This window comes from Streptomyces sp. SAS_272 (assembly GCF_052543235.1).
Genome location: NZ_JBMNDR010000038.1, coordinates 1 through 55,359, shown reverse-complemented (window position 1 = coordinate 55,359; position 55,359 = coordinate 1). Strand labels below are relative to the sequence as shown.

The 55,359-nt window shown below is 71.8% G+C and carries 50 protein-coding genes, 3 tRNA genes and 1 pseudogene (1 of these 54 only partly in view); 32 read left to right on the top strand and 22 right to left on the bottom strand.

The genetic code is table 11. The features are described from left to right. From ACN6LD_RS21950 to ACN6LD_RS21940, 3 genes are all read left to right on the top strand, one after another. Positions 1-159, top strand: the end of a protein-coding gene (locus ACN6LD_RS21950) for an ATP-binding protein (RefSeq protein ID WP_319188321.1). 297 nt of this gene lie to the left of the window's left edge; only the last 159 of its 456 coding nucleotides appear in the window; the start codon falls outside the window, past its left edge; its stop codon occupies positions 157-159. Between the two features lie 228 nt (positions 160-387). Next, on the top strand, positions 388-1,338 hold the full coding sequence (locus ACN6LD_RS21945) for an intradiol ring-cleavage dioxygenase (protein ID WP_319188319.1): 951 nt from the start codon (positions 388-390) through the stop codon (positions 1,336-1,338). A gap of 10 nt (positions 1,339-1,348) precedes the next feature. Next, entirely contained in the window at positions 1,349-2,212 is an 864-nt protein-coding gene (locus tag ACN6LD_RS21940) for a triphosphoribosyl-dephospho-CoA synthase (RefSeq protein WP_319188317.1), read from the top strand. A gap of 43 nt (positions 2,213-2,255) precedes the next feature. On the opposite strand, the gene ACN6LD_RS21935 is transcribed toward ACN6LD_RS21940, so the two are convergent. The 4 genes from ACN6LD_RS21935 to ACN6LD_RS21920 all read right to left on the bottom strand — a co-directional run bounded on the left by ACN6LD_RS21935 (position 2,256) and on the right by ACN6LD_RS21920 (position 8,474). After that, positions 2,256-3,728 (bottom strand): MFS transporter, encoded by a 1,473-nt coding sequence (locus ACN6LD_RS21935; protein ID WP_445044057.1) that lies wholly within the window; start codon positions 3,726-3,728, stop codon positions 2,256-2,258. Positions 3,729-3,795: 67 nt separating this feature from the next. After that, positions 3,796-5,163, bottom strand: coding sequence for a MocR-like pyridoxine biosynthesis transcription factor PdxR (gene pdxR, locus ACN6LD_RS21930; protein WP_445044056.1), 1,368 nt, complete (start codon positions 5,161-5,163; stop codon positions 3,796-3,798). A gap of 167 nt (positions 5,164-5,330) precedes the next feature. Beyond that, on the bottom strand, positions 5,331-6,824 hold the full coding sequence (locus ACN6LD_RS21925; RefSeq protein WP_319188311.1) for an aminopeptidase P family protein: 1,494 nt from the start codon (positions 6,822-6,824) through the stop codon (positions 5,331-5,333). 93 nt (positions 6,825-6,917) lie between these two features. Then, the gene (locus ACN6LD_RS21920; RefSeq protein ID WP_445044069.1) at positions 6,918-8,474 is read right to left on the bottom strand and encodes a PP2C family protein-serine/threonine phosphatase; all 1,557 of its coding nucleotides are present in this window, start codon (positions 8,472-8,474) and stop codon (positions 6,918-6,920) included. Between the two features lie 523 nt (positions 8,475-8,997). Between ACN6LD_RS21920 and ACN6LD_RS21915 the strand changes: the two genes are divergently transcribed. Both ACN6LD_RS21915 and ACN6LD_RS21910 read left to right on the top strand, forming a co-directional pair. Continuing rightward, positions 8,998-9,663 (top strand): bifunctional DNA primase/polymerase, encoded by a 666-nt coding sequence (locus ACN6LD_RS21915; protein ID WP_319188309.1) that lies wholly within the window; start codon positions 8,998-9,000, stop codon positions 9,661-9,663. Between the two features lie 56 nt (positions 9,664-9,719). After that, a complete protein-coding gene (locus ACN6LD_RS21910) occupies positions 9,720-10,427 on the top strand; it encodes a hypothetical protein (protein ID WP_319188307.1) in 708 nt (235 codons plus the stop codon). A gap of 277 nt (positions 10,428-10,704) precedes the next feature. On the opposite strand, the gene ACN6LD_RS21905 is transcribed toward ACN6LD_RS21910, so the two are convergent. From ACN6LD_RS21905 to ACN6LD_RS21895, 3 genes are all read right to left on the bottom strand, one after another. Continuing rightward, positions 10,705-11,670: a DUF5926 family protein gene (locus ACN6LD_RS21905; protein WP_445044055.1), complete on the bottom strand. Its 966-nt coding sequence runs from the start codon at positions 11,668-11,670 to the stop codon at positions 10,705-10,707. Between the two features lie 378 nt (positions 11,671-12,048). Further along, complete coding sequence (locus ACN6LD_RS21900; protein ID WP_057576457.1) at positions 12,049-12,687, bottom strand: ATP-binding protein; 639 nt, start codon at positions 12,685-12,687, stop codon at positions 12,049-12,051. Positions 12,688-12,937: 250 nt separating this feature from the next. Then, complete coding sequence (locus ACN6LD_RS21895; RefSeq protein ID WP_319198406.1) at positions 12,938-13,774, bottom strand: glycerophosphodiester phosphodiesterase; 837 nt, start codon at positions 13,772-13,774, stop codon at positions 12,938-12,940. 246 nt (positions 13,775-14,020) lie between these two features. Between ACN6LD_RS21895 and ACN6LD_RS21890 the strand changes: the two genes are divergently transcribed. Beyond that, complete coding sequence (locus ACN6LD_RS21890; protein WP_445044054.1) at positions 14,021-15,730, top strand: S1C family serine protease; 1,710 nt, start codon at positions 14,021-14,023, stop codon at positions 15,728-15,730. A 94-nt stretch (positions 15,731-15,824) separates the two neighbouring features. Here ACN6LD_RS21890 and ACN6LD_RS21885 read toward each other — a convergent pair whose 3' ends face one another. Further along, positions 15,825-16,331 (bottom strand): DinB family protein, encoded by a 507-nt coding sequence (locus ACN6LD_RS21885; RefSeq protein WP_445044053.1) that lies wholly within the window; start codon positions 16,329-16,331, stop codon positions 15,825-15,827. 622 nt (positions 16,332-16,953) lie between these two features. On the opposite strand from ACN6LD_RS21885, the gene ACN6LD_RS21880 reads away from it, so the two are divergent. Together ACN6LD_RS21880 and ACN6LD_RS21875 are read left to right on the top strand one after the other, a co-directional pair. Then, the gene (locus ACN6LD_RS21880; protein WP_319195656.1) at positions 16,954-17,643 is read left to right on the top strand and encodes a DUF4232 domain-containing protein; all 690 of its coding nucleotides are present in this window, start codon (positions 16,954-16,956) and stop codon (positions 17,641-17,643) included. A gap of 113 nt (positions 17,644-17,756) precedes the next feature. Further along, positions 17,757-17,841, top strand: a tRNA-Ser gene (locus ACN6LD_RS21875). Between the two features lie 848 nt (positions 17,842-18,689). Here ACN6LD_RS21875 and ACN6LD_RS21870 read toward each other — a convergent pair. After that, positions 18,690-19,424 carry a GntR family transcriptional regulator gene (locus tag ACN6LD_RS21870; protein WP_189712918.1) on the bottom strand — a complete coding sequence of 245 codons (735 nt, stop codon included), beginning with the start codon at positions 19,422-19,424 and terminating at the stop codon, positions 18,690-18,692. Between the two features lie 239 nt (positions 19,425-19,663). On the opposite strand from ACN6LD_RS21870, the gene ACN6LD_RS21865 reads away from it, so the two are divergent. The 4 genes from ACN6LD_RS21865 to ACN6LD_RS21850 are packed head-to-tail and all read left to right on the top strand — an operon-like array spanning position 19,664 to position 22,756. Then, a complete protein-coding gene (locus ACN6LD_RS21865) occupies positions 19,664-19,939 on the top strand; it encodes a hypothetical protein (protein ID WP_445044052.1) in 276 nt (91 codons plus the stop codon). A 47-nt stretch (positions 19,940-19,986) separates the two neighbouring features. Continuing rightward, positions 19,987-21,366: a replication initiator protein RepSA gene (gene repSA / locus ACN6LD_RS21860; RefSeq protein WP_445044051.1), complete on the top strand. Its 1,380-nt coding sequence runs from the start codon at positions 19,987-19,989 to the stop codon at positions 21,364-21,366. Between the two features lie 2 nt (positions 21,367-21,368). Continuing rightward, entirely contained in the window at positions 21,369-21,578 is a 210-nt protein-coding gene (locus tag ACN6LD_RS21855; protein WP_081552796.1) for an excisionase family DNA-binding protein, read from the top strand. After that, positions 21,578-22,756 (top strand): tyrosine-type recombinase/integrase, encoded by a 1,179-nt coding sequence (locus ACN6LD_RS21850; RefSeq protein ID WP_445044050.1) that lies wholly within the window; start codon positions 21,578-21,580, stop codon positions 22,754-22,756. Before ACN6LD_RS21855 ends, ACN6LD_RS21850 begins: the two co-directional genes overlap by 1 nt. A 190-nt stretch (positions 22,757-22,946) precedes the next feature. Here ACN6LD_RS21850 and ACN6LD_RS21845 read toward each other — a convergent pair whose 3' ends face one another. Further along, entirely contained in the window at positions 22,947-23,087 is a 141-nt protein-coding gene (locus tag ACN6LD_RS21845; RefSeq protein ID WP_319195658.1) for a hypothetical protein, read from the bottom strand. A 446-nt stretch (positions 23,088-23,533) separates the two neighbouring features. On the opposite strand from ACN6LD_RS21845, the gene ACN6LD_RS21840 reads away from it, so the two are divergent. Together ACN6LD_RS21840 and ACN6LD_RS21835 are read left to right on the top strand one after the other, a co-directional pair. Further along, the gene (locus ACN6LD_RS21840; RefSeq protein ID WP_319195659.1) at positions 23,534-24,469 is read left to right on the top strand and encodes an NAD-dependent epimerase/dehydratase family protein; all 936 of its coding nucleotides are present in this window, start codon (positions 23,534-23,536) and stop codon (positions 24,467-24,469) included. Positions 24,470-24,948: 479 nt separating this feature from the next. After that, complete coding sequence (locus tag ACN6LD_RS21835; protein WP_319195660.1) at positions 24,949-25,680, top strand: LAETG motif-containing sortase-dependent surface protein; 732 nt, start codon at positions 24,949-24,951, stop codon at positions 25,678-25,680. A gap of 103 nt (positions 25,681-25,783) precedes the next feature. Here the strand turns inward: ACN6LD_RS21835 and ACN6LD_RS21830 are convergent, their stop codons facing one another. Further along, on the bottom strand, positions 25,784-26,761 hold the full coding sequence (locus ACN6LD_RS21830) for a bifunctional DNA primase/polymerase (protein WP_319195662.1): 978 nt from the start codon (positions 26,759-26,761) through the stop codon (positions 25,784-25,786). Positions 26,762-26,925: 164 nt separating this feature from the next. Here ACN6LD_RS21830 and ACN6LD_RS21825 point away from each other — a divergent pair, with 164 nt between their 5' ends. The 5 genes from ACN6LD_RS21825 (at position 26,926) to ACN6LD_RS21805 (ending at position 32,349) form a co-directional block, all read left to right on the top strand. Beyond that, positions 26,926-27,831: a bifunctional MaoC family dehydratase N-terminal/OB-fold nucleic acid binding domain-containing protein gene (locus ACN6LD_RS21825; protein WP_319195664.1), complete on the top strand. Its 906-nt coding sequence runs from the start codon at positions 26,926-26,928 to the stop codon at positions 27,829-27,831. Beyond that, positions 27,828-28,223: a MaoC family dehydratase gene (locus ACN6LD_RS21820; protein WP_319195666.1), complete on the top strand. Its 396-nt coding sequence runs from the start codon at positions 27,828-27,830 to the stop codon at positions 28,221-28,223. The genes ACN6LD_RS21825 and ACN6LD_RS21820 overlap by 4 nt, the downstream gene beginning before the upstream one ends. Beyond that, a complete protein-coding gene (locus tag ACN6LD_RS21815; RefSeq protein WP_319195668.1) occupies positions 28,220-29,389 on the top strand; it encodes a lipid-transfer protein in 1,170 nt (389 codons plus the stop codon). The genes ACN6LD_RS21820 and ACN6LD_RS21815 overlap by 4 nt, the downstream gene beginning before the upstream one ends. A gap of 613 nt (positions 29,390-30,002) precedes the next feature. Beyond that, positions 30,003-30,551: a SigE family RNA polymerase sigma factor gene (locus tag ACN6LD_RS21810; RefSeq protein WP_319195670.1), complete on the top strand. Its 549-nt coding sequence runs from the start codon at positions 30,003-30,005 to the stop codon at positions 30,549-30,551. Between the two features lie 118 nt (positions 30,552-30,669). Further along, entirely contained in the window at positions 30,670-32,349 is a 1,680-nt protein-coding gene (locus tag ACN6LD_RS21805) for a long-chain fatty acid--CoA ligase (protein WP_319195671.1), read from the top strand. A gap of 168 nt (positions 32,350-32,517) precedes the next feature. Here ACN6LD_RS21805 and ACN6LD_RS21800 read toward each other — a convergent pair whose 3' ends face one another. Both ACN6LD_RS21800 and ACN6LD_RS21795 read right to left on the bottom strand, forming a co-directional pair. Further along, positions 32,518-37,164, bottom strand: coding sequence for a PAS domain-containing protein (locus ACN6LD_RS21800; protein WP_445044049.1), 4,647 nt, complete (start codon positions 37,162-37,164; stop codon positions 32,518-32,520). A 380-nt stretch (positions 37,165-37,544) separates the two neighbouring features. Next, the gene (locus tag ACN6LD_RS21795; RefSeq protein ID WP_445044048.1) at positions 37,545-38,096 is read right to left on the bottom strand and encodes an SSI family serine proteinase inhibitor; all 552 of its coding nucleotides are present in this window, start codon (positions 38,094-38,096) and stop codon (positions 37,545-37,547) included. 157 nt (positions 38,097-38,253) lie between these two features. On the opposite strand from ACN6LD_RS21795, the gene ACN6LD_RS21790 reads away from it, so the two are divergent. Both ACN6LD_RS21790 and ACN6LD_RS21785 read left to right on the top strand, forming a co-directional pair. Next, positions 38,254-38,344: transfer RNA gene (locus ACN6LD_RS21790), tRNA-Ser, on the top strand. Between the two features lie 204 nt (positions 38,345-38,548). Then, positions 38,549-38,621: transfer RNA gene (locus tag ACN6LD_RS21785), tRNA-Arg, on the top strand. Positions 38,622-38,712: 91 nt separating this feature from the next. Here the strand turns inward: ACN6LD_RS21785 and ACN6LD_RS21780 are convergent. The 3 genes and pseudogenes from ACN6LD_RS21780 to ACN6LD_RS21770 all read right to left on the bottom strand — a co-directional run. Next, the gene (locus ACN6LD_RS21780; RefSeq protein ID WP_445044070.1) at positions 38,713-38,886 is read right to left on the bottom strand and encodes a hypothetical protein; all 174 of its coding nucleotides are present in this window, start codon (positions 38,884-38,886) and stop codon (positions 38,713-38,715) included. Continuing rightward, the gene (locus ACN6LD_RS21775; protein ID WP_445044068.1) at positions 38,883-39,080 is read right to left on the bottom strand and encodes a tyrosine-type recombinase/integrase; all 198 of its coding nucleotides are present in this window, start codon (positions 39,078-39,080) and stop codon (positions 38,883-38,885) included. The genes ACN6LD_RS21780 and ACN6LD_RS21775 overlap by 4 nt, the downstream gene beginning before the upstream one ends. 109 nt (positions 39,081-39,189) lie before the next feature. Further along, a pseudogene (locus tag ACN6LD_RS21770) lies at positions 39,190-39,312 on the bottom strand (DUF6959 family protein); the annotation flags it as partial. Between the two features lie 220 nt (positions 39,313-39,532). Between ACN6LD_RS21770 and ACN6LD_RS21765 the strand changes: the two are divergent. Then, complete coding sequence (locus tag ACN6LD_RS21765; RefSeq protein WP_319195871.1) at positions 39,533-39,820, top strand: hypothetical protein; 288 nt, start codon at positions 39,533-39,535, stop codon at positions 39,818-39,820. A 128-nt stretch (positions 39,821-39,948) separates the two neighbouring features. On the opposite strand, the gene ACN6LD_RS21760 is transcribed toward ACN6LD_RS21765, so the two are convergent. Beyond that, positions 39,949-40,257, bottom strand: a complete 309-nt coding sequence (locus tag ACN6LD_RS21760) for a hypothetical protein (RefSeq protein WP_445044047.1) — start codon at positions 40,255-40,257, stop codon at positions 39,949-39,951. A gap of 228 nt (positions 40,258-40,485) precedes the next feature. Between ACN6LD_RS21760 and ACN6LD_RS21755 the strand changes: the two genes are divergently transcribed. The 3 genes from ACN6LD_RS21755 to ACN6LD_RS21745 all read left to right on the top strand — a co-directional run bounded on the left by ACN6LD_RS21755 (position 40,486) and on the right by ACN6LD_RS21745 (position 42,321). Next, positions 40,486-40,779 (top strand): hypothetical protein, encoded by a 294-nt coding sequence (locus tag ACN6LD_RS21755; protein ID WP_445044046.1) that lies wholly within the window; start codon positions 40,486-40,488, stop codon positions 40,777-40,779. A 544-nt stretch (positions 40,780-41,323) separates the two neighbouring features. Beyond that, on the top strand, positions 41,324-41,518 hold the full coding sequence (locus ACN6LD_RS21750; protein ID WP_319195877.1) for a hypothetical protein: 195 nt from the start codon (positions 41,324-41,326) through the stop codon (positions 41,516-41,518). 134 nt (positions 41,519-41,652) lie between these two features. Further along, the gene (locus ACN6LD_RS21745; protein ID WP_319195878.1) at positions 41,653-42,321 is read left to right on the top strand and encodes a DUF2637 domain-containing protein; all 669 of its coding nucleotides are present in this window, start codon (positions 41,653-41,655) and stop codon (positions 42,319-42,321) included. An 87-nt stretch (positions 42,322-42,408) separates the two neighbouring features. Here the strand turns inward: ACN6LD_RS21745 and ACN6LD_RS21740 are convergent, their stop codons facing one another. From ACN6LD_RS21740 to ACN6LD_RS21730, 3 genes are all read right to left on the bottom strand, one after another. Next, the gene (locus ACN6LD_RS21740; protein ID WP_319195880.1) at positions 42,409-43,227 is read right to left on the bottom strand and encodes an SGNH/GDSL hydrolase family protein; all 819 of its coding nucleotides are present in this window, start codon (positions 43,225-43,227) and stop codon (positions 42,409-42,411) included. Next, on the bottom strand, positions 43,214-43,783 hold the full coding sequence (locus tag ACN6LD_RS21735) for a PadR family transcriptional regulator (RefSeq protein ID WP_445044045.1): 570 nt from the start codon (positions 43,781-43,783) through the stop codon (positions 43,214-43,216). Before ACN6LD_RS21735 ends, ACN6LD_RS21740 begins: the two co-directional genes overlap by 14 nt. Before the next feature lie 113 nt (positions 43,784-43,896). Beyond that, positions 43,897-44,334, bottom strand: coding sequence for a MarR family winged helix-turn-helix transcriptional regulator (locus ACN6LD_RS21730; RefSeq protein ID WP_445044044.1), 438 nt, complete (start codon positions 44,332-44,334; stop codon positions 43,897-43,899). A gap of 303 nt (positions 44,335-44,637) precedes the next feature. Here ACN6LD_RS21730 and ACN6LD_RS21725 point away from each other — a divergent pair, with 303 nt between their 5' ends. The 7 genes from ACN6LD_RS21725 to ACN6LD_RS21695 all read left to right on the top strand — a co-directional run bounded on the left by ACN6LD_RS21725 (position 44,638) and on the right by ACN6LD_RS21695 (position 53,702). Then, the gene (locus ACN6LD_RS21725; RefSeq protein ID WP_319192895.1) at positions 44,638-45,066 is read left to right on the top strand and encodes an HGxxPAAW family protein; all 429 of its coding nucleotides are present in this window, start codon (positions 44,638-44,640) and stop codon (positions 45,064-45,066) included. Next, a complete protein-coding gene (locus tag ACN6LD_RS21720) occupies positions 44,984-46,012 on the top strand; it encodes a DUF2797 domain-containing protein (protein WP_445044043.1) in 1,029 nt (342 codons plus the stop codon). Before ACN6LD_RS21725 ends, ACN6LD_RS21720 begins: the two co-directional genes overlap by 83 nt. 416 nt (positions 46,013-46,428) lie before the next feature. Then, complete coding sequence (locus ACN6LD_RS21715) at positions 46,429-47,169, top strand: response regulator transcription factor (protein ID WP_319192892.1); 741 nt, start codon at positions 46,429-46,431, stop codon at positions 47,167-47,169. Further along, entirely contained in the window at positions 47,166-48,818 is a 1,653-nt protein-coding gene (locus tag ACN6LD_RS21710; protein WP_319192890.1) for a HAMP domain-containing sensor histidine kinase, read from the top strand. The genes ACN6LD_RS21715 and ACN6LD_RS21710 overlap by 4 nt, the downstream gene beginning before the upstream one ends. Positions 48,819-48,832: 14 nt before the next feature. Continuing rightward, positions 48,833-50,488: a glycosyltransferase gene (locus ACN6LD_RS21705; protein WP_445044042.1), complete on the top strand. Its 1,656-nt coding sequence runs from the start codon at positions 48,833-48,835 to the stop codon at positions 50,486-50,488. Next, positions 50,485-52,743, top strand: coding sequence for an ArnT family glycosyltransferase (locus tag ACN6LD_RS21700; protein ID WP_445044041.1), 2,259 nt, complete (start codon positions 50,485-50,487; stop codon positions 52,741-52,743). Before ACN6LD_RS21705 ends, ACN6LD_RS21700 begins: the two co-directional genes overlap by 4 nt. Before the next feature lie 188 nt (positions 52,744-52,931). Further along, positions 52,932-53,702: a TetR/AcrR family transcriptional regulator gene (locus tag ACN6LD_RS21695; RefSeq protein ID WP_445044040.1), complete on the top strand. Its 771-nt coding sequence runs from the start codon at positions 52,932-52,934 to the stop codon at positions 53,700-53,702. Positions 53,703-53,753: 51 nt separating this feature from the next. Here the strand turns inward: ACN6LD_RS21695 and ACN6LD_RS21690 are convergent, their stop codons facing one another. Next, entirely contained in the window at positions 53,754-54,230 is a 477-nt protein-coding gene (locus ACN6LD_RS21690) for a PPOX class F420-dependent oxidoreductase (RefSeq protein ID WP_319192882.1), read from the bottom strand. Positions 54,231-54,479: 249 nt separating this feature from the next. Then, positions 54,480-55,307, bottom strand: coding sequence for a YceI family protein (locus tag ACN6LD_RS21685; protein ID WP_445044039.1), 828 nt, complete (start codon positions 55,305-55,307; stop codon positions 54,480-54,482). Between the last annotated feature and the right edge of the window lie 52 nt (positions 55,308-55,359).

Here is a 55,359-nt window from a genome sequence, read left to right as displayed (position 1 = left end):
CGCACGAACGCCGACGCCGAGCACGGCCGGGGCCTGTTCCTCATCCAGGAGCTCGCCGACCACGTCCACATCGGCAACAAGCCGGGGCGCGGCGGGGCGGTCGTGAGCTTCGACAAGATCCTGAAATGGCGCAAGGACGCCCCGCTGATGGCCGTGTGAGCCGACGGCGAGGTGTGAGCCGGCAACGTCGCGTGAACCGGCGGCGCGGTGAGCGGGCAGCGCCGTGAGCGGGCAGCGCGCGTGGGCGCAGGCGGTGCACGGGGCCCCGTCCGCCCTGCGGGCCGTCAGACCCGCCCGGCAGACCGTGCTTCCGGTCTCTCGGCACTCACAGGTTCCTCTCAGCGGGCTTTCAGCCCGCTGACGGCCTGCGTTCCTACCTTCATGTCCATGACGGGACAGCACAAGGACACCTCCATCACCCGGCGGCGCGCCCTCGCGGTCACCGGCGGCACGGTCGCGGCCGGCGGACTCGCGGCCGCCGGCTACCAGGCCGCCTTCGCCGACACCGGCACGACGGCCGGCACGACGGCCGGGGCGAGTGCGTCGGCCTCCGCCGGTTCGACCGGCACCACCTGCATGACCCTGATGACGAGCGTCACGGAGGGGCCCTACTACCTGGACGGCGCCCTGGTGCGCAAGGACATCACCGAGGGCAAGAGCGGAGTGCCGCTGACCCTGCGGCTCACCGTCGTGGACGCCACCGACGGCTGCACCCCGGTCGCGGGCGCCGCGGTCGAGATCTGGCACTGCGACGCCTGGGGCTACTACTCCGGCTATACCACCGCCAACCCCGGCGGTTCGGCGCCGGCGGAGAGCGAGGACGGCTCCACGGCGAACGACGGTACCTATCTGCGCGGCTATCAGATCGCCGACGCAGGCGGGGTCGTCAAGTTCGAGACCATCTTCCCCGGCTGGTACACGCCCCGCACCTGCCACATCCACCTCAAGGTGCACACCGGCGGCCAGAAGGAGGACGGCACCTACGAGGGCGGCAAGGTCAACCACACCGGCCAGCTGTTCTTCCCCGACGACGTCGCCGAGGAGATCTTCGCCCTGGAGCCGTACGCCAAGCACACCGGCAGCTACACCGTGCTCGCCGACGACATGGTCTACGACGGCGGCGGCGCGTCCAGCGGGCTGCTGACGCTGAAGGCCGTCCACAAGGCCGACCCGTCCAAGGGCTACAAGGGGTCCCTCACCCTGGGCGTCGACCCCGACGCCGAGAACACCGGCGCGGGCGGTGGCGGCGGAGGAGGCGGCGCGGGCGGCACGCCCCCGAGCGGCGCCCCCACGGGAACTCCGCCGAGCGACGCCCCGACGGCGTCCGCGTCCTCCTGAGGGCTGGTCCATGCCCAGCCGTGAGGACGAGGCGCTCGCGCAGGCCGCGGTGGCCGCGCTGACGGGCCAACTGGCACTGGCGCCCAAACCCGGTCTGCCCGATCCCCGCGACCTGGCCGCCCGGGTCACCCGCCGGGACCACTGCGGGCTGCGCTGGTCGGCCAAGGCGCTCGCACCCGGACTCGCTGCGATGGCCGCGGCCGCCCGCCGTACCGGCGAGCCCACGCCCGGGCTCCGCGAGGAGCTGGGCGCGATCGGACGGTGCACCGAGCACTCGGTGGGCCTCACCGGCGGCGGGCACCGGGGCGCCCTGTGGACGCTCGGCCTGCTGGTGGCGGCGGCGGCCCTGGAACCCCGGGCGCGGGGCGTCGAGGTCACCGCGACCGCCAAGCGGATCGCCGCGCACCCCGACCGGGCCGCCCCGCGGCGGCCCTCGCGGGGTGCGACGGTGTCGGCGAAGTACGGCGCGGCCGGCGCCCGCGGTGAGGCCCGCGCCGGGTTCCCGCATGTGCGAAGGGCGTTGGACGCCCTGGCGCGGGCGCGCACGGCCGGCGCCGGTGAGGCCGAGGCCCGTCTCGACGCCCTGCTCACGGTGATGTCGACCCTCCAGGACACCGAACTTCTGCACACCGTCGGCCCCTTGGGCCTGCGTCACGTCCAGGCGGGCGCCCGCGCGGTCCTCGAGGCCGGCGGCACGTCGACGGAACCGGGCGCCAAGGCGCTGGTCGCCTTCGACGCCGACCTGCACGCGCGCACGTGGAGCCCCCGCGGCAGCGCGGGCCTCCTGTCGGGCGCACTCTTCGTCGACTCCCTCCCGGCCGCCGCACCGACGGAAGCCGCATCGACCGGAGCCGTATCGACAGGAGCCGCGTGACGCGGTCGCAACCCGTTCCGGCACTCGCCCCCGGGCCGGCGGGTCAGGCCGTCGCCGAAGCCGTCGCCGTCACCGCGGCCGTCACCGCGGCCGTCGCCGAGGCAGTTGGCTCCGGCGCCCCCTCGGCCGCCCCCTCCGCCGGCGCCCCCTCGGCCGGTGCCGACTCCGCCGCCCCGGCCGTCTCCGTGCACCGTCCTGCGGCGTCCCGTCCAGCCGCCGCCCTTCGCGCCGCCGGGCCCATGGCGTACGACGCCGCCACCATGGCCGCGCCCAGCAGCAGCCAGCCCGGCGTACCCCACTCGACCAGCAGCCAGGTCAGGACCAGCGGGCCGAGGGTGCGGGCCACGGTGACGCCGGTGCCGAACAGGCCCTGGTACTCGCCGACCCGGTCGGCCGGGGCCAGGTCGAAGGAGAGCTGCCAGGAACCCGCGGACTGCCCCATCTCCGCCGCCACCTGCAGCACCGACCCCAGCACGAGGACGCCCGCCGCCACCCACGGGGACGCCCCCGCGGACAGGGCGAACACCGCGCAGGCGGCGCACATCACCCAGCCCGCGCGGCGCACCGCGCGCGTGGCGCTCTCCAGCCCGGTCACCCCGCGCGCCGCCCGTACCTGGAACACCGTCACCGCGGCCGTGTTGAGGACGAAGAGCGCGGAGACCAGCCAGGCGGGCGCCCCGGTCCGCTCGGTGATCCACAGCGGCAGCACGAGGCTCAGCAGCGGCATCCGCAGCAGCAGCACGGTGTTGAGGAGCGCCACCAGCGCATAGGGCCGGTCGCGGAGCACACCCAGCCCGCTCTTGCTCCCGCTCCCGCTCCCGCTCTTGCTCCCGCTCCCGCTCCCGCTCTTGCTCCCGCTCCCGCTCCCGCTCCCGCTCGGGCGGAGCGCCCGGGGCGCCACCCGGGGCAGTGAGGCGAGCAGCAGCGCGCACACCAGGAAGCTCACCGCGTCGACGGCGAACACACCGAGGTAGGCCGCCCGGGTGCCGGCGTGCAGCGCGAGGCCGCCGAGCCCCGCGCCCACGGCCAGACCCGCGTTCAGCGTCGCCTGGAGGCGCGCCAGCAGCCCCGTCCGCTCAACTGCCGGCACCAGCCCGGCCAGGAGGGCCTGCCGGGCCGCCGCCAGCCCCGACTGGGCGGCCGCGTAGCCGCACGCCACGAGGACGAACGGCACGAACCCGCGCACGAGGGTGAAGGAGGCGACGGCCAGTCCCGTCGCCAGCGCCAGCAGCACCGCGGTCCCCCGCGCCCCGTGCCGGTCGGCCAGTCGGCCCAGGGGCACCCCGGCCAGCGAGCCGACCGCCCACCCGAGGGTGAGACCGAGCCCCACGCGCGCGGGGGCGAGACCGATCATCTGCGTGAAGTACAGGGCGGACGTCGTGTAGTACGCCCCGTCCCCCACCGAGTTGCTCAGTTGGGCGAGTGCGAGCAGGCGCTGTGGTCCGGTCCGTTGGGGGCCGGCCGACCGGCGGCTGGTCCGGTGAGGGCGGGTCCGCTGGGAGCGAGTCTTCGGCATACCCATGACGCTAGAACCCGGTTGGGCCTCTCGGCAGCACCAATAGAGGTCCGGAAAATTGGTCCAATCACTCCCCGTCCAGCACCTTGGCCAGCACGTCCAGCGCCTGCGGATACAGCCGCTCCCGGGGGGTCCCGTACCCGACGACCAGCCCTTGCGCGGGTCCGGCTCCGGGTGTGTGCCAGTGATCGCCGAGACGGCCCACCGCCAGCCCTTCGGCCTCCGCCCGCGCGATCGTCGCCTCCTCGTCGCCGACGTCCACCAGCGCGTGCAGTCCGGCCGCGATCCCGCGTACGCCCCGGCGCCTTCCCAGCCGTTCCAGCAGCAGGTCCCGGCGGCGCCGGTAGCGCAGCCGGGACGCGCGGACGTGCCGGTCGTAGGCGTGACTGTCGATCAGCTCGGTGAGCGCCAGCTGGCCGATCGACTCGGTGTGATGGTCGCTGTGCAGTTTGGCGTCCGCGACCGCGTCGACCAGCTGCGGCGGCAGCACCATCCAGCCGAGTCGCAGCGCGGGCCCGAGGGTCTTGGAGGCGGTGCCCAGATAGGCGACCTGTCCCGGCGCCATCCCCTGGAGCGCGCCCACCGGCTGCCGGTCGTAGCGGAACTCGCCGTCGTAGTCGTCCTCGACGATCAGCGCGTCGCACGCGCGTGCCCACTCGGTCAGGGCGCGCCGCCGCCCCGGCGCCAGCGTCACGCCGGTGGGGTACTGGTGGGCGGGCGTGACGACCACGGCCCGCGCGTCGCCCAGGCCGGCGACGCACACCCCCTGCTCGTCGACCGGCGTCGGCGTCACCGTCCCGCCGTTGCGCCTGACGACCTCGCGGTGGAACGGCAGCCCCGGGTCCTCCATCGCGACCCGGCCGCCGTCCAGCACGCGCGTGAGGAGCGCGAGGCCCTGCACGTACCCGGACGTGACCACGATCCGCTCGGGCGGCGCGATGACGCCCCGCGCCCGCCCCAGGTACTCCGAGAGCGCGGTGCGCAGCTCGATGCGGCCGCGCGGGTCGCCGTAGTCGTATGCGAGCGAGGGCGCCGTCGCGATGGCTCGGCGCAGCGCGCGCAGCCAGGCCGCCGCCGGGAACGTCCCGACGTCGGGGCTGCCGGGACGCAGATCGAAGCGCGGCTCACGCGCGCGTGTGGCCGCGCCCAGCGGGTCGGCCACGGCGGACGGCAGGACGGCGACCCGGGTACCCGAGCCCTGCCGCGCCGTCAGATAGCCCTCGGCGACCAGTTGGTCGTAGGCGGCCTTCACGGTGTTGCGGGAGATGCCGGTCTCGGCCGCGAGCCGCCGGGTGGCCGGCAGCCGGCTGCCGGGCGCCAGCCGTCCCTCTCGCACGGCGTCCCGCAGCGCCCGTTCCAGACCGCTCCGCCGGCCCTCGCCGCTGTCGGGCTCGAGATGCAGATCGACGCCGACCCCGGACCAGAAATCGTTCACCAAGTCCCCCCTGGACATGAAACCCCCGGACGGTGCGGTCGCCCGGCCCTGGGCAGGCCGGCCCGGAAAGGCCCGGCCCCGGAATGGCCGGACACGGGAAAGGCCGGACACGGGAAAGGCCGGGCACTCACCAGTACCCGGCCCCGTACCCGGCCGTCGCCCGACCGTCAGCCCTTCAGCGAAGCCATCCAGGCCTCGACCTCGTCGGAGCGGCGCGGCAGGCCGTCCGACAGGTTCCGGTTGCCGTCCTGCGTGACGAGGATGTCGTCCTCGATCCGGACGCCGATCCCCCGGTACTCCTCCGGCACCGTCAGGTCGTCGGCCTGGAAGTACAGACCGGGCTCGACCGTGAGCACCATGCCGGGCTCCAGCGTGCCGTCGACGTACGACTCCACGCGCGCGGCGGCGCAGTCGTGGACGTCCATGCCGAGCATGTGGCCGGTGCCGTGCAGCGTCCAGCGACGCTGCAGACCGAGCTCGAGAACGCGCTCCACCGGGCCCTCGACCAGGCCCCATTCGACGAGCTTCGCGGTGAGCACGCGCTGCGCGGCGTCGTGGAAGTCGCGGTACTTGGCGCCCGGCCGGACGGCCTCGATGCCGGCCTCCTGGGCCTCGTACACGGCGTCGTAGATCTGCTTCTGGATCTCGGTGAAGCGGCCGTCGACGGGCAGCGTGCGCGTGACGTCGGCGGTGTAGTACGTGTGCGTCTCCACGCCCGCGTCGAGCAGCAGCAGGTCGCCGGAGCGGACCGGGCCGTCGTTGCGCACCCAGTGCAGGGTGCAGGCGTGCGGGCCGGCCGCGGCGATGGTGCCGTAGCCGACGTCGTTGCCCTCCACACGCGCGCGGAGGAAGAACGTGCCCTCGATGTAGCGCTCGCTCGTGGCCCGGGCGGTGTCGAGGACCTTCACGACGTCCTCGAAGCCGCGGACCGTGGAGTCGACGGCCTTCTGCAGTTCGCCGATCTCGAAGTCGTCCTTGACCAGACGGGCCTCGGAGAGGAAGACGCGCAGCTCCTCGTCGCGTTCGGCGGTGACCTTGTCGGTCAGCGCCGCCTCGACGCCCGCGTCGTGACCGCGCACGACGCGCACCGGACCGGTGGCCTCGCGCAGCCGGTCGGCCAGCTCGCGCACGTCGGAGGCCGGGATGCCGTACAGCTTCTCGGCCTCGGTGAGCGAGTGCCGCCGGCCGACCCACAGCTCGCCGTGGCCGGACAGCCAGAACTCGCCGTTCTCGCGGTCGGAACGCGGCAGCAGGTAGATCGTGGCCGTGTGGCCGCCGTCGACCGGCTCCAGCACCAGGACGCCGTCCTCGGTCTGGTTGCCGGTGAGGTACGCGTACTCGACGGAGGCCCGGAAGGCGTACTCGGTGTCGTTGGAGCGGGTCTTCAGGTTGCCCGCCGGGATCACCAGTCGCTCGCCCGGGAAACGCGCGGAGAGGGCGGCGCGGCGGGCGGCGGTCTCGTCGGCCTGGGGAATCGGCTCCAGGTCGCGCAGCTCGGTGTCCGCCCAGCCGGACTTCATGCTCTCGGCCAGCTCGTCGGAGACGCCCGGGTACAGGCCGTTCTTCCGCTGCTTGACGGGCTCCTCGGGCTCAGTCTCCGGGCCCGCTGCGGTGGCAGCGTCATCCGGCACAGCCGGGGTGGGCTCGTCAGCCATGGTCATCCTCCTAGATACGGCACTGGACCCCCTCCATCGTACGGTCGTACGGAAGGGGGCCCAGGCCCGAATGACCTCTTACCTGCTGTCGTCGCGGCCCTACTCGAAACGGGCCGCCAGCAGCACCACGTCCTCGTCGCTGTCCTGCTCGTACAGGCCGTCCGGCAGCATCGTGCGCAGCACGTGGTCGGCGACCGCCCCGGGGTCCTGACGCAGTGGCTTCGGCACCCCGGCGGCGGCCGCGTGCAGCCGGGCGAAGGCACGGTCGGCGGGGTCGCCGGTGCGGTGCAGCAGCCCGTCGGTGTAGAGCAGAACCGTCTCGCCCGGTTCGGCCTCCAGCTCGACGCTGGGCGCCTCCCAGCAGGCCAGCATGCCCAGCGGCGCGGAGACGGAGGTCTCCACGAACTCCGTGCGGCGCTCCCCGACCAGCAGCGGCGGGCAGTGCCCCGCGCCGGCCAGGGTGATCTTGCGCAGGGCGGGTTCGCAGTAGGCGAACAGCGCGGTGGCGGACCGTGCGGGCTCGGTCAGCCGCAGCAGCAGCTCCAGATCGGACAGGACGGCGACGGGGTCCTCGCCCTCCATCACCGCGTACGCCCGCAGGGAGGCGCGCAGCCGGCCCATCGCGGCGACGGCGCTCGGCCCGGACCCGGTGACGGACCCGACGGCCAGCCCCAGCGCGGCGTCCGGCAGCGGCAGCGCGTCGTACCAGTCGCCGCCCCCGCGCGGACCGGTGCGGTGCCGGGCGGCGAGCTGGACGCCGGGCACGCGCGGCAGCCGGGACGGCAGCAGCTCCTCGGACATGGTCTTCATGCACGCGCGTGTGCGCTCGAGTTCCACCAGCCGCGCCAGGTGCTCGGCGGCGTACCGGACGTACAGGCCGATCAGGTGGCGCTGGCGTTCGCCCGGCTCGGCGGGCTCGTCGTAGAGCCACACGGCCGCGCCGAGTCTGCCCGACGCGCCGTCCGGCTCCAGCGGCAGCGCGTAGCTGGCGGCGTAGCCGAGCCGGGCGGCCACCTCGCGATGACGGGGGTCCAGGCCGTCGCCGGAGAGCAGGTCGGGCTCGGTGATCTCGCCTTCGCCGCCGGGCAGCCCGTCGAGGATGCGGCCGTAGGACAGGGCGCTGCGCGGGACGGTCTCGATATGGCCGAGGTCGGCACGGCCGAGGCCCAGTCCGATGGTGGTGTCGGGGCCCAGCCGGTCGGCCGGTTCGAGGACGACGAGGCCGCGGCGGGCGCCCACGAGGGCGGCTCCGGCGTGCAGCAGTTCCTGGAGGGCGTCCTGCAACACGACCGTGCGGGCCAGGCGTTCGGTGAGCTCGTGCAGTGTGGTGAGGTCCGAGACCCAGCCGGCCAGCCGGTCCGTCAGCAGGGCTCCGGGGCCCGACATGCCGGGCGGGCCGGACGACGGATCTGCGGAGACGGAGGCGGCCGCGGGGACGGCGGAGACGCCCGGGACGGCGGGCGCGGGCGGGACAGTGTGTGCGGGCGAGGGAACCGTGGGATCGATTCCGGCCACTTTCGGAGGGTGAGGGGCGTTCATGGCGTCCGGCTCTCGGACCGGAGCGTATTGCTCAAAAGCATCGCAAACCCCCATGTCATTCTGCGCCGCTAGCGGTGTCTCCACATGTACACGCACTCGTGAGGGGATGTCCAGCATTGTCCTGCCGAGGTCGCTGGTGTCCACGGGGTCTTTGGGAGAATCGCGCACGGTTCTTCCGGCTCCCTTGCGAAATTGCAAGATTGGCTTAAAACTGCCTCGGGTAACGGTTGATTGCGGTCGACTGGCCTTGTTCCACGGAGCGTCACAGCGGTCGTGATGGGTACGTACTCGGTAAGGGCCAGGGGTCGTCGGAAGCTCGTGGGGAGCCTCCGGAACCTGGTGACCGCACCGGGCGTCATAGCCATCGACGACCGTGCCCCATCCTCCCGCGGCGGAGGCGAAGAGAAATACGTGCGACGTTAAACGCCAGACTTCGCCACCCCACGCCACGCCCAGCATTTAGATGGACGCGAGTCGGACCGAGTGGCTGCGCGAGCAGTCACCGCTCGACCCTGAGGGGTTCCCCTTGTCCAGGACAGGGGTGTGATGCGCCAAAAGGTACGCACAGTGAAGTGATCGACACATGGTGTGATGTGGCCCACGGTGTTGCCAGCGGTGCAACGGAAAGGAACGAGCGCTCATGCGCGAGATCCTCGGAAAGCGACGCAGGCTCCTGTCCCAGTCCGGCGACGCGGGACCTGAGTTGATCGACTCGGCACTGACGTTCGCGACGGACTGGCAGTGGCCCGTCCTCCCGGGCGCGGCGGCCGACCAGCGGAGCACGTCCCGCTGCACCTGCCCCGACCCGGAGTGCACGGTCCCCGGTGCTCACCCCTTCGACCCCGGCCTCCTCGCCGCCACCTGCGACGCGCGCATGGTGCGCTGGTGGTGGGGCAACCGGCCGGCCGCACCGATCATCCTGGCCACCGGGGGCATCGCCCCCTGTGCGGTCAGCCTCCCCGCCCTCGCGGCGTCGCGCGCGCTCGTGGCGCTCGACGAGCAGGGCATGCGCCTCGGGCCGGTCGTCGCCTCGCCCACGCGCTGGTCCATCCTCGTCCGGCCGTACTCGATGGAGCAGCTGGGTGAGCTGCTCTACGCCAAGGACTTCGTGCCGGGCTCCCTGCGCTTCCACGGCGAGGGCGGTTACCTCGCCCTGCCCCCGTCGGCGACGGGGAGCGGGGACATCCGCTGGGAGCGGGCTCCCCTGCCCGGCTCGGCCTCGCCCTGGGTGCCCGACGTCGAGGCCGTGGTGGACGCCGTGGTGGACGCCCTCACTCGTACGGGTGTGAGCGCCCCCGAGTTGTAGGGGTGTCGGGCGCGCGCCGGCCGGGACGTCGGCGTTCGCCCTCTATCTTCCGCTACATGAACCTTCGTCTGCTCGCCCTGGGGGGCGTCGTGGCCTGCGCGATCGCTCTGCCTCTGGCCATGGCGTCCGCGGGGCCGGCCGGCGAGGACGGACAGGCGTCCGGCCGGGCCGATGTGCACCCGCGCGGCGAGCGCTCGTCCGACGCGGCCGGCGAGCGGGCTGCCGACGCGGCGGACCGCCGCACGGGCGCCGCCGGAGCAGCGGGCGATCCGCGTGCGGCCGAAGGGGCCGAAACTGCTGAGGGGGCCGAAGGGCGCGCGACCGACGGCAACGCCGGGCGCGGCGACGACGGTGCCGACCCCAAGGACCCTTCCGCCGCGTCCTCCAGGTCGCCGCTGCTGCTGGGGCTCGGCCTGGCCACCGCGGCCCGCTGCGGCCCCGAACTGACCTCCCCCGACGGAGTGGAGGCGCAGACCTGTGTGCTCTCCCAGGGCGAGGACACCTGGGCGCGCACCTACTACCGCAACGCCACAGGGCGCGCTCTGGACGCCTTCCTGAGCCTCATGGGCCCCGCGGGCCGCACCGTGCAGACGAAGTGCACGGTGGCCGCCGAGGACGAGCCGGAGTCCTGTGAGACGCCGCACGAGCCGAGCCGCGGCAAGGCGGCCGCGTACACGGCTGTCACGGAATTCGCCGAAGCGATCGGAGACGGTCCGCTGCTGTTGCGCTCGGGCAGCAACTTCCCCTCGGACACGGGCAGTTGACGTGCGGTGTCGGCGGGTGAGCGAGGCCGGAAACAGAAGAACCCGGTTGCTGGCGACGGGGGATGCACCAGCAACCGGGCTACTCGAACGGTAACAAGAGATCGGCGCTACGCAAATTCGATCTCTTGTTTTCATCGGCTTTCCGGACACCCGCGAATCGGCGCTTCGGGCACCGACTCGCCTTGTTCCGGGGGCAGTTGTGAGCGGGCTCACGCCGGCCGGCGCCGTCCGGGCCGCTGACCGGCCGGTCAGTGCGGCCCTTTCCCTCACCTGTGCGTCAGCTGAGCGTCACCTGTCGGTTGGTCAGGCCGCCACGCGCGCGTCGCTCGTCGGCGCTGAGGGGCTCGTCCGAGGCCAGCGCCTCGGCGAGGCGCTCGGCGAACTCGGCGGCCGGCTTCTCCACGTCGTCCGCGGTGACCGCGCTCGGCAGGTCCCAGACGGGCACCAGCACGCCGTGCGCCCTAAACGAGCCCACCAGACGCGTGCCCTCGCCGAGGCCGGAGCGGCCCGCCGCGTGCAGCCGCGCGAGCGCGTCCAGAAGCCGCTCCTCCGGGTGCTGCATGACCCAGCGCAGGTGGTTCTTGTCCGGTGTCTCGCACCAGTAGGCGGCGTCGACGCCGGTCAGCTTGACGGTCGGGATCGCCGCGGCGTTGGCGCGCTCCAGGGAGGCGGCCACCTCCGGCGCGGCGTTCTCCGGGTCCGGGACCCAGAACTCGAAGCCACTGTGCACAACTGGCTCGAACGCGCCTTCGGCGTCGAGCAGATCCTGCATCCGCGGACCGTCCGCCGGGGCGCGGCGCGCCTGCACCGGAGTGCCCGGGTCCGCCTCCAGCGCCCGCTGCAGGGTGTCCGCCAGGTCACGGCTGAGGTCGCCCGACGACGTGTCGTTCTGCAGACCGAGCAGCACCGAGCCGTCGTCGCGACGCAGGGCGGGCCAGGCCATCGGCAGGACGGTGGCGAGCGTGACGGACGGGACGCCCTCGGGCAGACCGCCCTTCAGCGTCAGCTCCACCGTGGCGGCCGGCACCAGCTCGCGCAGCGACACCCAGTCGCACTCGCCCGGCAGGCCCTCGAAGGGGCGCTGCACCAGCTCGGTCACCGCGTGCGCGGCGGCCCGGCCGTGGCAGGCCTTGTAGCGGCGGCCGCTGCCGCACGGGCAGGGCTCCCGCGCGCCGACGACCGGGATGTCCGCGTCGGTGGGCTGCGGCCGCTTGGCCGTCGTCTGGGGTCGCTTCTTGGCCATCTGGGTGTCTCCCGGTTACGGCTCGTCTGGTACGGCGGGAGCCTAGCCGTTCGCACGCTCCGTCACGGGAACCTGTGGACAACGCGGCAGTCGTGCGCGACGCCCCGCGCGGCGATCCGGGCCCGCGCGGCGACCGGATCCCCGCGGCGCTGACCCCTGCGTCCCGGTGCCCCGCATCCCCGGATCCCCGCGTTGCTGACCCCTGCGTCCCGGTGCCCCGCATCCCCGGTTCTCCGCGTCCCGGCCCACGTCCGGGCCCGCATCCGTGTCCGGGCCTGCATGCGCGTCCGGGCCCGAGCCCGCATCCGCGTTCGGGCCCAGACCCGTGTCCAGACCCGTGTCCGGGCCCGTGTCCGGGTGTTCCGATTCTTCGCGTCCCTAGTCCAGGTCGTCGAAGGCGTCGGTGAAGTCGAGGCCGGGGATCGAGGCCACCGACGGGGCGGCGACCCGGCTCGCGAAGTCGTCGCGTCGACAGCCGGCGTCCGGGTCGTACACGTCCGCGTGGACGACGGCCCACACCGTCACCTCGCCGCGGGCGTCGTCCCGCACGCCCCAGTCGTCGGACAGCGCCGTGATGATGTTGAGCCCGCGGCCGCCGTGGGCCGTGACGGAGGGGGTGGCCGGGGCCGGGCGGGTCGGGCCGCCGCCGTCGGTCACCTCGACCACCAGCCGGCCACCCGGATCGACCCGCCACGCGGCCCGGACGTCGCCGTCCCCTGCCAGGTCGTCGCCCAGCGGTCTGCCGTGCTTGCAGGCATTGCTCAGGAGCTCGGAAAGGATCAGTACGGCGTCGTCGATGACCGACTCCGACACCCCGCCCCTGCGCAGCTGATCACGCATGCGGTGTCTCGCGTTTCCCACGCCCGCAGGGCCATGGGATACGGCCATGCTCGACGACGCGGGCACCTCCTGTGCCACCACCAACGCCACCCCCGAGACCTCCTTCGCCCCACGCCACGGAGTGGATGCCCCATTGGCCTGTACCGGAAACCGGCCAATGCAGGTCCGGCGACGCATTCGGAACGGCCGAACACGCAGCGAACGCGCCGGAGCACTCCCTGTGAGCGCCTGTTCAGTGCGTGGCTGAATTTGGACGGTATGGCTGGAACGGAGGATGCTGCAGGCGCGCGGTGTGGTCAAGAGGTGTGGATGGGGCTTGTGGGACTTCTGTGACTTTCTCCGAACGCACTTCGGCTCGTCCTGCGGGGAGGGGCGGGGGTGAGGAGGGCGCGAGCCGGCGAAGCGCCGTGGCCCGCGGCCTCCCGGATCAGCGGCCCAGCCGTCCGAGCACCGCGCGCGGGCGGTTGGTGATGATCGCGTCGACGCCCAGTTCGACGCACAGGTCGACGTCGCCGGGCTCGTTCACCGTCCACACGTGCACCTGGTGTCCGGCCTTTTTCAGCCGCTGGACGTAGGAGGGATGGCTGCGCACGATCCGCATCGACGGGCCGGCGATCCCGACGCCCGCGGGCAGCCGTCCGTCGCGCAGCCGGGGCGAGACGAACTGCATCAGGTACACGGTCGGCATCGTGGGAGCGGCGGCGCGCACCCGGTGCAGCGAGCGGGCCGAGAAGCTCATGATCCGCACCGGGGACTCGGCCGCCGAGGCCGGCGCGTCCAGGCCGAACGTCTTCAGCAGCGCCAGCAGGCGCTCCTCCACCTGTCCGGCCCAGCGCGTCGGATGCTTGGTCTCGATGGCCAGTTCCACCCGGCGTCCCGCGTCGGAGACGAGCTCCAGCAGCCGCTCCAGAGTGAGGACGGAGGTCTCCTCGCGGTCCTCCGGCCGGACCTCCCAGTCCGGGTCCTCCTCCCGTGCCTGCCAGGCCTCGCGGGCCTCCTTCGTCTTCCAGGAGCCGAAGTCCAGCGCCGCGAGGTCGGCGAGTTCCAGGGCGGAGACCGCGCCGCGGCCGTTCGACGTACGGTTGACGCGACGGTCGTGCACGCAGACGAGATGGCCGTCCGCGGTCAGCCGTACGTCGCACTCGAGGGCGTCCGCGCCGTCCTCGATCGCCTTCTTGTACGCGGCCAGGGTGTGCTCGGGGGCCTCCTCGGAAGCGCCTCGGTGAGCGACGACTTGAATGTGGTGCTGCCGTGCGTGAGTCACCGCGTCATCGTGCCACCGGCACGCAGTCGTCTGAGAACCCTCTGAGATGTTTCGAAGATGCGCGTTTATTGTGCGTAATACCCCTTATAAAGAATGGTCAGGGACCCACAGCCACCGCTTATGGTGCTCTGACGGCCCGTGGGAAAAGCTGAGACGTACACCAGGAACACCTGTACTGCTTCAGCGCGCGACGAACGTGACCTGAGTACGACCGACGACAACAGCCGTGGATCGAGGAGAAGAGCTGTGAACACCGAGAACGAGGGCAAGAACGAGGGCACCCAGGTTCCCCCGGCCCCGTCCGCACCCCCCGTGCCGGTGGATTCTCCCTCGGCCTCCGCGCAGCAGACCGCGCCGGACGCGGGCGCGCCCACCACCGAGCTCCCGGCGACGTCCGCACAGGCGCCGGGAGCGCCCGCCCACGCGGCGGGCGCTCCCGAGGCCGGCTGGCCGCCGCCCACCGCGCCGCAGGGCGCACCGGCGTCGACGGACGGCGACTGGCCGCCGCCGGCCCCGTCGCAGGCGCCCCCGGCGCCGCACACGGCCACGGTCCCGCCCGCCGTCGCTCCGCCCGCCTCTCCGGCCGCCCCCGAGGGCGACTGGCCCGGCGGCCCGGCCCCCGCTCCGGTCACGCCGGTGTACGCCGACGCGGGCACGCACGCGTACGGCGACGGCGGTGCCGGCACGCACGCGTACGGCGACGGCGTTGCCGGCACGCACGCGTACGGCGACGGCGTTGCCGGCACGCACGCGTACGGCGACAACGGCTCCGCGGCCGCCGGTGGCGCCGGTGGGACTGCCTGGGGAGCGTCCTACCAGCAGCCTGCGCCGAAGTCCGGCCGGGGCCGTGGCGGGCTCGTCGCCGCGATCCTGGTCGCCGCGCTGGTCGCGGGCGGCCTGGGCGGCGGCCTCGGCTACACGCTGGCCAAGAACGACGACGACACCGGCTCGACCACCGTCTCCTCCTCCACCAACGGCGGCGAGGTCAAGCGCGACCCGGGCACCGTCGCCGGGGTCGCGGCCAAGGCCCTGCCCAGCACGGTGACCATCCAGGCCGAGTCCAGCAGCGGCGAGGGCGGCACCGGCACGGGCTTCGTGTTCGACACCCAGGGCCACATCGTCACCAACAACCACGTCGTCGCCGAGGCGGTCGACGGCGGCAAGGTGACGGCCACCTTCCCGAACGGCAAGAAGTACAACGCCGAGGTCGTGGGCCACGCCCAGGGCTACGACGTCGCCGTCATCAAGCTCAAGAACGCCCCCTCGGACCTGAAGCCGCTCACCCTCGGCGACTCCGACAAGGTGGCGGTCGGCGACTCGACGATCGCGATCGGCGCGCCCTTCGGCCTGTCCAACACGGTCACCACGGGCATCATCAGCGCGAAGAACCGTCCGGTGGCCTCCAGCGACAGCACCGGCAGCTCGGCCTCGTACATGAGCGCCCTGCAGACGGACGCCTCCATCAACCCGGGCAACTCGGGCGGCCCGCTGCTGGACGCCTCGGGCAACGTCATCGGCATCAACTCCGCGATCCAGTCCACCGGCGGCGGCGGTCTGGGCGGCACCACCCAGTCCGGCTCGATCGGCCTCGGCTTCGCGATCCCGATCAACCAGGCCAGGTACGTCGCCCAGCAGCTGATCAAGACGGGTGAGCCCGTCTACGCCAAGATCGGGGCGTCGGTCTCCCTGCAGGACTCCTCGGGCGGCGCGAAGATCACGGACACGGCCGAGGGCGGTGCGTCCGCGGTCGAGGCGGGCGGTCCGGCGGCCAAGGCCGGCCTGAAGCCCGGCGACGTCATCACCAAGCTCGACGACATGGTGATCGACAGCGGTCCGACCCTCATCGGCGAGATCTGGACCCACCAGCCCGGCGACAAGGTCACGATCACCTACGAGCGGGGCGGCAAGTCCCACACCGTCGACCTGACCCTCGGTTCCCGCAAGGGCGACAACTGATCGTCGCGGACGCCCCCCGGACGCACGCGCGCGTGACACCCCGGCTTCGACGCCGGCCGCCTCACGCGCGCGTGCGAGCTCGTGTCCGGGCCCGCTAGGCGCCCGTCCTGCCGTCGATCAGTTCGCGCAGGACGTCGAGGTGTCCGTTGTGCCGGGCCGTCTCCTCGATCAGGTGCAGAAGGATCCAGCGCAGGTCCACATGACGGCCGTCGCGCGTCGCCCGCTGGGCCGTGGCGTCGAGGTCGTGCCCGGCGACCAGCGCGCGGTGCTGTTCGGCGTGAGCGGCGTACTCCTCGAGCAGCCGCGCGAGCGGGAGGTCCACGGCGACGCGCATCTCACGGTCGGGGTCCTCGTCGGTCCACGGCCCCTCGTCCTCCTCGCCGATAAACACCACCCGGAACCAGTAGTACTCGACCCAGCGCAGATGGCTGATCAGGCCGCTCGGCGTCATCAGAGGCGACGCCGGCAGGGGCGCCTTGCGGGCCTCCGCGTCGGAGAGGTCCTCGCACTTGGCGAGAGCGGTGTCACGGGCGTAGTCGAGGAATGTGGTGAGCTGGGTGCGCTCGTCCCACGCGGCAGGCATGTCGTCTGTTCTCGTCATCGCGTCGAGCATCCCGGCCCGCCGCCGGCCTTGTCGAGGCATTTCCCCTGCCCGCGGAGTGAGGACGTGAAAGCGTCCCCGCGGGTTCGGATCCCGCCGACTCCGCAGGCTATAGACGTGCTGGTCAAATGGGGCGCCCCTCGCTGAGGGGCGCCCCATCGGCATGGGACCTGTCGCACCCTGATCCGGCCCTGTCGCGTTGTCGATCACCGTGGGTGGACCAGGCGTGGACCGGTCGGCGGGAGAACCAGCAGTTCAGCGGACGTGCTGATCGGCGGCACAGCGATCCACTCGGCTCTGTCCACAGATCTTTGCCTTCGTGGAGTCGAGCCGCCTGAGTCGCACGGTCGGGCGCCTCGTATCCGTGGGCGACCGTCCCGCCCGGCCCACGGCCTCGGTCCTGGCTCTGTCGATCAGAGCGATCGGGTCGTGAGCGGCAGGTCCTCGGTTCGTACCCGACGGGACACCCCACTTCGTGATCATGTCATCGCTCTGCAACAGCGTTGTCGAGAAACGAGGGCACCATGAACCTTTCGACTCGCAACCCCCTCATAATGATCAAGGAAGCACCGAGAAGCCGAACCCGCTCCGGCCTCAACACACCGATCACCAAGGGGATTTCATGTCCGGCAACCATCGCAAGGCATTCCTCGTCTCCGCGGCCCTCGTGGGCGGTGCCATGCTGATGACCGCGTGCCAGGACACAGGCGCGGACACGGACACCGGTGCCGCGAAGGGCTCTTCGTCCGCCACTCCGTCCGGCAATGCGGCAACCCCGTCCGGCTCGTCGACTGCGGGCAAGGAACAGAGCACCGGCAAGGGCTCCGGCAAGGGCTCCGACACGGCGGCCAAGGGAACCGAGGACGGGGCCGGCTCCGGCGCCGACACCGGCAACGGCAAGCGGGAGCAGGTCGAGCAGGGCTGCGGCGCCAACGACATCTCCTGGAGCACCAAGTCCGAGACTCAGGGCGGCGGATACATCCTGGTCATCGCGAAGGCGAAGCCTGGGATCACCTGCTACCTGCCCGCCGCGCTTCCGACCGTGGCGTTCGGATCCGACGGCACCGAGGCGGGTCCCGCGGAGCAGTCCGTCGGCGAGCAGATCAAGCTGAGCGGGAGCACCACCGCCTACGCCGGAGTGAACCCGAAGAGCACCAACACAGACGGCGGCAAGGAACTGAACAGCATCATCGTGGCCGTCGGTGACGACGACCCCGACCCCGTTTCCTTGCGGGTCGGCACCATCACGGTCGACAAGCCGATCGTCACCAACTGGCACACCTCCCCGGCGGACGCCGTTCCCTTCAGCTGAACACACCCACAGCTCAGGACGGGGGCCAATGGACCCCGTGTGGACCACGCACCCCGAGCAGGGCTCGCGCCCGGTAGTCTGTACCCGCTCCGCCCCAGGTGGGCCGGGGCGCAGGTGGGTTGCCCGAGCGGCCTAAGGGAACGGTCTTGAAAACCGTCGTGGCGCGAGTCACCGTGGGTTCAAATCCCACACCCACCGCTCAAGTTGAAGGCCCCTGACCAGCATCATCGGTCGGGGGCCTTCGTCGTGCGCGCTGCCCGCTCGTGACCGTGATTCCCCGTGAGTTCCCGGTCTATCGGGCACGCGGCGGGCACGCCGGGTCGTCAGTCTCTCGGTCCTCTTGGGCGCGAGGGATGGTCGCTGAGATCGACCACATGGCAGCAAGCAAGCCGAACCCGTAGGACAGACCGTCCCATGGCTGCGGCAACACGGTTCGCAGCCAGTAGGTCCCAGCGAGGATCAGCACGAGGACCAGAATCAGCAAAGGGCGCCGGACGACGTGCCTGACTATCGCGATGAACGACGCACCGAACCTTCTCAGTCTCTCCGTCTTCATGTCCGGGACTGTAGCGCCGCCACGCGCACCTTCACCACGAACATCAACCACCACTCTCCCCAGCTCCCATCCCGTCCGCCGTCGACCCACACGTCTGTGGAGCGGGCGTGGTTCATGGCGTCCAGGTGGAGCGCGCCACTGTACGAACGACCTGGACGCCATGGGCCGCGTCTGCTCGGCTTCGCCTGGGTCGATGGTGGACGGGATGGGAGCCCACCACGCTCGCCACGATGTGCCCGCGGCCGGGAACGGCGCCCCCTCCCACCCGGTGCCGGCCGATCCCCCGCCGGAGGCATGTCCTTGACTGGTGGCCGCGTAGGTCGGGTGCTCGACTCATGACCTCCGGGCCTATCCACAGTGGGCGGGCGTCGGCGCAGCCGGGGCGGAGCGGGCCGAAGGCAGGAGCGGCGCCCCGAGCGGAGCCGGGAAGCCCGCCCGGCGGAGCGGAGCGCAGCCGGGTGCTTGATGAGGTAGAGATTCCTGTAACAGCTCAGCTGCTCAGGCGGTACTCCAGGACGTACGAACCGGCGTCCAGAAGCATCTGGTTGACCTCCACGGGGCGCTCGTCCTCGGTGAAGGCGGTGCGGCAGATCTCCAGGACCGGAGTGCCGGCCGCGAGGGCCAAGGCGGTCCGCTCCTCCTCGCTGGGCATCCGCGCCCGAAGCTCCTCGGAGAAGAGCACGGGTTCCGCGCCCAGCTCGGCCAGGCGGGCGTAGCTGCCTCCCGGGCCCGTGTTCGGCTGGGCGATCGCTGTGTCTCGGACCAGATCCGCGGGGAGGTACGACGTTGCGATTTGCACAGGACGGTCCTCGACGACGAACTTCCGGCTCCGCACGATGACGGCTGCCCCGGGCTCGAGGTTCAGCAACCGCCCGATCTGGCGCGGAGCTTCGGCCTCATAGACCTGGACGTCGGTGACCAGGGGGCGCTGGGCCACGTCGGCAGACCAGATGGACTGACCGGCCTCGCGGCGGGACTTGGAGAGGCGGTCGTTCGCGACCCGTCGGATCGGCCTGAACTCCCGGACGTAGGTGCCGGATCCGGGTCGCGCGACCGCCAGGCCCTCACTCACGAGGATCTTCAAGGCCTGGTTGGCGGTCATCTTGGCGACGCCGTACGTCTTCACCAGCGAGGGCTCACCGGGCAACCGATCGCCCGGCACCAGCTCACCGGACTCGATCCGCGCCCGGAGATCGTCGGCAATCTGCCGCGCAGTCTCGGGCATGTCTCTCTCCACTCGTCGATGCTCCCTAGGGTGGTCAGCCTACCCGCCACCCCCTTCCAGACGCACGAACGCGTACCCGATCACTTCCCGAACCCACGTCCCTCCGCAGGTCCCGTTGACATCCCTAGGGAGGTTTGGTTTCAATCTCCCTAGGGAGGTGAACACTCCCTGAAGAAGGGCGGCGCCCCTACCGCCAAGCAGATGCGCCGCCCCACCCCTCTTCCAAGGGAGCCTCCATCATGCCTGTCTCGCTGATCCACGCCGGTCGGCCGACCGGAGTCTTAGCGCCGAGGATCATTCGCCGCACGGCCCGTAGCTGTGCGGTGTGTGGCAAGACGCGCTGCCAGGACGCGAAGGCCTGCCGTACGGCCTTCGGCACCACCGAGTGGCTGGAATGCCCGGCCTGCGCGGGCAGCGGCTACGACACCACCGGATTCCAGCTCTACTGCCCCGACTGCGGCGGCGCGAAGGTCCTGGAGGTCGAGATCGTCGACGCTCCGGGGGTGGTCGAGTGACGGTGTTCCCCGTCGCCCCTGAGGCCGTGGCCGGTGCTGCGGCCTCCATGGGTACCGACCCCGTGACCCTGGCTGATCTGCTGCGGGCCGCCTCGGCTCCCGGGTTCGACCGGTGGCGCGACCAGGTACGCCGTACGGGTGGCTGCTCGGACCCGATCCACCTGTCCGGTACGACGGTCACCCGTGACGCACGGACCGGGGACGTCCTCTACTCGTACTCCACGGCCGAGGAGCCGGGCGGACGTCTGCGGGTTGCCTGCGGCAATAGGCGGGCCTCCCGCTGCCCCTCCTGTGCCTGGACGTACGCGGGCGACGCCTACCACCTCATACGCGCCGGACTCACCGGTGACCCGCGCATGGGTATCCCCGACGGAGTACGCATCCACCCCGGCGTGTTCGCCACCCTGACCGCTCCTTCCTTCGGGCCGGTCCACAACCGTCCCGAGAACGGTCGCTGCCGCTGCGGTGTCGCCCACTCCGAGGACGCCGCCGAACTCGGCACGGCGCTCGACGCTGACACGTACGACTACGCCGGAGCCGTTCTCTGGAACAACCACGCCGGGGACCTCTGGCGACGCTTCACGATCTACCTCCGCCGGGAGATCGCCGCTCGCGCTGGCATCACTCAGGCCACGCTGCGGGAGGTCTGCCGGATCTCCTTCGGCAAGGTCGCCGAGTTCCAGAGGCGCGGGGCGATCCACTTCCACGCCATCGTCCGACTGGACGGTCCGGCCGGTCCCGACGACTCCCCGCCCGAGTGGGCCAGTACGGCACTGCTCGGGGATGCGATCCGTGATGCCGCCGCCCGAGTCTCCGTCCCGGTGGCGCCTGCCGATGACCACCCGGCGCGCGTCCTGCGCTGGGGTGCCCAGGTCGACGTACGGGCCATCGGCACCGACGGCCAGGAGCTGAACGAACAGGCCGTGGCCGCGTACGTCGCGAAGTACGCGACCAAGGCCGCCGAGTCCACCGGCACGGTCGACCGCCGAGTCGGGGAGCTCTCCGAACTCGACAAGCGGCCGGAACTGCCCGACCACACTCGGCGTCTGATTCAAGCCTGTCATGCCCTTGACCAGCACTACCCGGACCGCAAGCTCTGGGCCTGGGCTCACATGCTCGGCTTCCGCGGCCACTTCCTCACCAAGTCCCGCCGCTACTCCTCGACCTTCGCCGAACGGCGCCAGGTCCGCGCCGACTTCCGCGCCCGCCAGGAGCGTCGGGAGCGAGGACTGCCTGAAGACCAGGAGGACGCGGAACGCTCCACGCTCGTGCTCGCCCACTGGGCTTACGCCGGGCATGGCCATTCCCCCGGCGAATCCTGGCTCGCCGCATCGATCGCAAAGGAGATCCGACTGAACCGAGAGACGGCCCGTGAAGCCCTGGCCGACATATCTGAACTTGATCTTGAGGCTGAGGGGGAGTGGTGAGTATGGATCGGCTGTTGAGCGTGCAGGAAGTCGCCGATCGACTCGGGACCGGTGTGAGGTTCCCCCGTCGGCTTGTTGAAGAGCGTCGCATCACCTTCGTGAAGGTCGGCCGACACGTGCGGATCCCTGAATGGGCTCTGGAGGCGTACGTGGCCGAGAACACCGTGCAGCCGATCGCCCTGCGGCCCAACGCGCTCAGGAGGGCTGCCTGATGGCTGGAAAGCGCAAGTCCCGCCGTGCCTTCGGCCGGATCCGCAAGCTCCCCTCAGGCCGCTTCCAAGCTCGATACCCCGGGCCCGATGGAGTGCTCCGCCCGGCCGACCGGACGTTCGCCACCACGACGGACGCCGACCGGTGGCTTGCCCGGAAGCGCATCGAGATCGAGGAAGGGCACTGGCTCGACCCCGCCGAGGGGCAGACGACCGTACGCGACTGGGCGGCCCGGTGGCTCGCAGCCGTCTCCCCGCAGCTCAAGCACAAGACACAGGCGTCGTACCGGTCTCTGATCAACTCGCTGATCAACCCGGCTCTCGGGGACCGTGAGTTGTCCAGCCTGCGGCCGATCACGGTTGTCGAGTGGGTCGGAGGGATGAAGACCAAGGGGCTCAGTGCCTCGCGGATCCGGCAGGCGTACCGAGTCCTGTCGCAGGTCATGCGGGCCGCCGTCGACAACGACATCATCCCGCAGACGCCATGCCGGGGCGTGAAGCTGCCTCGGATGCCACAGACCGAGCCGCACATCCTTACCCCGCTCGAAGCCTCACGGGTCGTACAGAGTGCCGCCGAGTCTCACGGACTGCTGATCGCTCTTCTCGCGTACGCGGGTCTGCGAGTCGGTGAGGCGTTCGCCCTCCGGCGTGGGGACATCGACGTGTCCGGCGGCTTCGTCCTGGTCGACGAGAACCTTGCCGAAGCCAACGGCACCTTGGTCTTCGACACCCCGAAGTCCCATCAGAAGCGGCTCCTTCGCGTCGGCCCGTCGCTGGCGCAGCGGCTCGGCCGGCACTTGGAGACTCTGCCCGGCGGGGATGACACGCTCCTGTTCACCACGCCAGCGGGGAAGCCGTTGCGCTACAACCAGTGGCGCAAGGCGTACTTCGACCCGGCCGTGGCTGCGGCTGGGCTGACCGACGTCACTCCGCATGACCTCCGGGCCTCGCACGGCACTTGGGTGGCCGACCGGTACGGCGTGATGACCGCCGCTCATCGCCTCGGCCATTCGAACGCGAGCGTCACGACCCGGCACTACGCCCGGCCGGTCGCCGGTCGCGACGACCAGGTGGCCGAAGCGGCCGACTCTTGGCTCAGCGGGCACGATCACGAGCCTGGGGCACGTAGCGGGCACGATGACGATGACGACGGCGCTGCCGGAGTCCTCGTACCCGCCTGACCTGCGGTGGAGCGGCTCACCATCCCTATCGCCGAGAGATCTTGAAAACCGTCGTGGCGCGAGTCACCGTGGGTTCAAATCCCACACCCACCGCAGCGCAGGTCAGAGACTTGCAGGTCAGAAGGGGCGCCACTCTCCGGAGCGGTGCCCCTTCCGTGTTCACCCTGTCTCACCCCGGCTCGCCCGTATCTCACCTCTGACCAGTGCGTATGGGCCATCTGCGGGCCAGGATCAGGGCTGGCTGCTCCCCCTCGCCGAGCGCGCAGGCGATCAGGCTGTCGGACTGCTGCTGGCCGCCCTTGAAGATCTTCGCGTAGAACCGGTACGGCACGGCGATGGGGCGGACGGCGCGCGGCCATCGCCGCGGGATCCACCCTCGACTTGATCCAGAGCAATACGCCGGCATGCCGCAGGGAGTACGGCACCGCCGCAAGGTCGGACTTCACCTCGTTGGGAGTGAGCACCGCTTTGCGTGCTCACTCCCAACGACCGCGATACTCCGGAGACGCGACGCGCCCTCCGCGCGCCGCACGGAACAGTCGGCCGTCGTCCGCGGTGCCGTAGGCGGCGACGTGTTCTCTGAGCAGATGAACGAGGACGGGCGGGATAGGGACGGAGCGTGTGGCACCGCTCCTCCGCCGCTCGAGCCCACGCTTCTCGTACGACGTGCCGTCCTCCGTCCAGCCCTTGCCAACCTCCGCACGGCGAGATGCGCAGGCGTCGCCACATGGGCAGGGAAGTCGCTAACGCAGTGACGCGCACCAAAGGTTGTCCCGTATGGCGAATGCCCTCGTTGCAAGTCCTCAACTCCTGTTGGCTCCCCACCCGTTGGGTGTCGTGACCGGCGATGAGAGGATCATTGTCTGTCCAGATCAGGGCGTTGCTGAGGTCGAACGGTGGAGGTGTGCAGTGGGGCTGGGAACAGTGGTCGTCACCGGGGCAGCAGGGAACATCGGCTCGGTCGTGCGCCGGGCCTTGCGCGGTGAGGTGAGCCGCCTGGTCTTGCTCGACCGCGTGCCGCTCCAGGTCGAGGCCGCGAACGAGGTGGTCCATAGCGTCGATCTTCGGGATGCGACCGCCGTCGAGGCTGCGCTCTCGGGTGCGGACGCCGTGCTCCATCTGGGCGGCTTGCCGGACGAGGCACCGCTCGAGCATCTTCTGGACGCCAATGTGTTGGGCACTCACCATGTCCTGGAAGCTGCCCGACGTGCGGCGATTCCACGGGTCGTGCTGGCCAGCAGCAACCGCGTGAGCGGATTTTATCCCACGGCCCATCACACTGGCCCACAGGAGCCGGTGCGCCCCGACGGCCTGTACGGGGTGAGTAAGGCGGCTGTCGAGGCCCTGGGGCGGCTGTATGCGGACAAGTTCGATGTTTCCGTGATCTGCCTGCGTATCGGCAGCTTCGAGGAAGCGCCCACCGAGTCGCGCCACCTGGCGACTTGGCTCAGCCCGCGTGATGCCGTCGGCTTCTGCCGCGCCGCACTTACTGCCCCGCTCTCCACGCGCTTCGCCACGGCGTACGCCGTCTCTGCCAACACCCGCCGCTTCTGGGAACTCCCCACGGAATCCGAACTGGCCTACACGCCCATCGACGACGCCGAAACACATGCGTCGCACATCACTGACGCCGACGTCGCTGCCGATCCCCAAGCCCCACAGGCCGGCCCGTATGCCCTGCCCGAGTTCACGTTGAAACACATCCGGCCGTGACTTGCCCTTGGCCCACTGTTCGGGCGTTCCGGTGCTCTCCGAAGTGAGAAGCCAGCGCCAACAATGGGGCGTGAGTCATCCGGTGAGGGCGAGGTTGTGCAGTCGGGCGATGCCGAGCATCGCGGTGTGAACGATCCAAACGGTGCCTACGGCGACTACGAGCCTGTTGTCCGGGCCTCCTTGAAGGTGTCGGGCAAGTGCCGCATCGCGGCGAGCGATTCGGGCCGGCCCCTACGAGTTCGCGGAGGACGGTGTGCCGGAAGCCCTCCGCCTCCGCCGTCGGCCTGCAGGACGGGTCATCGGGGCATGGTGTTCTCCGGGCCGGTGGGGGTGACGAGCCTGCCCCGGCTGATTCTTGACCAGTTGAGCACCTGATCATGACCTGTTGATCGGTCTGCCTTGACGCGGGGCGATGTTCCTTGGGGAGGGGCTCCGAGGGAGCCGTTTCATCGCATCGTGATCGATCGTGAAGGACAAGCGTGTCTCGTTCATCCCACGCCGCCATGGCGGTCCGCGGCATAGGCACTCTCGCTGCCGCGGCCGCTCTCGCCGTCGGCGGCGCGCACGCGGCGCTCGCGTGCAGCATCGGTGACTTCTCCGCCGTGGCCGTCTGCGACGCCGGCGGCCACGGCGTCATCCGCGTCACCGACAAGGACGCCTCGGGCACGCCGGCCCGCATCGACCTGTACCTCCAGCTGAATCAGCCGATCAACAACCAGCGGCTCATCGAGACCAAGACCCTCGCCCATCCGACCGCTCGAGGCGCCACCGTCGAGTTCGTTCCCGAGTCGTGGTACGCCGGAGAGACGTTCCGGATCCACGTGAAGGCGGGCAACCTGGTCGACGACGACGTCCAGCCCCTGGTCGTCGTGCAGGAGGACACCTGTGCGCCGGCCAGTGCGTCGGCCTCGGCATCCGCATCGGCGTCGGCGTCGCCCTCCGCATCTCCGTCGGCTCCGGACTCGGCGTCCTCCTCGGCGTCCGCCGCGCCGTCCGACGAGGCGTCCTCGGAGTCCTCGGCCTCGGCCTCCGCCGCTCCCGTGCCCGCCGTGTCGCCGGCGGGCGGCGGCGTCCGGCTCGCCGAGACCGGTGGGGGCGGTGGGACCACGGTGATCGCCGGTACCGCCGCAGGGCTCGTCGTGGTCGGCGGTGGCATCGTCCTCGCGCTGCGCCGACGGTCGGCCGTCCAGGGGCAGCGTTCCGGAGGCTGACCGTCGCAGGGCCGGTGCGGTTCCGGAGACCGGTCGACCGTCGCGGCGCCGGTGCGGCTTCGGAGACCGGTCGGCCGTCGCGGGGCCGGTGCGCGTGCGGGGGTCACGGGGCCGGGCGGTGTGCCGTCATCCGGGCGGCCGACGCGATCGTCCCCCGGGCCTCCCGGGCCGTCAGACCGGTGTGGACGGCCGCGGTGACGAGATCCTCGGTCAGTTCTGCCCCGATGCCGTTCTCGTGGGCCCGGCAGGCCGCCCAGAACAGCCGGGTGTTGCGCTGCCCTTCGTGGGCGGACAGGACGAACTGGATCAGGCCCCGGCCGTGCGCGCCGCCCGCCGGGGACTGTCTGCCCGGGCGCGCGGCGCGCGCCGGTGGGACCAGCAGACGCAGCAGCGAGGGCGGGCAGGGCGCCGGCGGGAGGTGGGCGCTGCCGGGGTCGGCGGCGTAGACGCCGTGGGCGGTGCGGGAGCCGGGGCCGACCAGGTAGCCGCCGGCGCCGCGGATGTCGATGCCGGGGGCGAGTCGGCCTGCCGAGTTGGGGACGACGACGTCCGGCGGGCCGGTGAGCCAGAGGTGCCGTCCGCCGGACGGTGTGAGGACGACGACCGTCGGCGGGATCGTGAAGAGGTGCCGCAGGGCCAGTTCGCGCAGGGCCGCCGTGGAGTCCGTGCCGGACTTGGTGTCCAGGTCGACGCCGACGAGGTGGTGCGGGGGCAGCCCGCAGGCGATGCCGTACCCGGTGGCCCAGGGGGCGGCGGCGAAGAGTTCGCGGATGCGGGCGGGGTCGGTGGCGGCGTCGTACACGCCGTGACCGGGGCGGCCGCATTCGCCGTGGCAGGGCGGACCGGCGGGGCCTTCCGCGCCCCCGCCCCGGTGATTGTCGCGGCGTGCGTCCCGGTGTGCGTCGCGGTCTGCGTCGTGGCGTGGTGCGTCGTTGTGCGGTGCGTCGCGGTGCGGGGAGCGCAGGGCCGGGAGCTTGGTCCTGGACAGGGGGATGACGGCCAGGCCGCGTTCGGCGGCCGACAGGGCATGGGCGAGGGCCAGCGTGGTGGCCTGCCGGGGGAACCGGTCGGTAGTGGCCATGCCTCCATTGTCGTACGCATGTTCGAAATAGGGAAGAGGGCGTGGGCGGGATGCGCCGCGTCGGCGACCTTGACAGGCTCCAGGATCTGACGGACAGTCAGAAACCGTTCGGTCACCGGCAGTCCTCACGCCTCTCCCGTCCCGGTCCTGGAAGGAGTGCGGTCGTGGACGACGACGATCTGCACGCGCGGCTCAAGGCCTACGAGGGCCGCCCCGCCGCGGTCGCCGGCGCCGGCCGGGACCCCGTCAACGCGCCCATGATCCGGCACTGGTGCGAGGCGATGGGCGACGGCAACCCCGCGTACACCGGCCCCGGCGCGATCGCCCCGCCCACCATGCTGCAGGCGTGGATCATGGGCGGCCTGAGCGGTCACCAGGGGCGCGCGCAGGCCTACGACGAGCTCCTCACCCTGCTCGACGAAGCGGGCTGCACCGCGGTGGTGGCCACCGACTGCGAGCAGGAGTATCTGCGTCCGCTGCGGCCGGGCGACGAGGTCGCCTTCGACACGGTGATCGAGTCGGTGTCGCCGCGCAAGACCACCAAGCTGGGCGCCGGGCACTTCGTCACGACCCGGACCGACGTGCGCGTGGCCGGAACGCTCGTCGGCACGCACCGCTTCCGCGTCCTCATGTACGCCCCGGCGAGGCGGACTCCGCGGCCGCGCGAACGCCGCCCCCGCCCCGTCGTGAACCGTGACAACGCCGGTTTCTGGGAGGGCGTCCGAGACCGCCGCTTCCTCATCCAGCGCTGCGCCGGCTGCGACACCCTCCGCTTCCCGTGGCTGCCCGGCTGCAACGCGTGCGGCGCGGCCGAGTGGGACGTCGTCGAGGCCGGCGGCGAGGGGACGGTCTTCTCGTACGTCGTGATGCACCACCCGCCCTTCCCGGCGTTCTCCCCGCCCTACGCGGTGGGGCTGATAGAGCTCGCCGAGGGCGTCCGGGTCATCAGCGACGTGGTGGACGTCCCGTACGACAAGGTGCGGGTCGGCATGCCCGTGGAGCTCGAGTTCCGTACGTACGACGACGAGTTGACGCTGCCGGTGTTCCGCGCGCGGGAGGGGGCCGCATGAAGGCCGGTGACGTGCTGCCGCCGCTGGAGATCGAGATCACCCGCACCCTGATCGTGGCCGGCGCCCTCGCCTCGCGCGACTACCAGGACGTCCACCACGACCCCGAACTGGCCCGGCAGAAGGGTTCGCCCGACATCTTCATGAACATCCTCACCACCAACGGCCTGGTCGGCCGCTACCTCACGGACTGGTTCGGCCCGACGACCGTGCTGCGCAAGGTGGCCATCCGGCTCGGGGCGCCCAACCACCCGGGCGACACGATGGTGTTGCGGGGCCGGGTCGAGGAGGTCGACGGGGACACCGCCGTGGTGCGGGTCACCGGGGACAACGGCGTCGGCCGTCATGTCACCGGCACGGTCACGCTCACGGTGCCGGCGGCGGGCCCGCGATGAGCGTGCGGGAGCGCGATCGGCTCGGCGGGCGGGCCGCCGTCGTCGGGATCGGGGCGACGGAGTTCTCCAAGGACTCGGGGCGCAGCGAGCTGCGGCTGGCGGCGGAGGCGGTACGGGCCGCACTGGACGACGCCGGGCTCGTGCCGGCCGACGTGGACGGCATGGTGACGTTCACGATGGACACCAGTCCGGAGATCACCGTGGCGCAGGCCTGCGGGATGGGCGAACTGTCCTTCTTCTCGCGGGTCCACTACGGCGGCGGGGCGGCCTGCGCGACCGTGCAGCAGGCGGCGCTGGCGGTGGCGGCGGGCGTGGCCGACGTCGTCGTCTGCTACCGCGCCTTCAACGAGCGTTCGGGCCGCCGCTTCGGCTCGGGGGTGCAGCACCGGGAGCCGTCGGCGGAGGGGGCGGCGCTCGGCTGGTCGCTGCCGTTCGGGCTGCTCACGCCCGCGTCCTGGGTGGCGATGGCGGCCCAGCGGTACCTGTACGCGTACGGGCTGACCGCGCAGGAGGCCTTCGGCCCGGTGGCCGTCACGGCCCGTCGGCACGCGGCGGGCAACCCGGCGGCCTACTTCCACGGCCGGCCGATCACGCTCGCCGACCACGCGGCCTCCCGCTGGATCGCCGAACCGCTCAGGCTGCTGGACTGCTGCCAGGAGACCGACGGCGGTCAGGCCCTGGTCGTCACCTCGGTGGAGCGGGCCCGCGACCTGCCGCACCCGCCCGCCGTGATCGCCGCCGCGGCGCAGGGCGCGGGCCGGGCCCAGGAGCAGATGACCAGCTTCTACCGCGACGACCTGACGGGCCTGCCGGAGATGTCCGTGGTCGCCCGTCAGCTGTGGCGGACCTCGGGGCTGGCGCCGGCCGACGTCGACGTCGGAATTCTGTACGACCACTTCACCCCGTTCGTGCTGATGCAGCTGGAGGAGTTCGGCTTCTGCGCTCCGGGCGAGGCCGCGGGTTTCGTGGCGGAGGACCGGCTGCCGCTGAACACCCACGGCGGCCAGCTCGGCGAGGCCTACCTGCACGGGATGAACGGCATCGCGGAGGCCGTACGGCAGCTGCGGGGCACGTCCGTGAACCAGGTCCCGGGCGCCGCACGGGCCCTGGTGACGGCGGGGACCGGCGTGCCGACCTCGGGCCTGGTACTGGTCTCGGACGGCTGAGAGCCCGAGGACGGCCGAGGAGCGCACGCACGCCCAGGGTCCACGCACGGCCCGGGGACGGCGACCCGCGGAAGGCGGCCCACGGCCGGCGCCCCGGGGACGGCCCACGGACGGCTTGCCGTCAGCCCGAGGACGGCCGAGGAGCGCACGCACGCCCAGGGTCCACGCACGGCCCGGGGCGGCCGCCCCACGGTCTGGTGCCGGCCCGTCCGCTCCCGACCCACGGCCTGGTGCGGGCCGGTGCGAGGCCGACCCACAGCCCGGTGCCGGCCGGTGCGCGGCCCACCGGCGGCCCGAGCGTGGACGGCGGGGAGGCCCAAGGCACGGCCTGAGGCATCCGGCCGGGGCCCCGCGAGGTCGGCCCGGGGGCGTACGGCCGGGACCCTGCGAGGTCGGCCCGGGGGCGTACGGCCGGGAGGTCAAGGGCGCCGGGACGCACGGCAGAGCGGGCGGGGAGCGGCGGCCGGGCACCCGGGGTCATCCCTGACGGCTGGCGACGGCTCGTCCACCTGTAGGAGGTGGGGCAGGCACCACCCCTACAACCTGAGAGGGACGCGTCTTAGGGACCTGCGGCCGATCCGCCCGCCGGGCAGGCGAACCTAGCGTGGGAGCCATGACCACACTCGTCTGCACCAGCGCGTCGAACGGCAGGACGCGGCCCGCACCGTATCCGTCCTTCGCGTCGTACGTCAGAGCACGTCAGCCGGTGCTGCTGCGCACCGCCAGGTCGCTGACGGCGAACCCGAACGACGCGGAGGACCTGCTGCAGACGGCGCTCGCCAAGACGTACGTCGCGTGGGAGCGGATCGAGGACCACCGGGCGCTCGACGGCTATGTGCGCCGTGCCCTGGTGAACACGCGCACGTCGCAGTGGCGCAAGCGCAAGGTCGACGAGTTCATGTGCGACGAGCTGCCGGAGCCGGAGCCGGTCACCTGCGCCAACGACCCGGCCGAGCAGCAGGCGCTGCACGACGCGATGTGGCAGGCGATCATGAAGCTGCCCGCGCGGCAGCGCGCGATGGTGGTCCTCAGGTACTACGAGGACCTCAGCGAGGCTCAGACGGCCGAGGTGCTCGGCGTCTCGGTGGGCACCGTGAAGTCGGCCGTGTCGCGGGCGCTCGGCAAGCTGCGGGAGGACCCTGAACTGGGGCTTGTGCGATAGCGGGCCGACATGGTGTTTTGACCAGGGCTTGAACGTGATCTGATCGATCATCGCCTCCTAGTGACATACCGCGCGGTATGTGCGCAGAATCAGCACAACCGTTACCACCGCGTAGGCAATGTCGCCGCCCTGGGAGGACGCCGTGCTGAGCACCATGCAGGACGTACCGCTGCTGATCTCGAGGATCCTGACGCACGGGGCCACGATCCACGGCTCGTCACAGGTGACCACCTGGACGGGCGAGGGCGAGCCGCACCGCCGCTCCTTCGCCGAGATCGGCGACCGCGCCGCCCAACTGGCGCACGCCCTGCGCGACGACCTCGGGGTGTCCGGCGACGACCGGGTCGCCACGCTCATGTGGAACAACGCCGAGCACGTCGAGGCCTACTTCGCGATCCCCGCCATGGGCGCCGTGCTGCACACCCTCAACCTGCGCCTGCCTCCCGAGCAGCTGGTGTGGATCGTCAACCACGCCGCCGACCGGGTGGTCATAGCCAACGGGTCGCTGCTGCCGCTGCTCGCCCCGCTGCTCCCGCACCTCAGGACGGTCGAGCACGTCGTCGTCTCAGGACCCGGCGACCGCTCCCTCCTCGACGGCTCCCACGCGCGCGTGCACGAGTACGAGGACCTCGTCGCGGGCAAGCCGGCCGTCTACGACTGGCCCGAGCTGGACGAACGCCAGGCCGCCTCCATGTGCTACACCTCGGGCACCACGGGCGACCCCAAGGGCGTCGTCTACAGCCACCGTTCGATCTACCTGCACTCGATGCAGGTCAACATGGCCCAGTCGATGGGCCTGACCGACCAGGACACCTCGCTCGTCGTCGTCCCCCAGTTCCACGTCAACGCCTGGGGCCTGCCGCACGCCACCTTCATGACCGGCGTGAACATGCTGATGCCGGACCGCTTCCTGCAGCCCGCGCCGCTCGCCGAGATGATCGAGAGCGAGAAGCCGACGCACGCGGCCGCCGTCCCCACCATCTGGCAGGGCCTGCTGGCCGAGCTCACCGCCAAGCCGCGGGACGTCTCCAGCCTCACCCAGGTCACCATCGGCGGCTCGGCCTGCCCGCCGTCCCTCATGACCGCCTTCGACGGGCTGGGCATGCGGGTCTGTCACGCCTGGGGCATGACGGAGACCTCCCCGCTCGGCACCATCGCCCGTCCGCCGGCCCACGCGGTCGGCACCGACGAGGAGTTCGGCTACCGCCTCACCCAGGGCCGCTTCCCGGCCGGCGTCGAGGCCCGCCTCACCGGTCCCGGCGGCGAACGCCTGCCCTGGGACGGTGAGTCGGCGGGCGAGCTGGAGGTGCGCGGCGCCTGGATCGCGGGCGCCTACTACAACGGCCCCGACGCCGAACCCCTGCGCCCCGCCGACAAGTTCAGCGAGGACGGCTGGCTCAAGACGGGTGACGTCGGCACCATCTCCCCGGACGGCTTCCTCACCCTCACCGACCGTGCGAAGGACGTCATCAAGTCCGGCGGCGAGTGGATCTCGTCGGTGGACCTGGAGAACGCGCTGATGTCCCACCCGGATGTCACCGAGGCCGCCGTCGTGGCCGTCCCGGACGACAAGTGGGGCGAGCGCCCGCTGGCCACGGTCGTCCTCAAGGAGGGCTCCACCGCCGACTTCACGTCCCTGCGCGCCTTCCTCGCCGCCGAGGGCGGCATCGCCAAGTGGCAGCTCCCCGAGCGCTGGACGATCATCGAGGCCGTCCCGAAGACGAGCGTCGGCAAGTTCGACAAGAAGGTGCTCCGAAGGCAGTACGCCGAGGGCGACCTGGACGTCACCCGCCTCTGACCCCCGCCCCCGCCCCCGCCTTATAGCCCCAGCCCAAGACCCGCTGATCCGCCCGTCCGGCGGCTCGGCGGGTCACAGGCGTGTTCACGGGCGGACGACCGGGTTCGTCCGGGCCGGCGCCGCCGCCGGCCACACCCCGCGTCGGCGACAGGACGGGCCGGAACGGTCCTAGTTCGTGCCGATCCGGGCCAGCAGGTCCACGATCCTGCTCTGCACCTCCGGGCTGGTCGACCGCTCGGCGAGGAAGAGGACCGTCTCCCCCGACGCCAGCCGCGGCAGGTCCGCCTGGTCGACAGCCGCCGTGTAGACGACGAGCGGGGTGCGGTTGAGCTGACCGTTCGCCCGCAGCCAGTCCAGGATCCCGGCCTGCCGGCGATGCACCTGCATCAGGTCCATCACCACCAGGTTGGGCCGCAGCTGTCCGGCGAGCGCGACGGCGTCCGCGTCGCTCGCCGCGCGCGCCACCTGCATTCCGCGCCGCTCCAGCGTCGAGGTCAGCGCGAGGGCGATCTCGGCGTGCTCCTCGATGAGCAGCACCCGTGGCGGATGCTGCTCGCTGTCGCGCGGCGCGAGCGCCTTCAGCAGGACGGCGGGGTCGGCGCCGTACGCCGCCTCGCGCGTCGCCTGCCCGAGCCCGGCCGTGACCAGCACCGGCACCTCGGCGGCGACGGCGGCGGTCCGCAGCGACTGCAGCGCGGTGCGGGTGATCGGCCCGGTCAGCGGGTCCACGAACAGCGCCGCGGGGAACGCGGCGATCTGCGCGTCGACCTCCTCGCGCGAGTGCACGACGACCGGACGGTAGCCGCGGTCGCTGAGCTCCTGCTGCGTGCTGACGTCGGGAGCCGGCCACACCAGCAGCCGACGGGGGTTGTCCAGCGGCTCCGGCGGCAACTCGTCGTCCAGCGGCTGCGGTCGCGGCGGATCCGCCACCTCGACGGCCCCGCCGGGCCCGTCCAGAGGCTCGGGTCCCTCCGCGGCGTTCTCGTCCGGCGCTCCTATGGCGTACGACCGCCCGGCCCCCTCGGTGCCCGTCCCACCGGCCACGAGCCGCGACTGACCCGCGAGGGACGGCTGCGGCTGCTGGGACGACTGGGGCTGCTGTGAAGGCTGCGCCGACGGGACGTGAGCGGGCGCAGGCGAGGTCACGGGCGCCGCGACGGCATGCGGAGCCGGAGCCCCCACGGCCTGCGGCAGACCGGCCTGCGGCAGACCGGGCTGCGGAACGGCGCTCTGCGGCACGCCGGGCTGCGGCACGGCGCTCTGCTCGGCCGACGGGTGCGGCCGGGCCGTCTGCTCCGGACGCGTCGCCGGGTCGGGCGGAGTCCCCAGCTTGCGGCGCCGCCCGGACCCGCCCGGAGCGTGCGGGGCGGGGGTGGCGGTCGGCTGGGGGGACGGCAGACCGGGCTGGAGGCGCTGCGCCGCCGCCTGAACCTGGTGGGCGTGCTGGACCTGCTGTACCTGTGCGGCCTGCCGGGTGAAGGGCACACCCTGTCCCAGCGTCCGCACGCTGATGGCCCGCCCCTGTGTCGAGTTGGGGTCGATCGGCGCGGCCGCGGCGGCCGCGGCAGCCGCAGCGGCCTCGGCGGGCAGCGGCTGCGCCGCCCGTGGCTGTCCGGCGACGGCTTCGGGCGGAAGCGGTGTGCCGGTGCTGGGCGTCGACATGGCCGGCACGGCCGGGGACGCCGTGGCAGGCGCTTCGGCGGGCAGCGGCAACCCCTGCCCGGGCGCCGGCTGCGCGACGGGACCGGCCTGCACACCCTGCGCCTGCGCCTGGGGCTGCGGTGGGGCCTGCGGTGGGGTCTGGTGCTGGGCCGGGACGGCTTCCGCGGGCTGGCCGACGGCCCGTCGCCGGCGGCCGGTGGGCGCGCTGGTGGGGTGCGGCTGGGGCGGGGTGTGGTCGTCGGCCTGGTCGTGCGGGACGGCGTCGTGACGTCCGTGGTCGGCGCCGGAGCCCCCGAAGGGACCGGAACCCGGCGCGGGCGCCTGGGCCTGCGCCGGAACCGGGGCCTGCGCGACCGGCGGCGGAACCGGGGCCTGCCCGGGCGCCTGGACCATGCCCGGGGCCTGCATCACACCCGGTACCGGGACCGGGACGGGACCAGCCGGCTGCGCCTGTCCCCGGACCTGGGCCTGCCCTTGCCCCTGCCCTTGCGCCTGCACCTGGGCCTGCCCCTGCGCCTGGGCCTGCACCTGCGCCGGTCCGAGCGCGTGCGGCATGCCCGAACCGTCGGCGAGGCCGGCGTCGGAAACACCGGAAACGGGACCGCCGGAAACCGGACCAGCGACTGGCCCGATAGCGGGAGCAGTGAGGGAACCGGAGCCGGAAGCGGGATCCATGCCGGAAACAGGGCCGGGAACAGGGCCGGGAACGTTGCCGGCGACGTCCGTCGTCCGGTCCGCTTCCGCCGGCGGCAGGGCGAAGACCGTGCGGGGCCCCGCCTCCTGCGCGGCGGCACGCTCGTTCGCGGCGGCCAGAGCACGCCGGCGGCGCCCGGTCGGCTGTCCGCTCTCCGCGTCGGCGTCGCCCTGGGAGCCCGTACCCGCACCCGTACCCGTGTCCGCGCCGGTCGTCTGTGCGCCGGCGGTCCCGGGGGCCGCCTCCGCCGACGGGCCCGCGAGGGCCGGCAGCGCGGGCGGCAGGGCGTTCTGCGGCTGCTGAGCGTCGGGTGCGTGCAGGGCCCGTCGTCCGTCCGGAGCCGGTACGCCCTGCGGCGGAACGGTGCCGCCGAGTCCCGTCCCCGAAGCCGCCGTCCCCGACGCGTGCTCCGCGGCCATGACGACGGCGCCCTCGCTCACCCCGGAGTCGGCGCCCGCCACGGCGAGCTCGGCGGAACGCCCGCGCCGCCGTCCGGTGCCGCCGGATCCCTCAGGCCCCTCGGGCTCGGTCGCCGCCGCCGGCGGCAACTCGCCCGGCGTCTCCACGGCGGGGGCGCCGCGCCTGCGCCGGCGTCCGGTCGGAACCGACGCGTCGGCGTCGGCCACGCCGTCCGCCTCGGGGACGTCGCTCTCCAGGAAGGCGTCCACGGAGGACCGCCGGGCCCGCCGCCGCCCACCGGCGGCCTGCTCCCCCCGGCCGTCGTGCTGCTGGGAGCCGTCGCCCACCGGCAGGGCGGGCAGCGCGGCGGCCGGCGGAGCCGCGACGGCCCCCGCCCCACCGCCCAACGGCACCTCGAGCACGTACGCGCTGCCGCTCATGCCCGGCACCTCGTGCGTCTGCAGCACGCCACCATGGGCCCGGACGATCCCCCGCACGATCGGCTCGTGCACGGGGTCGCCGCCGGCGTACGGTCCGCGCACCTCGATGCGCACGACCTCGCCGCGCTGGGCGGCCGCCACCACGACCGTGTTGTCCATGTAACCGCCCGCCGAGACGGGCGCATTGCCGGTGGCGTCGACGCCTGCGACGTCCGCGACCAGATGCGCGAGCGCGGTCGCGAGGAGCCGGACGTCGACCTCGGCCTCGATGGGCGGCGCGTGCACGGCGAACTGGACCCGGCCGGGCCCGATGAGCTCCACCGCGCCCTCGACGCCCGCGGCGACGACCGCGTCGAGCATCACCTTCGTCCGGACGACGGTCTCCGCCCCGGTGTCGAGCCGCTGGTATCCGAGCACGTTGTCGATCAGCGTGGTGATCCGCGAATAGCCGGCGGACAGGTGGTGCAGTACCTGGTTGGCCTCCGGCCAGAGCTGTCCGGCGTCGTCCGCGGCGAGCGCGGCCAGCTCCCGGCGCAGCTCGTCCAGCGGTCCGCGCAGGGAACCGCCGAGCAGGGTGAGCAGCTGTTCGTGCCGGCCGGCGAGCGCTTCGTACCGGTCCTTCTCCCGCTCGCCGAGTGCGGCGTAGCGCTCCTCGCCGGCCGCGATCTCCTCCTCGTGCACGTCGCGCAGCTCCTCGAGCTCGGCGACGTGCTGCTGGCGCAGTGCGGTGAGGTCGGAGGCGTGCTCCTCGGAGAGCTTCTCCAGCTCCGCCGCGTGCCGCTTCTCGACGGAGTCCTTCTCCTCGGCGAGCGCGTCGAAGGGCCGCCGGTCGGTGAAGGTCATGACGGCGCCGACGAGCTGATCGCCGTCCCGCACGGGAGCCGTCGTCAGGTCGACCGCGACCCTGTCCCCGCTCTTGGACCACAGCACCTGTCCGCGCACCCGGTGCTTGCGCCCGGAGCGCAGGGTGTCGGCGAGCGGCGACTCGTCGTACGCGAAGGGCGAGCCGTCGGCGCGCGAGTGCAGCACGAGGTCGTGCAGTTCCTTGCCGCCGAGATCGCTGGCCCGGTATCCCAGTATCTGGGCGGCGGCCGGGTTGACGAGCACGATCCGCCCGTCGGTGTCCGTGCCGACGACACCCTCGGACGCGGCCCGCAGGATCATCTCGGTCTGCCGCTGCGAACGCGCCAGCTCGGCCTCGGTGTCGACGGTGCCGGAGAGGTCGCGCACGACGAGCATCAGCAGCTCGTCGGAGGCGGAGGAGTATCCGTAGCCGTCGTAGGCCTGCTGGCCGTTCTCCAGGTTGGCGCTGGTGACCTCGACCGGGAACTCGGTGCCGTCGGTGCGGCGGGCCGTCATCCGGGTGGGCTTGGTCCGGCCGCGCGGGTCCATGTGGTCGGGGCGCCGCATGGACCCCGGGATGAGCTTGGAGTCGAACTGCGGCAGCAGATCGAGCAGCCCCCGCCCCACCAGAGCCGTACCCGGCGTCTCGAACGCCTCGAGCGCGATGGTGTTCGCGTTGACGACCGTCCCGTTGGCGTTGACCAGCACCAACGCGTCGGGAAGCGCGTCGAGTATGGCTGCGAGGCGAGCAGCGCCTCGGGATGGCCTGCTGCTCACGAGTCGCTTCCTCCCTGTTACCGCACTCTGCCGACCGCTCGGGCCATATTGCCAACCGGTCCGCAGCGTGTCACGCGAGGGAGTCTAAGGGCTGGGGTCCCGCCGATGACGCCGGATGAGAGCGAGCTCGCACGACGAAGTGACCCAGAACGTATGTCCTGCCCCGCCCTGACCGGTCCCTGCGCACGTCGGCCCGCTCCGAGTCCCGTTCCCGGCGCCGCCCCGACTTCGCGGGACCTCCGCGCGACCTTTACGGAACCGGTGCTTCCGTCACGCCCGCCACGCCCGTCATGGTCCGCCACGCCCGTCATGGTCCGCCGGGCCCGTCCTGCCCGCCACGCCCGCCGGGCCGGTCCCCGACGGGCGGCTGCCGCCTCCGGTCAGCGAGCGGGGACCGCCGACGCCGGACGCGGGTCGGGGAGGAGCGGCACGAACCGGTCCCACCGCTCGATCTGGCAGCCGTTGCTGCGGTCGAACGTCGCGTCGACGGGACGTCCGGCCCAGCGGCCGGTGACATGGGCGGTGGCCGGCCCGCCGTATCGCATCGTGCAGAGCTCGCCCCCCGGTACGGGCGCGAAGGCGTCCCGGCCCCACCGGGTGTTGCGGTCCACGGCCCCGCAGGCGCCGACCGGGTCCGGGTGGCTGCCGCGGTCGGGGTGGCAGTACACCTCGAACGTCCCGTCCGTCCCTCCGCCGGTGTGCCGGACGGTGACCATGAGGTGATCGCCGCTCGTCCGGTCCTCCCCCCGGACCGGCGGCGGCGCCAGCGGGGCACGTCCGCCGGCGGTGGCGGGGACAGGCGCCGTCGTGCCGGCGCTCCCGGGACGCGCGGCGTACGCGCTGACGGGGCCCGCGGCCGACGAGGCGATCACGGCGGTGCAGACGGCAAGGGCGGTGACGACGAGGCGTCGAAGGGGGGTGACCTGGAACATGCCGGGACTAACGCCACGCGGTCGGTGACGTTGCGCCCGGGGAAGTGCTTTGCCCTGCGGCCCGACTGCCTAGTACCGTGGACGTCGATTGGTGACGCGGTCCTCGACTGTGTCATCATCTGCACGCACCACTCGCACGCACGCGAGCGGTTGTGCTGGAGGCGTCGCCTAGTCCGGTCTATGGCGCCGCACTGCTAATGCGGTTTGGGACTTACATCCCATCGAGGGTTCAAATCCCTCCGCCTCCGCTCGATCACCGAAGCCCCGGTCCAAGCGACCGGGGCTTCGTCGTTCCCGACCTCGCCCACGGGGCCCGTTCAGGTCGTTTCTGCAGGTCACAAGGGGTGCGGCTAACGGATTTCACATGTCGGCGGCTGTCATGTAATGTTCTTCCTGTCGCCGCGAGCGGGCCGGAAGGGCCGGGAAGCGAAGACAGAAAAACCGAATAACAAGCACTCGTAGCTTAACGGATAGAGCATCTGACTACGGATCAGAAGGTTGCAGGTTCGAATCCTGCCGAGTGCACAGCAGACCAGAAGCCCTAAGGATCACTCCTTAGGGCTTCTGGCTTTTGCCTTGACGGCAGCGTTTGACGGCAACCGTCTTTGCGAGCCGATCAGACAGTCACCGGGACGCCGGCCGCGCCGTCGTCATCGCCCGGCTCACTGCCGTCACCCCGCAGGGCATCACCCAGCCGGTCGAACGCCGAGCGCTGCGAGTCGAGCCGGACGAAGGTGTAGATGTCCGTGGTCACGCGAATCGAGCTGTGCCCGAGGACTTCCATGATCATGCGTGCGTCGGCACCCTGCTCATCAGGAGGGACGCACAGGTGTGCCGCAGGTCGTGAAAGCGGACCTTGCGGACGCCGGCCCGTATGGACAGGGCCGCGAAGGAACGGTTGAGGTCGCGCGGCTCGATCGGTGTCCCGTTCCGGGTGGTGAAGACGAGGCCTGGCCCACCGTGCCATAGCCACGCCCAATGCAATGGCGGTCAGTAAGGGTCGCCAGTGGGTGCACTCCGCGCCCGCTGGCTCGCCCAACGCTGCCTCGTACCGTGCCAGCAGCGCATCCAGGTTCGCCAGAAGAAGGCCGGCAGACTCCCCAGCATCATCCAGGTCGCCTCGCTCGCATGCCTCCGCCGCCTCGGCCACGTCACCGCGGAGGACGTAAAGGGAGTCTCCTTGCACCACGACCCCTGGGAACCGCCTACCCGGCATGCGCACCACGGCGTCGTTCCCGCCGTCTGTGAACAGCCCAGCCTCAACGCGCTCCACCGGACCGTCCAACCCGACATCACCAGTTGACATCGACGTTGGACACAGGCGTCCTTGAGCGAACGACCACGCTTCGCCGACAGCACGTCGAGGGCGATCCGGGGGCCGCAGGATCGAACTCCTGACGCGGTGCTTCACATCTGGCGGGTGAGACCCTCCGTGGATGGCAGACGCACAGCTCCCCCCTGGATGGTCTCTCCAGCAGATCCGTGACGTATCCGGTGACAAAGAGGCTGTCGCCCTGGATCCAGACCGGGCGGTGAAGTGGGTAGCCCGCCCCGGAGCCCCTGACGAGGTCCTGCACCCGGAGATCGTTCTCGGGTTCCACAGCCTGTGCCTCGTGAAGCCTGTTGACGATGACGACTGGTACATGGGCAGCCTGTACGACGACGGCAGCGTCATCTGCTGGAGCGCCTACGGCAATTTCTACGAGGCACTTCGCGGCCTCTAGCGCGACAACACAGTTGGAAGTGTGCGTGTGGCTTCGGCGCGCAGCGGTGATTCGGTGCGCGCGCGGGCACCGCCGGGCCCGGTGACCGACAGGGTCACGGATCCGTCGGGCACGGGCAGGGGGAGACTTCAGTAGACGATGACTCTCCAGCGCTCGGCCCACAGCAGCCGTTCACCGCCCGTACTGCGCACCTGGACGCGGTCGGCTTCCACCTGCCAGACGGTGCCGTAGAGCGTGGCGTCGGCGAGGTCTACCCTGACGGTGTCGTAGACCTCCACGTCATCCTCGACCGGCCGAGTCCACGCGTTCGCACAGTGATCGCAGACGTAGCCGACCACATCGCGTCCCTCAACAGTCATCGGCTTGCCCGGACGGGCCGCTTCGAGGAAGCACCGAGGGCACGGATCGGCGGTGCGGGCGCCTACTGTTCGGGACATCGTCCGATCCTGCTGTACGGCAACGAAGTACAGCAACCCAGCAACCGCCGGCGACCGACACCGGCCCGCACGGGCCTCGCCGCAGCCTGTATGACCTCCAACGGCCGATCTCTGCTGAGCTACGGATCAGAAGGTTGCAGGTTCGAGTCCTGCCGAGTGCACACAGGGTGTGCTGCCTCTTCTGGATCTTCGCCCCCAGGGTCCCGGACGGGCGATACAGTCCGCGCCGTGGACATACCCCATTGGTTCGCCTGGATCTTTCTCGGCCTGGTCGTCCTACAGATCCTCGGCCTCGTGCCCATCAGCCACCGACTGCGCGGACTCGACTCCGTGGCGCGCTTCAAGGCCCGTCTCGACCTGCTGGTCGCAGTCGGTGGCCTGCTGCTCTTCGGCGGCGGGCTACTGGGTCTCGTGGTGGCGGAATCCTGGTTCTGGATCAGTGTCCCGGGCTATGTGCTCATGTCAGTCGGCTACGCCATGAAGGGCGTCCAACGGCTCCGCGCCCGCCGCACCGCGGTCTGATCGTGCTGTGCCCGAGGGGTTCCGTGATCGTGTGAGCGTTCACGCCCTCAGCGAGCAGGAGTGACGCGCACGTGTGCCGGAACGCGACTGACCCCCGGCGTCGGTGGAGAGTCTGTGGGCGGTCGACCAAGGGGACGGCACCGCGCGGCTCGACAACAAAGCTGCTCAACCATGGCGTGGCCAAGGAGTGGTGGCATAGGGAAGAGGGCTGTGTCACCGCGCAGTGGCGAGCCGCCTCCCTCGGCTGAGGCGGTTCATGCGATCCGCGACCGGGCCGTCCCCGGGTCGGGGCGGTGGCGGCGAATCATATTTCTGATCGGGGGTCTGAGAGGAAAATTCGCTCGGCCCATAACGTGCGGATTGCGTGAATGACATAAATGACGAACCGTTCTCCCCAGTAATTCCGTTATGGCGCGGTCACTCATTTGCCGCGCATCTGGAGGAGGTGTGGCGCCGTTAGCGGAATATGACGACAGCAAGGGCTCTGGGTCTGCCTCAACGCAACGTGAGGGCGGATGATCTGACTGCGGGCCATGATCTGGCAATGGGGAAAATTGGGTTTTCGCCCGGTGTGAAATTCGCGTCGGGTGCGGCGCAGGGCGCGGCGCTCGAAGACGCCGTGTGGGTCGAACCTCAGGCCGCTGAGTCGCTGCTCCGCGAGTTCCTTGCCTTGCTGGAGGAAATCCAGAAGGAACTCGATTCGCGGTGGAACGGCCAGGAACGCTTCGGCCGGCCGTGACGTGGACCACGCCCGACGGGCGCATTCCTGTGAATCCTGACTACGAGGAACCTGTCTTCGGGCGGCGTGATCGTTATTCCGACGCGTACGCCTACGGGGCGGGCGCAGGATGGAACGGCGGACCGTCCGAGAGCATGCACGCGGGGGATCCCCTGGCCGCGGCAGCCGACACGGGCTGGGATCCGGTGGAAGAACTCGCCTACCTCATGCAGGAGGCCGTCACGGCGGAGCAGACGGCCAGGGTGCCGCCGCCTCGGGGCGAGCCCACGCCCGGCGGCGACTTCATCGACCCGTTGGAGAGCCTCGCGCAGATCACCTCCCAGCTGCCGCCACCGCGAAGGTCTTCTGCCGGTCATCGCAAGATCTCAGGTCGAAAACTCCGGCTCAAGTGGCTGCGGACCGGCAGTTTCGTGATCGTGGCACTCGTTGCCGTCATCGTGGCGATGGTCAGTGTCTTCGGCGGCATGGTGGCCTACAGGCCTCTGCAGAACATCACGTCCGGAGCGGACCACGGAATGGTCCCGTCGTGGCCTCTTCTCGTGTACGGCCCCTGGATGGTGGCCTCTCTCTCCATCCTCCGGACCGCTCTGCACCAGCGCCGAGCCGTCCATTCGTGGTTCATCGTTCTGCTCTTCTCCTCCGTGGCGATAATGCTGTGCATCGCGCAGGCGGACCGAACCTTCACCGGAATCGCCGGGGCTTCCCTGCCCGCTCTGGCGTCCCTCGCCTGCTTTCAGCAGCTCGTCCGCCAGATCACCCTGACCCTGCCACCGCGACAGAGCACGCGCCGGCACCGCCAGTAGCGGCAGAGTCCGGCCGGGAGCGGAACGAGCCGTCTCGAATCAGCGGCGAAAGCGGGAAGGGAATTGCCCGCCCGGGCGACGGCGTCGCTACGGAGACTCCCGTCCCGCGGTGTTCGCGGCGGGGCCGGGCGGGGGACCGACGGGCATGAGCTGAGGGCGTCTGGCGGTGCGGCCGTCGCCGGAGGACCGGCCGCGCAGACGGCGTCCGAGCCAGGGTCCGAGGTATGCGGCCGCCCAGCGCAGTTCGGCTTCTGCGGCCTGCCGGCGCGAGGGGACCCGCTGCGGCGGGAGGGGGAGGGTCCAGGCGTCGTCGGCTCCGGGCAGCTGGATGGCCCGGGCTAGGGCCGCGGCGATCCGTTCGTGGCCGAGGGGGCTGGCGTGGAGGCGGTCCGCGGTCCACATCCGCGGGTCGGTGGTGACGGCATGTCGGCCGGTTTCGGCGACCGTGACCCCGTGCCGGGCGGCCGCGGCGCGGATACGGGTGTTGAGGTCGAACACCCGGGACCTGACGGGCCGGGCCAGCGGCACGATCTTTCCGACGTCGGGGAAGGTCAGCGTCACCACGTGGGTTCCGGCGTCCGTGAGCGCGGCGAACATGTCCTCCAGGTGTCCCGCCACCTCCGCGGCGTCGTACCGGGGCCGGAGCAGGTCGTTGACGCCGGCGACGACGGTGGCCAGGTCGGGGCGCAGGGCCAGGGCGGGCCCCAGCTGTTCGGCGCGTACCTGGCCGGCGGTGCGTCCTCGTACGGCCAGATTGGCGTACCGGAGACCGGGGTTGACGGCTGCGAGGTGCTCGGCGAGCCGGTCGGCGAAGCCGCGCAGGCCGACGGCGTCGTCTCCGTCGCCCAGCCCTTCGGTCTGACTGTCGCCCAGGGCCACGTAGCGCACGTAGTCACCGCTCGGCATGCGTCGTCCGCCTTTCCCGCAGGACGGCCGCGATCCGCAGGCACCAGTCCCGGTGGCCCTGCTCGAAGTCGAGGCCGCGCAGACAGGTCAGGTACGGTCCGATCCGCTCGCCCCGGCGAAGGAAGTCGTCTTCGTCCGCGTCGCCGCGCAGTTGTCGCAGCAGCCTGCCGAGCAGCTCGATCTTGGCCTCGGCCGCGGACGCCCGCTCTTCGAGCTGTTCGATCACCGAGGCGGTGCCGATGCGGTCGGCGACCTGGACCTTGACCAGCAGATCGTCGCGGATGAACGAGGGCTTCGCCACGGCCGCGGCGAACTCCTCGAGCTCGGCGCGGCCGGCGTCCGTGACGTGGAACAACCGTTTGTTGGGCCGGGTCTCCTGGATCACCTGCCGCCCCGTGACCAGACCTTCCTTCTCCAGCTTGGCCAGTTCGGCGTACAGCTGCTGGGGCAGGGCGTGCCAGAAGTTCGCCACGCCGACGTCGAACGCCTTCGCCAGTTGGTACCCGCTGTATTCGCCGTCCAGCAGCGCCGCCAGCACGGCATGTCGCAAGGCCATCGAAGCAGGCCCCCTCCTCGTCGGTCCCTCCGCAGGATACTCAAGGATAGGACTACTCGCATTATTGAGTAAGGGGAGCGGTGAGGGAAGGCGGATATGTGCGGCGGCGGGGGTCACTCGCCCGGGTCGTGCCGGAGGCGCAGTTCCTCGCGATAGGAGTTGGCGAGGGCGGTCGCGCGGGTGAACCAGTCCGTCAGGACGGCGATCTCCTCCGGCGAGTAGTCGGCGAAGAGGGCGTTCAGACGGACGTAGTGCGGCTCGTAGAGGGCGTAGGCCCTGGCCACCGCCGAGGGGACGGCTGCCACGCGGACCCGGCGCCGGTCCTGGGGGTCGGAACGGCGGGTGACGTAGCCGGCGCGTTCCAGACGGTTGAGGATGCCGGTCACCGCGCCCGTCGTGACCTGGACGCGAGCCGCGAGGTCACCGGCCGTGAGGAGATCCTCGCCGGCCTGGAGGACGTAGCCGAAGCAGGTCAGGTCCGTGACGTTCAGGCCCAGGCGCTGGGCCATCTCCTGCTGCCCGATCATGCTGGCCGCGATGAGGTCGTCCATCGCGGAGAGCGCTTGGGCGGGGGTGGCGGCGGGGCGGGGGGATGAGCGCGGGTGCGGATGCGGGGAGGGGTGTGGGGACGGAGGCGGCGGCTCGGGTGTCATCGCGGGGCCGGTTCCTCTCCGGGGCGTTTCGGGTGCGTGGGCCGCACCGCGTCATGGGGGCTGGCCACTGGCCGCTGACGGCTGACGGCTGACGGCTGACGGCTGGGTGGTGGGTTCGTGCTGGGTCCTTGTTATCTGCTTTCCGTTTGTCTTACCTTGTAAGAGGTTTTCAATCTGAACTTCTTAGATCGTGAGGGATTCATGGCCGGGCATGGATACGACGAAGGGCACACGATCGCGGGATGGACCGGCGTGGCCATCGTGGCCGTCGGTGGCTCCGCGATGGGCGTCGGCGTGTGTGTCGGCTCGGTGCTCGCGATGGTCGGCGGCGGCGTCGTCCTGGGGTTGAGCGCGCTGGTCACGTGGGGTCTGCACCTCGCAGGGTGGGGCAAGCCGCCAGGAGTGCGCCCACGGTCGGAATGGGGGATGCGGGTGCGGGACCCCTGGGCCCGGGACGGTCATCCGGGGTGCGTAGGGTGCCGGCTGGCCGGCCGGGGACGCGCGACCGTCACCGCGTTGTCGGCGCCGGGGCCTACCGTTGCGGGTGATGGCACAGGCATGGAAGTGCGCGGGGCTGCGGTGGTCGTCGGCGGAGGGTCCCGCGCTGATGTGGGACGGAGCCCGTCCTAGCCCGCTGACCTGGGGCAAGCGGGTCTCGTTCGGTGTGGTCGCCGACAGTGTGCGGCAGTGCGCCGGGGCTCGGGGGCACCCGTGTCCGGTGCGGGCGGCCGTGCCGGGGAGGAGCACGGGAGCCCGGTGCGAGGAGTGCGCGCGACTGGACCGGGCGCACTCCGTCGCGGCCGACGGGATCGCAGACGACCCCCGCCCGTACCGGGTGTACCTCGCCTGGTTCGGGCCCGGGCTCGTCAAGGTGGGGATCACGGCGGCCGAGCGGGGGCCCGTGCGACTGCTGGAGCAGGGCGCGGTCTGCTTCAGCTGGCTCGGGGTCGGTCCGCTGATGGCCGCCCGCCGCACCGAGGAACTGTTGCGGGCCGCGCTTCGCGTGCCGGACCGCGTTCCGTACGCCGTCAAGCGGGCGGTGCGGTCCACGCTGCCGCCGGGGGAGGAGGAACGAGCGGGCGAGCTGCGCGAGGTGTACGACCGGGCCGTGCGACTGAGCGGCTGGCCCGAGTCGTTGGAGCACGAGCCGTTCCAACCGGTCGATCATGTACGGGCCTTCGGGCTCGCCGGGGCTCCGGCCGCGCTCGGCGAGGTGAGCGAACTCGTGCCCGGCGGGTCGGTGAGCGGCGAGCTGGTGGCGGCCGCCGGCCCCGACCTGCATCTGGCCACCGAACTGCCTTCGGTCGCCGGCCTGCCTTCGGTCACCGGCCTTCCTTCGGTCGCCGGTGGCACCGGTCTTCCGTCGACCGCCGGCCCTCCTCCGTTCACCGGCCTCCCTTCGGTCACCGGCCCCGCTTCCGATGTCGGCGCTCGTCCCGCCGGTCGGCGAGGGGTGGTCGTACTCGACACGCGGTTGATGCGGGGGTGGCGGCTGGTTCCCGCTGAAGACGGCGAACTGAGCTTCCCGCTGCGGCAGTTCAGGGTGGCGGAGCATCGGCAGGACGGCCTGTTCTGACAGCCGTGCGCCCGGCGTCCATGTTTCTGCAAGGCGTGCGTCCGACGGGCGTGCGTCCGGCAGCCGTGCTTCCGGCGGACGTCGGACTCGAGGCGGCGATCCCGTCTCCCTGCCGGCACATGCGGGCCGCGTGCGTCTCCTGTGCCCCGCGTTTCCTGTGCCCCGCGTTTCCTGTGCGCCGCCCAGGCGGATCACAGCTCGGCTCCCCTCTCGCGGCCCGCGAGATCTCCGGAGAACCTGGCTCCGACGTCGCGTTGGGACGCCGTGCACCAGGGCTTTCATGGGTGATCCGCGCCGCCGGGCGAGAGTCGAGCAAGCGCTTCCCAACCGTTGCCTGAGAGACGCCTGTGCGTTTCTCAGGCAAATCACAGACAAGTGAAAGAGTGCTCTCAGCGGGCCCCGACAGGGTGTTCACCATGACCACGACCTCGCCCCAGGGGCGCACCGAACTGCTGAGGCCGGACGGGAGCCCCGTCCGCGTGCTTGTGGTGGACGACGAGCTGTCGATCACCGAACTGCTCTCCATGGCCCTGCGCTACGAGGGATGGCAGATCCGGAGTGCCGGTGACGGCACGGGCGCGATCCAGACCGCCCGTGAGTTCAGGCCCGACGCCGTCGTCCTGGACATGATGCTGCCGGACATGGACGGGCTGACGGTCCTGGGGCGGCTGCGGCGTGACCTGCCGGACGTCCCGGTGCTGTTCCTGACGGCCAAGGACGCCGTCGAGGACCGTATCGCCGGACTCACCGCCGGCGGCGACGACTACGTCACCAAGCCGTTCAGCCTCGAAGAGGTCGTGGCCCGGCTGCGCGGGCTCATCCGGCGCTCCGGGGCCGCCGACCGGCGCTCGGACTCCGTACTCGTCGTCGGCGACCTGACCCTCGACGAGGACAGCCACGAGGTCTCGCGGGGCGGCGCCAACATCCACCTCACCGCCACCGAGTTCGAGCTGCTGCGCTTCCTGATGCGCAACCCGCGGCGCGTGCTCAGCAAGGCGCAGATCCTGGACCGGGTGTGGTCGTACGACTTCGGCGGTCAGGCCAACGTCGTCGAGCTGTACATCTCCTACCTGCGGCGCAAGATAGACGCCGGCCGCGAGCCGATGATCCACACCCGGCGTGGGGCCGGCTACCTGATCAAGCCCGCAGCGTCATGAGCGGACGACGACGACCGCGTCCGCAGATGAGACGAGCGGGAAAGCCGCGCACCCTGCGGACCCGGCTCGTCGTCGTGTCCGTGACCCTGATCGCCGTCGTCTGCGCGGTGATCGGCACGGTGACCACCCTGGTGCTGCGGGACCATCTCTACAACCAGCTGGACGGCTCCCTGAAGGAGGCCGCCATGGGCGTCTCCGGCGGGCGGGCTGGAGGCCCCGGCGGCCGGGGCGGTGCCACGAACGGCAACAGCTCCGGCAGCGGCTCCGACAGCAGCACCCCGCCCATACAGAAGACGTCCGGCATCGACGAGTTCGTCACCCATGGCCCCGGGCCGCAGAAGGCCCTGGCGGCCACGGTGGTCAACGGCTCGATCACCGGCGCCAAGGTCGGCGACAAGACGAAGAACGCCGCCGGCTATGCGGACATGACCCCCGAGGCCCTCACCGAGTCCCAGACCAAGACGCTCGGCGGGGTCGCCCAGGACCAGAAACAGCACACCGTCGACATCTCCGGCCTCGGCACCTACCGGGTCCAGTACATCCACGGCAACAACGGCGACTACTACGTCGGCCTCCCCACCTCCGACGTCGACAACACCATCAACACCCTGATCATCGTCGAGATCAGCCTCACCGTCGCCGGTCTCCTCGCCGCCGGTCTCGCGGGCATCGTCATGGTCAACGTCGCCACCCGCCCCCTGCGCAAGGTCGCCGCCACCGCCACCCGGGTCTCCGAACTCCCCCTGCACACCGGCGAGGTCAACCTCAGCGAGCGGGTGCCGGAGTCCGAGACCGATCCGCACACCGAGGTCGGGCAGGTGGGCGCGGCCCTCAACCGGATGCTGAACCACGTCCACGGCGCGCTGCACGCCCGCCAGGAGAGCGAGATGCGGGTCCGCCAGTTCGTCGCGGACGCCAGTCACGAGCTGCGGACACCCCTCGCATCCATCCGCGGCTACGCCGAGCTGACCAGGCGCGGACGCGAGGAGGTCGGGCCCGACACCAAGCACGCGCTGGGCCGTATCGAGTCCGAGGCCGGACGGATGACCTTCCTCGTCGAGGATCTGCTCCTGCTCGCCCGGCTCGACGCGGGCCGTCCCCTGCAGTTCGAGCAGACCGACCTCGTCCCGCTGGTCATCGACACCGTCAGCGACGCCCGCGTCGCCGGCAGCGAGCACGTGTGGCGCCTCGAACTGCCCGAGGAGCCCGCCCTGGTCTCCGCCGACTCGGCACGGCTTCAGCAGGTTCTCGTCAACCTGCTCGCCAACGCCCGGACGCACACCCCGCCCGGCACCACCGTCACCGCGCGCGTGCAGCGCCGCGGGCCGTGGCTGTGCGTGGACGTCCAGGACGACGGGCAGGGCATCCCGTCCGACCTGCTGCCGCACGTCTTCGAACGGTTCGCGCGCGGCGACTCCTCGCGCTCCCGCGTGTCCGGCTCGACCGGCCTCGGCCTCGCCATCGTCCAGGCCGTCGCGGCCGCGCACGGCGGCGCGGTGACCGTCGACAGCGTCCCCGGACAGACCGTGTTCACCGTGCATCTGCCCGCGCTCGGCCCGGCCCTGCCCAAGCCCGCCCCCGAAACGAACTGGCAACTCGACTCACAGGTCGAGCACAGTGCCACCACATGGGTGCAACAGGGCGCCTGACGAAAGTCGACGACATGCGAACCGACTCTTCTCCCGGCACGCTGCCGGCGCGGGAGCACCTCCCGGCCGCCACAGCCGGTACGCCTGTCCTGGACGTAGTGATCCCCGTCTTCAACGAGGAGAAGGACCTCCAGCCCTGCGTCCAGAGACTGCACGACCACCTGACGCGTACGTTCCCCTACTCCTTCCGCATCACGATCGCGGACAACGCGTCGACCGACACGACCCCTTCGGTGGCGCGCCGGCTGGCGGCGCGGATCCCGGAGGTGCGGAACTTCCGGCTCGAGCAGAAGGGCCGCGGCCGGGCCCTGCGGACCGTCTGGTCCGCCTCGGACGCCCCGATCCTCGCGTACATGGACGTGGACCTGTCCACCGACCTCAACGCGCTGCTGCCGCTGGTGGCGCCGCTGATCTCCGGCCATTCCGACCTGGCGATCGGCTCCCGGCTCGCCCATGACTCCCGCGTGGTGCGCGGGCCGAAGCGGGAGTTCATCAGCCGCGCCTACAACCTGATCCTGCGCGGCTCGCTGCAGGCCCGCTTCTCGGACGCGCAGTGCGGGTTCAAGGCGATCCGGCGTGACGTCGCACAGATTCTGCTCCCCCTGGTGGAAGACACCGGCTGGTTCTTCGACACTGAGATGCTGGTGCTCGCCGAGCGCGCCGGCCTCCGTATCCACGAGGTGCCGGTCGACTGGGTCGACGACCCGGACTCCACGGTGCACATCGTGAAGACGGCGACCGACGACCTGAAAGGGGTGTGGCGCGTGGGCAAGGCCCTGGCCACCGGTTCGCTGTCCCTCGACCGGCTCCGCCGTCCGTTCGGCGACGACCCGCGCGACCGCGACATCCAGGACGTGCCGGGGGGCCTGGCCCGTCAGCTGGTCGGGTTCTGCGTCGTCGGCGGTCTGTCCACCCTCTTCTACCTCGTTCTCTACAGCGGTTTCCGCCAGTTCGGCGGCTCGCAGGTCGCCAACGCGCTCGCCCTGCTGGTGTCCGCGGTCGCCAACACCGCCGCCAACCGGCGTCTCACCTTCGGAGTGCGCGGGCGCGGCGGGGCCGTCAAACACCAGGCGCAGGGCCTGGTGGTCTTCGGCATCGGCCTGGCGCTGACCAGCGGCTCGCTCGTCGCTCTGAACGCGGCGACCTCCGACCCCGCGCACGCCACCGAGCTGGCGGTCCTCGTCGCCGCCAACCTCGCGGCGACGGTGCTGCGCTTCCTCCTCTTCCGCGTGTGGGTGTTCTCCGACCGGCGCGACGGTGACGACCCGGCGACGACGACCGGGGCCACCGCCCCCGCCGAGACCCCCGCCGCTCCCACGGGCCCGTCCGCAGCGACGTACCCGACCCCGCACGCGGGCCCGACGACGCACACGACCGCGCACACGACCGCGCACGCGACCGTGGACGGGGGCCCGACGAGGTACTCGCCGACCACGCCGACCACGCCGACGACGTACCGGACGGCCATGTCCGCGCAGGGCGGCGGCCTCTTCGGGCCGCTGCCCCAGCGCTCGGGCCCGACGCAGCCGCCGGTTGCCCGTCCCCACGGCAGCGCCCCGACCACGCCCCACCCCCGCGCCGGCGAAGCCGCGGACGGCACCTGGAGGGACGCCACCCTGCGGATGCAGCCGGTGCGCCCCGGCGACACCGAGCAGGGGGACGCCCGATGACCACCCGTCTCGATCAGCCGTCGGCGCTCTGGGGCGCGCCGTCCGAGAGCTCCCCGGCGGCCGTGCGCGAAGCCGTCGTCCCGGTCCCCGAATCGGGTGAGCCGAAGCAGCCCCTGCACCGCAGACTGTGGCGAGGCCGTCCCGAGGACCCGCGCTGGGCCCGCCCGGCGTTCCTCGGCCTGCTGGCCGCCACGCTCCTCCTCTACCTCTACGACCTGAGCGCCTCCGGCTACGCCAACTCCTTCTACTCGGCGGCCGTCCAGGCGGGCAGTCAGAGCTGGAAGGCCATGTTCTTCGGCTCGCTGGACGCGGGCAACGCGATCACCGTCGACAAGCCCCCGGCCTCCCTGTGGCCGATGGCGCTGTCGGTGCGGATCTTCGGCCTGAACTCGTGGGCGATCCTCGCGCCCGAGGTGCTGATGGGCGTCGGCACGGTCGCCGTCGTCTACGCCTCCGTGCGTCGCCGGTTCAGCCCCGCGGCCGGTCTGATCGCCGGCGCGGTGCTGGCTCTGACCCCCGTCGCCGCGCTCATGTTCCGGTTCAACAACCCGGACGCGATGCTGGCCCTCCTGATGGCCGTGGCCTGCTACTTCACGGCCCGCGCGGTCGAGGACGGCCGGACGAAGTGGCTGGTGTGGGCCGGGGTGGCGATCGGCTTCGCGTTCCTCGCCAAGACCCTGCAGGCGTTCCTGATCCTGCCGCCCCTCGCGCTCGTCCACGCGGTGTGCGCGCCGGTGCCGGTGAGGAAACGGCTGGGCCAACTGGCCGTCGCCACGGGCGCGGTGATCGTGTCAGGCGGCTGGTGGGTCGCGATCGTCGAGCTGTGGCCGGCCTCCTCCCGCCCGTACATCGGAGGCTCGCAGAACAACTCCTTCCTGGAGCTGACCTTCGGCTACAACGGTCTCGGCCGCCTCAACGGCGAGGAGACCGGCAGCGTCGGCGGCGGCGGTGGCGGCGGGAACACCGGGCAGTGGGGCGAGACCGGCTGGGACCGGATGTTCAACTCCGAGATCGGCGGCCAGATCTCCTGGCTGCTGCCGGCCGCGCTGGTCCTGCTCGTCGGCGGCCTGGCGGCGACCCGGAAGCTGAAGCGGACGTCGACGACCCGAGGCCTGTTCCTGGTCTGGGGCGGCTCCCTGCTGATCACGACGGCCGTCTTCAGTTACATGGCGGGCATCTTCCACCAGTACTACACGGTGGCCCTCGCCCCCTACATGGCGGCCGTGATCGGCATGGGCGCCGGCGTCCTGTGGGAGAAGCGGTCCGAGATCTGGGCCTCGCTCACCCTCGCGGCCTCGGTCGTGGCGGCGGCGGCCTGGAGCTACGTGCTGCTCAACCGCACCCCCGACTACCTGCCCTGGCTGAAGTGGCTGGTGCTGCTCGGCGGGCTGACCGCCGCGCTCGGCCTGGTCTTCGCGGGCCGGATCAACCGGCAGCTCGCTCTGGCGGCGGCCTCCGTCGGCCTCGTGGCCGCGCTGGCCGGACCGACGGCGTACACCCTCAGCACGCTGCAAGAGGGCCACACCGGCTCCATCGTCACCGCCGGTCCGGCCGGCGCGAGCATGATGGGCGGCGGTCCGGGGGGTGGTGGCCGGGGCGGCTTCGGCGGCGGCCCCGGCGGCCAGAGCCGGCAGAACGGCACCGGCAACGGCACCACGCAGAACCAGGGCCAAGGCCAGAACCAGGGCCAGAACCAGCAGGGCGGCGGCACGGGCGGCTTCCCCGGTGGCGGCATGCCGGGCCAGAGCCGGCAGAACGGCAACGGCACCACCCAGAACGGCAACGGCGGTACGCAGGGGCAGGGTCAGAACCAACAGGGCGGCATGCCCGGCGGACAGACCGGTGACGGCGGCGGCATGGGCGGCGGCGGTGGCGTCGGCGGCCTGCTGAACGGCGCGAGCGTCTCCGCCGAGGCCAAGAAGCTCCTGGAGGCCGACTCGGGGAAGTACACGTGGGCCGCGGCGGCGATCGGCGCCCAGAACGCCGCGAGCTACCAGCTCGCCACGGGCGACGCGGTGATGGCGATCGGCGGCTTCAACGGCACCGACCCGTCCCCGACGCTGGCGCAGTTCAAGCAGTACGTGGCCGACGGGGAGGTCCACTACTTCATCAGCAGCGGGTCCGGCGGCGGCATGGGCGGCGGCAGCAGCAGCGGCACGTCCTCGCAGATCACCTCCTGGGTCGAGGCCAACTTCAAGAAGGTGACGGTCGGTTCGTCCACCTTCTACGACCTGACCCAGAAGGCGAGCGGCTGACGAGGGTCCCGAGGACGGACTCGAAGTCGCGGGTTTCCTCCGACAGGGCGGTGGCTCGCTTTCGCTTGCCACCGCCCTGTCGTCGTCCTCCGGGACGGTGGGGCCGCAGCCCGGTGGGGCCCCTGCGGAGCGCCGGCCGCCGCTTAGCATCGTCCTCAGTGACCGGGAGTTCAGGAAGGTGCCGCGCGATGGCCGAGACCGCCAAGGACCCCGCCGCACACACCAGCGTGTGGCTGGAAGGAAAGGCGCGTCGCCGCGGACGCGGCGGGGGCCAGCCCTCCGGGCTCGACCGGGACCGGATCACCGGGGCCGCCGTGCGGCTGCTGGACGCCGAGGGGCTGGCCGGGTTCTCCATGCGACGGCTGGCGGCCGAGCTGAACGTGACGGCGATGTCCGTCTACTGGTACGTCGACACCAAGGACGACCTGCTCGAACTCGCCCTCGACGCCGCCTTCGGCGAGTTGGCGGACCTGCTGCCCGATCCGGCGGACGAGGACGTGGACTGGCGCGACCAGCTGCGCGCGCTCGCCCGGGCCTACCGCGACCTGCTGGTCCGGCATCCCTGGCTGTCGCCGCTGGCCGGCACGTTCCTCAATGTCGGGCCCGACCACCTCGCCTTCACGCGGGTCGTCCAGCGCGTGGTACGCCGCACCGGCGTCCCGACGCGCGGCCTCGGGGCGGCCGTCGCCGCCGTGTTCCAGTTCGTGTACGGCTTCGGCACCATCGAGGGCCACTTCCGCGCCCGCTGCACGGCCGTCGGCATGGCCCCGGACGACTACTTCCGCCACGCGATGAGCGAGGTCCGCCAGGTCCCCCCGGCCGCCGACGTGGTCAAGGAGGCCGGAGACATCATGGCGGCCCGCGGCGGCGACACGGTGCAGGAGATGTGGGAGCGCGACTTCGACTTCGCTCTGGACCTGCTGATCGCGGGCATCGAGGCGATGGCCGACCGCGGCTGACGGACCGTTGCTGACGGACCGCACGCGGCGGCCCCCCGGCCGGGGTGGGGCCTACTCGTCGGCGCCGGCGACCAGGCGTGCCGGGAAACCGCCGGTGGCCACCGGGCCCCAACGCTCCGGCGTGATCCGGATGATCGACTTGCCCTGCTTCCGCATGGCCTGCCGGTACTCGTCCCAGTCGGGGTGCTCGCCGGCGATGTTGCGGTAGTACTCCACGAGCGGCTCGACGGATTCGGGGGCGTCGACCACCTCGGCGGCGCCGTCGATCTGGACCCACGGCCCGTTCCAGTCGTCGCTGAGCACGAGGACGCCTACGCGCGTGTCCCGCTTGGCGTTGCGCGTCTTGGCACGCTCGGGGTACGTGGAGACGACGATGCGCCCCGAGTCGTCGACCCCGCAGGTCAGCGGCGACGCCTGAGGGCTGCCGTCGGCACGCCGGGTCAGCAGGATCGCCCGGTGACGGGGACGGACGAAGTCCAGCAGCTCGTCCAGGGAGACCTTGGTGTTCGTCGCGATGTTCGGTGCCATGCCCTCAGCCTAGGCCGCGGGACGTCCCATCCGGCTGACCCTGCCGTGCCTGCGCCTGCGGCGTCGCCTGTGCCGTCGCCTGTGCCGTCACGGCGCCTGCGGCCGTCGCCTTGGTTGTGGCCGTGGGCATGTGCGGGGCCGTCGCCTTGGTTGTGGCCGTGGGCATGTGCGGGGGCGTGGCCGCAGGCATCCCCGTGGCGTCGTCGTTCTGCCGCTGCCCGTTCTCGCCGGCGCTGTGGCCGGCCGTCGCTAAGCCTCGAGCGGCGGTAGCGCGTCCCCCCGGACCGCCTGGACGTCCAGCTCCACCTTCAGCGTCGTCCCGATGGCCGCGATGCCGGCCTGGACGACCTGGTTGTAGTTCATGGCGAAGTCCTCGCGCCGCAGCTGCGCGGTCGCCCGGAAGGCGGCGCGGGTGCCGCCCCAGGGGTCGGAGCCCGTGCCGAGGTAGGCAAGGTCCAGTTCCACGGGACGGGCGACGCCGCGCATGGTCAGCTCGCCGTGGACCGTCCAGCGGTCGGGGCCGGCCGGGGTCAGTCCGCCCGAGCGGTAGACGATCTCCGGGTACCGCTCGACGTCCAGGAAGTCCGCCGAGCGCAGATGGGCGTCGCGCACGGCGTTGCCGGTGTCGATGGAGGCCGCCCGGATCACGGCCTCGACCCGGGACTTCGTGACGTCGTCCGGGGCGACCTCGACGGCCGCCGCGAACTCCGTGAACCTGCCGTGCACGCTGGAGATGCCCAGGTGCTGGGCGACCGCCCCGACGGCGGAGTGTGCCGGGTCGACGGTCCAGGGGCCGGGCGGGGGCAGCTCCGAGCCGCCCTGCCGGGCCAGGGTCACGGTCCCGACCTCCGCCCTTCCGCTCGCCGTGACGATCGCGCTGGAGGCCGCGGGCGCGTACCCGACGGCGGTGACGATCACCGTGTAGGCCCCGGGGGCGAGTTCGGTCGCGTCCCGCACGGCCCCCTCCGCGTCGGCCTCGGCGCGCAGCACCTGGCCGCCCGTCATGTCCGTCACCGTGACGACCGCGTGCGACACGGCCCACCCGTCCCGCGTGCGGATCTTCGCGGTCAGTCCCATCTCGTGTACTCCTCGACTGGAACCGGCCCGGTGCGGGGTGGACCCCGCACCG

Excerpts from the sequence above, each read along its gene's own strand:
- ACN6LD_RS21945 (WP_319188319.1), top strand. The coding sequence starts at position 388 with ATGACGGGACAGCACAAGGACACCTCCATCACCCGGCGGCGCGCCCTC.
- ACN6LD_RS21940 (WP_319188317.1), top strand. The coding sequence starts at position 1,349 with ATGCCCAGCCGTGAGGACGAGGCGCTCGCGCAGGCCGCGGTGGCCGCG.
- ACN6LD_RS21935 (WP_445044057.1), bottom strand. The coding sequence starts at position 3,728 with ATGCCGAAGACTCGCTCCCAGCGGACCCGCCCTCACCGGACCAGCCGC.
- ACN6LD_RS21925 (WP_319188311.1), bottom strand. The coding sequence starts at position 6,824 with ATGACCATGGCTGACGAGCCCACCCCGGCTGTGCCGGATGACGCTGCC.
- ACN6LD_RS21920 (WP_445044069.1), bottom strand. The coding sequence starts at position 8,474 with ATGCTGGACATCCCCTCACGAGTGCGTGTACATGTGGAGACACCGCTA.
- ACN6LD_RS21915 (WP_319188309.1), top strand. The coding sequence starts at position 8,998 with ATGCGCGAGATCCTCGGAAAGCGACGCAGGCTCCTGTCCCAGTCCGGC.
- ACN6LD_RS21910 (WP_319188307.1), top strand. The coding sequence starts at position 9,720 with ATGAACCTTCGTCTGCTCGCCCTGGGGGGCGTCGTGGCCTGCGCGATC.
- ACN6LD_RS21905 (WP_445044055.1), bottom strand. The coding sequence starts at position 11,670 with ATGGCCAAGAAGCGACCCCAGACGACGGCCAAGCGGCCGCAGCCCACC.
- ACN6LD_RS21900 (WP_057576457.1), bottom strand. The coding sequence starts at position 12,687 with ATGCGTCGCCGGACCTGCATTGGCCGGTTTCCGGTACAGGCCAATGGG.
- ACN6LD_RS21885 (WP_445044053.1), bottom strand. The coding sequence starts at position 16,331 with ATGACGAGAACAGACGACATGCCTGCCGCGTGGGACGAGCGCACCCAG.
- ACN6LD_RS21880 (WP_319195656.1), top strand. The coding sequence starts at position 16,954 with ATGTCCGGCAACCATCGCAAGGCATTCCTCGTCTCCGCGGCCCTCGTG.
- ACN6LD_RS21870 (WP_189712918.1), bottom strand. The coding sequence starts at position 19,424 with ATGCCCGAGACTGCGCGGCAGATTGCCGACGATCTCCGGGCGCGGATC.
- ACN6LD_RS21865 (WP_445044052.1), top strand. The coding sequence starts at position 19,664 with ATGCCTGTCTCGCTGATCCACGCCGGTCGGCCGACCGGAGTCTTAGCG.
- repSA (WP_445044051.1), top strand. The coding sequence starts at position 19,987 with ATGGGTACCGACCCCGTGACCCTGGCTGATCTGCTGCGGGCCGCCTCG.
- ACN6LD_RS21855 (WP_081552796.1), top strand. The coding sequence starts at position 21,369 with ATGGATCGGCTGTTGAGCGTGCAGGAAGTCGCCGATCGACTCGGGACC.
- ACN6LD_RS21850 (WP_445044050.1), top strand. The coding sequence starts at position 21,578 with ATGGCTGGAAAGCGCAAGTCCCGCCGTGCCTTCGGCCGGATCCGCAAG.
- ACN6LD_RS21840 (WP_319195659.1), top strand. The coding sequence starts at position 23,534 with ATGGCGAATGCCCTCGTTGCAAGTCCTCAACTCCTGTTGGCTCCCCAC.
- ACN6LD_RS21830 (WP_319195662.1), bottom strand. The coding sequence starts at position 26,761 with ATGGCCACTACCGACCGGTTCCCCCGGCAGGCCACCACGCTGGCCCTC.
- ACN6LD_RS21820 (WP_319195666.1), top strand. The coding sequence starts at position 27,828 with ATGAAGGCCGGTGACGTGCTGCCGCCGCTGGAGATCGAGATCACCCGC.
- ACN6LD_RS21815 (WP_319195668.1), top strand. The coding sequence starts at position 28,220 with ATGAGCGTGCGGGAGCGCGATCGGCTCGGCGGGCGGGCCGCCGTCGTC.
- ACN6LD_RS21810 (WP_319195670.1), top strand. The coding sequence starts at position 30,003 with ATGACCACACTCGTCTGCACCAGCGCGTCGAACGGCAGGACGCGGCCC.
- ACN6LD_RS21805 (WP_319195671.1), top strand. The coding sequence starts at position 30,670 with ATGTCGCCGCCCTGGGAGGACGCCGTGCTGAGCACCATGCAGGACGTA.
- ACN6LD_RS21795 (WP_445044048.1), bottom strand. The coding sequence starts at position 38,096 with ATGTTCCAGGTCACCCCCCTTCGACGCCTCGTCGTCACCGCCCTTGCC.
- ACN6LD_RS21780 (WP_445044070.1), bottom strand. The coding sequence starts at position 38,886 with ATGATCATGGAAGTCCTCGGGCACAGCTCGATTCGCGTGACCACGGAC.
- ACN6LD_RS21765 (WP_319195871.1), top strand. The coding sequence starts at position 39,533 with ATGGCAGACGCACAGCTCCCCCCTGGATGGTCTCTCCAGCAGATCCGT.
- ACN6LD_RS21760 (WP_445044047.1), bottom strand. The coding sequence starts at position 40,257 with ATGTCCCGAACAGTAGGCGCCCGCACCGCCGATCCGTGCCCTCGGTGC.
- ACN6LD_RS21750 (WP_319195877.1), top strand. The coding sequence starts at position 41,324 with ATGGGGAAAATTGGGTTTTCGCCCGGTGTGAAATTCGCGTCGGGTGCG.
- ACN6LD_RS21745 (WP_319195878.1), top strand. The coding sequence starts at position 41,653 with ATGCACGCGGGGGATCCCCTGGCCGCGGCAGCCGACACGGGCTGGGAT.
- ACN6LD_RS21740 (WP_319195880.1), bottom strand. The coding sequence starts at position 43,227 with ATGCCGAGCGGTGACTACGTGCGCTACGTGGCCCTGGGCGACAGTCAG.
- ACN6LD_RS21735 (WP_445044045.1), bottom strand. The coding sequence starts at position 43,783 with ATGGCCTTGCGACATGCCGTGCTGGCGGCGCTGCTGGACGGCGAATAC.
- ACN6LD_RS21730 (WP_445044044.1), bottom strand. The coding sequence starts at position 44,334 with ATGGACGACCTCATCGCGGCCAGCATGATCGGGCAGCAGGAGATGGCC.
- ACN6LD_RS21725 (WP_319192895.1), top strand. The coding sequence starts at position 44,638 with ATGGCCGGGCATGGATACGACGAAGGGCACACGATCGCGGGATGGACC.
- ACN6LD_RS21720 (WP_445044043.1), top strand. The coding sequence starts at position 44,984 with ATGGCACAGGCATGGAAGTGCGCGGGGCTGCGGTGGTCGTCGGCGGAG.
- ACN6LD_RS21715 (WP_319192892.1), top strand. The coding sequence starts at position 46,429 with ATGACCACGACCTCGCCCCAGGGGCGCACCGAACTGCTGAGGCCGGAC.
- ACN6LD_RS21710 (WP_319192890.1), top strand. The coding sequence starts at position 47,166 with ATGAGCGGACGACGACGACCGCGTCCGCAGATGAGACGAGCGGGAAAG.
- ACN6LD_RS21705 (WP_445044042.1), top strand. The coding sequence starts at position 48,833 with ATGCGAACCGACTCTTCTCCCGGCACGCTGCCGGCGCGGGAGCACCTC.
- ACN6LD_RS21700 (WP_445044041.1), top strand. The coding sequence starts at position 50,485 with ATGACCACCCGTCTCGATCAGCCGTCGGCGCTCTGGGGCGCGCCGTCC.
- ACN6LD_RS21695 (WP_445044040.1), top strand. The coding sequence starts at position 52,932 with ATGGCCGAGACCGCCAAGGACCCCGCCGCACACACCAGCGTGTGGCTG.
- ACN6LD_RS21690 (WP_319192882.1), bottom strand. The coding sequence starts at position 54,230 with ATGGCACCGAACATCGCGACGAACACCAAGGTCTCCCTGGACGAGCTG.
- ACN6LD_RS21685 (WP_445044039.1), bottom strand. The coding sequence starts at position 55,307 with ATGGGACTGACCGCGAAGATCCGCACGCGGGACGGGTGGGCCGTGTCG.